The following is a 57,671-nucleotide window of genomic DNA, read 5'->3' on the forward strand; positions in this document are numbered from 1 at the left end:
TCATGTTCGGCAGGCTCAAGGACTGGAGGCGCGTCGCGACCCGCTATGATCGATGCCCGAAGGTGTTCCTCTCAGCAATCGCCCTCGCTGCTCTCGTTATCTACTGGTTATGAATCCTGACCCTAGGCTCACTCAGCATCTATACTCTCCACAAATTGCCCCAAGAAGACCTACGCACTGCCGTTGGATCGTCCAGCTACTCTTCATGAGATCTGACTGTGCAGCAAGGTGTCTGGTGCCGACCAAGCTGCTGGATCGCAACACGGCACTAGACGTTCTGGAACCCAAACCCACCATCAGTTCAGAATGCAGAGAAAGTCCGCGATGAGCCCAAAAATGACCGATGCTGCGCGATGTCTGAATGACGGCGATGCGCAGAAAGCGGACTTTGCAAAGTCTAGCTTGAGCCCAAAACGAACGCGCGCTGAATTCAAACGGAATTGACTTTCCCGGATTTCAGAAAAAAGGGTTGTGAGTTTTCTGCTTTAACTCGGAGCATCCCAAAACATACCAAGGTGGGAGGATTTGCTATGAAAACAGCGGTAGTGACTGGTGCAGCGGGAGGGATGGGGCAAGCCATCTGTCGCCAACTGCGGGCAGATGGGTTCCACGTGTTTGGACTGGACCTCAACGAGGAGGGCCTAGGTGAAATGGCAACTGAGTTAGGTTCGGATTTTACGCCTATCTGCGTTGACTTAACGGATCCCATTGCTATCGCTCATACTTTAAATGGAATTAGGTCAGAGTATTGCGGTCTGAATGCTTTGGTAAACAACGCGGGAACGCAGTCCGCCCAGTCTTTCGCGGGTGAGATCACAAAGCTCACGATAGTAGAGTTGCGTCGATGCCGCCGACATGCCGCCCAAAATGCCAATCGTTTTCATCGTCTTTCTTCCCCGGTCGCTTGAACCTCTAATCTCAGGATGCTGGGTTAACCTCAAATAGAGCCTCAACTTCGACTGGAGCGTTGAAAGGCAGGCTGGACACTCCAACGGCGGAACGGGAGTGCCGGCCAGTTTCTCCAAGCACCTCAACGATCAGGTCCGAGGCCCCGTTGGCAACCATTGGGTGCTCTTCGAAGTCGGGAGTTGCAGCAACAAAGACCGTAAGCTTTCGGCAAGAGACGATCCGGTCCATGTCTCCGCCCAACGCGGCTGATACCTGGGCGAGGACATTGATCGCACAGGTGCGGGCAGATTGGTACGCGTCCTCTACAGATATGGAATTGCCGAGTGTTCCCCGATCCGCCAACGCCCCATCTACGAATGCAATTTGTCCGGACACGTGGAGGGTGCCGTCCGGGCTCAGGTGTGTCGGAACGTAGTTGGCCACAGCGGCTACAGCGTCGGGCAGTTGAATGCCAAGGTCTTTCAAGCGTTGATTGATCGACATGCGATATCGAGCAGATGCTCGCCTCTAGTGGAAAACGGATTTCAGGGTTTCGGACAGTCGGTCGAGGTCATCTTCGGTGACATGCAAGTATGGGGCGAACCGCAGGGAGCTGCCGCGACGGCTGAGATAGACATTGCGCTCGGCCAAACTGGGGAGGAGTGTCTCTGGAATGCCGCCTTCGAGCCCCGCTCCGAGGATGTTGGGGCTCCGGACCTCTTTAGGTACGGGCACAAAGCCGAACGGCTCTAGGATCGTCGCGATGCTGTCATTGATGCCTTCAAGGGTCTCAGCAATGTTTGCCACTCCCCAATCAGCAATCTGCTCCAATGCCACAACGCCACCGGGCAGGATCGAGGGGATATTCTTTTGACCCATCTCGAACCGGCGGGCCCCGACTTGGTATTGGTCGTTGTACTGAACGAGGTTCTCAAACACCTCGGCATCGGCTCGGCTGAGCCATGTCTCTTCCAAAGGCCGCGCATCGTGCCACTTGGGATCTGCGTAGAAGAGGCTGAGGCCATAAGGGGAGAGCAGCCATTTGTATCCGGCGGAGATCAAGAAGTCAGGTTTCAAGTAAGCGATGTCGATTGGTTTCGCCCCCAGGGACTGCGTGACTTCGAGGATGAAGTATGATCCTACGGACCGGGCGGCCTCAGCGATCTTGTCGAGGTCCAACAAAGCGCCGTTTGTCCAATGGCAGTTGGGAATGGCGACGAGCTTGGTCCGCGGCGTGATGCGATCCAGCACGGCTTGGGTCCAACCGAAGTCCTCAGGCGTTGGTAAGACGACAAATTTGGCCCCGGTTTCTTGACCCAGGCGCTGCCACGGTAGGTAATTGGATGGGAATGCCTCGTCCAAGACGATAATCTCATCCTGATCTGACAGGTGTTTTTCTAGGATTCGAGCCGCTGTTGACGATCCATAGCTGGCGGACGGCGTAACTGCAAAATTGTCGGCGCTGACGCCAAACGCTTTGGAAGCCGCCGTGCGGAAAGCCTCGGCGTCCTCAAAGAAGTCGTTGGGCTTGCGTTCCCAAGGGTGACATTTGGAAAGGGCCCCTTCGACCAGCGCGTCACCTGCTTTCTTCAGCAGGGGCGCATTGTAGGAACAGTTGAAATACGTCAAGTCTGACGGGATATCGAACAGGTGCCTTTGTGACGGGATAGTCGCCATCTCGCGTCGCCTCTTTGGATCAATGATATAGAACAAACATCTGATTGTATCATACTGAAGGGTCAATAATTTCATTGTATATAGGACAATGGTTTTCCCTTTATACCTGAGCCGTCCTTGCGAAACCTTAGCTATACAATACAATCTCTACATTGTTCAAAAAGCGGATCGCCCAATGCGTGCAAAGTACAAAGACGTGGCTGCCGACCTGGCTCGAGACATACGCAGCGGGACGCTGAAGCCAGGCGACCGCTTGCCAACACACAGGGAACTTGCGCACCGACACGGGCTGTCTTTGGGCACCGCAACGAAGGTGTTCTCCGAGATGGAAGCAATGGGCCTTACAATTGGCGAAGTCGGACGTGGAACCTTCGTCCGAATGAATGCCGATGCCCGCGCTATGGAGTTTTCCTACGAGACTCCGGGTGAGGCAGTGGTAGACTTCAGCAAGAACCACCTGGTTCTGCCCGAGCAGGACGGCATCTTCCAAACTGCGATTGCAAAAGTACTGGCTGATCCTGGCTGTGATGTACTCGATTACCGGAACAATCCGGGGTCCGAGTATGACCGTCTAACGGCTTGGCGATGGCTGAACGAAGATCGCGACACTCCAATCGACAGCCATGAGGCAATCACCATATGCAGCGGCGGACAGCACGCATTGATGCTCGCCCTAATGGCAACCTGCCGTCCTGGACAAGTCGTGGCCGTCGAGCGTTTGACCTATCCGATGGTGCGTCTGGCTTGTGAAATGCTCCGCTTGGACGTGGTAGAAGTGGACGCCGACAGCGAAGGGATCATCCCAGAGAGCTTTACTCGGCTGTGCCAAAAGCACGATGTCTCAGCACTTTTCAGTATCCCCAACGTACAAAACCCGACTTCGACCACGCTGCCGATGGAACGCCGTTCAGAAATCGTGAATATCGCCAAGTCGAATGATGTCATGGTTATCGAAGACGACGCCTATGGCTTTCTGCTCGAACAGCCGCCAACGTCATTCGCGGAACTTGCCCCAGATCGCACGCTTTACATCCGAACGCTCTCCAAAAGTTGGGCTCCTGGCCTGCGAGTGTGCTACCTCGTATCGCCAAAGAGTTACAGAGATGCCGTGGACCGTGCCCAACGTGCTTCCGTGTGGATGAACGCACCACTTATGGCTTCAGTTGCGTCTGAGATCATTGCATCCGGTCAATACAAGGCGGTTGTGCATGCCAAGCGCAAAGAGGTTTTCAAACGCCAGGCGATCTTACGTCGTGTTCTTGATGGCATGGAGGTCGTAACAGGACCGCAAAGCATGCATGTACTTTTGCCACTCCCAACCAACGCGCGGAACGACTGGCTGGTCGAAGTTCTTGCAGAGGCAAATGTGTTGGTGTCGCCCGCCTCTCAGTTCGCAGCAAAAGGCGAACGCTCCGGACTGCAAAATGGGCTTAGGCTGTGTATCGGCGCGCCCCGGGATCGAGCGACCATGGAAAGAGCCCTGATAACTCTGCGAACAGTAGCAGAGGCTTCTCAGAACAAACGGTCTTGGCGCTGAGCCGACACTGCGTCTTTGCAATTGAACGGCGGCATAGTCCACGGCTTAACCGTTCGCAGACCTTGAGGTTTCGCCATCATAACGAATGGCCGCTAAGCGGGCTGCGGCTGCAGCATCTTCTTTGAGTGGTGAATGTCTCTCTTGGGCTATTCCGTACAAGGGAGAGTAGTGCCGTTGACCGCTTCGGCGTTGCTGCACTGCACCTTTGTTCGTCTCGATCAATGGCGGTTTTTGGCCGCAGAAGCCGCGTTGCGTTAAAGGTGCATTATTTGAAATAATTGGGTCAGCGCCTCACGTCGCGCGAATTTGATCTCCAAGTTGCGGAAATCCAGATCCGGGCCGCAATGCTCAAAGGCTTCACCGCACTGCGCTTCCCGAAAACCGTGACCGCTGGATAAGTCCGTCATGGGTCGGGGAGAACTCATCCTACAGGACTTCTTGTGCAACAAAGCCATATCTCGAAACAGACGACACCTGAGAACAAATCCTGATCCTAGATCCGGCCTGAGCGCCTTATTCTGCACACAGGCGGAATCTACACCTTTTAGGCAAGTGTTGTTGAGGACCAGCGAGCAACGATGCTGAACATAGTCTTTGCCGGTGAAATATCGGCAGCCGTGAAGCGGTCAGCCTTGGACAAAGAAATTCTCAAATATCGCGAGCAAGGTTTTCCAAGATTGATCTGTCGCTTTTGCTGTACACGAAGTTTACTGCAAAACATTCGGGCCCCATTTCCTCAATTGCGCCGAGTATCTCCCCCAAACGTATCCGTCTCCGCCGCGATCTCGCATCTATGCCCGTCCCGCTGTGCGTCAAATCTTTGAACTTCAATAACCCTACCCACTACACATAGGTTTTTACTCGCGCACTGCTCAAATCTAGTGACCCATAAAGTTCGGACAGCATTTCATCAAGCGGACTAAATGCTTCTAACTTAACTACTTTCGTTCCTTTCGAGCTCAAATAGTCTACAGCGGCCTGCATCATATCGTTGCGGTTCTGCAGCTTCGCAATCGAGCCGTGACGTTGTATGGCTTTGCGTTCAGGATTGGCTACATTTCGCTTTCTCATGCGGTTTGTGATGCCCTCCAGACTTTGCTCTGGCGTCGCGCACAAATGAGCCACTGCATCGGGCGCTGCATAATCGCTTAACGATTCCAGTGCATCCGAGATGACAAAATCCGGCGCATTCGACAGCCCATACAAAAGCCGATGCCAAGGCCCTTCATGCATACAAACCAAGCCTACATCGCGCGACATCTCTTCGGCGATCACGTACTCAGTCAACCCTTGGATAAACATCGCCTTCTGTTGTGGAAATCGTGCTAAAACCCCGTTCGCCAAAGCGTTAAAATCAGGATACAGAGCATCTATTTGGTCCCGCCTGTAACTATGACGCGCGATGGCGTTCTTGCGCAAAATCGGCTTTATCTTTACGTTTTTGCGTTCAAGCGCCTCCAGTGATGTGTGGTTCCACCCGTCTGACGCCAGTTTTGTCAAAAGCGCATTTACGAGGGTGGATTTGCCGGAGCTTGGCAAACCCAAAAATTCAACAATCACGTGGAAGTTTGCCTCAACAGAAAATGGTGGATCTCTGCATTTCCGCCGTCGAGCACTTTGACCTTGCGCGACTCGACCTCTTCGAACCCGCTCCTTTTCAGCAAAGCCAGCACCTGCCGGCGCGACATACGACTGCCCATTCTCTCATCGTCGGCTGGAAACTCGTATGGTCCGTCCACCCGAAAACCCAGCTGCAAAATCGCATAGGATTTGCATACCCTAGCAAATTCCCGGATCGTTTTCTTTGTGTCGGCATAACAGATAATGTCGCGCAAGAAACGCGTGCTGACGACCAGATCAAATGCCTTATCATCAAACGGCAGCTTAGTTGAGTAGCCCCGCACTGTCGTGCATCTATCATACTGATCGCCGAGCGAAGTCTGCGCCGCCATCATTATGTCGTCAGATGCGTCTAACCCAAAAACGGTGTAGCCGTGATCATGGTAGTAATTCACAAATCGGCCTGTGCCGAAGGGGACATCTAGCACCTTGAGCCCTCTCGGAAGCATACTCAATAGCTCTTCCATCTGCTCTTGCTCAACCCACCACCAAGCCTGCTGGCGACGCTTGTCTTCGTAGTTTTTTGCTACTTTTCCATAGTAGCTATCGCCTTTTATGTTTTTTAGTCTGCTATTTGCCATCGTATACTCTGCTATTGCATCGTTTTTTAGCTCGGAGCCGAACGATATCTGGTTTATAGTTTCAAGGCTACGATGTTTCTTCGTCAGGCGCATCGAAGCCGTATCTTTAAAAACGGTTTTTTGGCCTGCTGCGTTCGTATCGAGGCTAGATAAGGTTCTTTTGCATTTGAACTTATCTCTTTTGGGTCGTGCGGCTGGGTGAAAAGCCACCTTCGCCTGCGAGCAGTTCTGGAACCGCTATAGCTCGGAGCTTGCTAGTGTTGATATCTGGTTTGACCTGCTCCCCTGAAATGTCCCCGATTTGAGGATAGCCTGATCTCCATTTGAGGAGACAGACGATGAAGAGTAGCCGTTTCAGCGAAGAACAGATCATTGGTATCGTGCAGGGACACTAAGCTGGGTTGGGCGCGAAGGAGCTGTGCCGCAAGCACGGGATCAGCGAAGCGACATTCTGAAGGTGGCGCTCCAAGTAAGGCGGCATGGAGGTGCTCGGCGATCGAAGACACTGGAAACTGCGAACGCCAAACTGATGAAGAAGTTGGCCGAGCAGATGACGGATGTGGCGACGTTGAAAGAGATGCTTGGAAAAGACTTCTGAAGCCCAATTCGAGAAGGAGTGCTGTGGATTGGGAGATGAAGACCAAGGGCTGCAATCAACGCCGCGCTTGTGCGTTGGCTGGGATCGATCCGCGTTTGTATCTACGGACTGCTAAGCGACGGCTTGATACAGAATTGCGGACAAGGATAAATAAACTGGCGTCCGAACGGCGGCGGTTCGGCTATGGACGGCTGCACATCCTGCTGAAGCGCGAGGGATGGCAAGTGAACTGGAAGAAGCTGTATCGGCTCTACCCCGAAGAAGGGTTAACCGTCCGTAAACATAGCGGACGCAAGCGCGTTGTGGGCACTAGGACACGAATGGCGATCCCTCAAGGACCGAACCAGAGATAGACGCTCGACTTTATGTCCGAAGCGCTGGAAGACGGGCGCAGGTTCCGGGTGCTGAACGCCATTGATGACTTAAGCTTGGAATGCCTGGTCGCTGTGGTGGATACATCCATCGGCGGCGCGCTTGTCGCCCGTGAACTGGATCGTATTGCTGAACTTCGCGGCTATCCGTGCCTTGTGCTCTCGGACAATGACACGGAACTGACCAGTAGCGAGATGCAGAAATAGCAGGAGGACCGAAAGGTCGGTTGGAAATACATCGCGCTCAGCAAACCCATGCAGAACGGTCTGTTAGAAAGCTTAAACGGAAGAATGCGTGAAGAGTGCCTCAACGAAAACCTGTTCCCGTTTCTGCGCCATGCCCGCCGCATGATCGCGGCATGGCGCGCCGACTACAATCACCAAAAGCCCACATTCGAGCCTCGACGGTCTCACTCCGTGGGAGTATCATCAACGGTCGAGAGAGGACCAAAACCTGAAGAGAGCTAACATATAAACGCGGACTTCAAGGGGAGCAGGTCAGGTACTATACACCTTCAACAGTCGATTGTGGCCCGATAGGCTCGCCCTGAGACAAGGAGAAAAAGATGGGCGCGAGCATTAATTTCGCCAAAGAAGCTGAAGATCCTGAGATCACTGGACTGGATTTATCTAGTTTCGACGAGACCGATCTAATGAACATTGTGTTGCAACGCTCTGAGGTGATGTTTGATCGCCCGCGACCAGGCAGGGTGATTCGTGCATGGAGCGAAGGGGACGACGGCCCAATTCTTGCGGAAGTTGCACGACTGGGATTGGAGGCTGCCAGACGCGCCGCCGGAGTGATTAGAGCCGAATATCGCGCGTTGTCGCCTGTTTTGAAACAACTCAAGCCAAAGCGTGTTGCAGATATTGGTTGTGGCTACGCCTTTTTTGATCTCTTCCTTGCCAGAGAGTTCAATGCAGAACTCGTGTTGATTGACCTTGAAACCAATGACCGTAGGCATTTCGGCTTCAAAAAAGCGGGTGCAGCTTATTCGAGCTTGAAAACCGCGCGGGATTTTTTGGTTTCGAATGGGGTATCGACCGAGAGTGTTACGACCGTGAACCCTAACGCGACTGCGCCGGAAACAATTTCACCGGTTGATCTGGTGGTGTCTTTCTTGTCCTGTGGGTTCCACTATCCAGTGGACTCCTATCTCCCATTTCTAGATCGCGCATTGATGCCAGGGGGGGCCGCCATCTTCGATTTGAGAACAAAGACGGCAGATGCTCAGATTGATGCGCTCGCCCGTTTCGGCAGTATTACTGATTTGGAGGCACCGCCGAAGGCACGCAGAATCCTGCTTCAAAGGTCACATTGACGCAATGGAAAACCATAATCTATATGTACTTATAGGGCCAAGTTGAACGGTAAATCTTGGCAACGCTAAGCTGCCGTTCTGAAGCACCGTGCCTTTGTTGGGCATAACACTATCGAATTGGACTTTCTCCATGAACCGCAACAGCAGAAGTGCCAAAGATGACGTCGGTCCAGTTCATGCTGAAGAAATTGATGGTATGTTGCGTGCAAATGACGACTACTTGGAACAAGAGGCTGCCCTTAAATCCGATTCTGGTCAGACTGTAGGCAAGAAACTCATCGTCTCGACGATGAAGGATGAAGCACCATATCTGCTCGAATGGATTGCATATCATCGAGCAATCGGGTTCACGGATTTCCTGATTTACACTAACGATTGTAGTGACGGAACAGACCTCCTGCTCGACCGTCTCCAACAAAATAAAATCGTCACGCATGTTCGCAATGTCGTTCTGAAGCGTGGACCCCACAAGTCGGCGCTCAAATATGCACAATCTCATCAATCCTACGCATCCGCTCAATGGGTATATGTCTGTGACGTTGACGAGTTCCTGAATGTGAAGATTGGAAATGGTCATGTTGATGATCTCATTGCGCATAGTCCAGACGCAGAGGTGATTCCTGTTGCATGGCGCCTTTTTTCGAATGCGGGCCAATCCTCGTTGTTCCCGGGCGAATGCATGAAAGTGTTCACAGATGCCGAGCCAGCCGTTTCCTCGGAAGACGAAGAAGGGCGTTTTGTGAAATCGCTTTTCAGGCCAAGTCTAAAGGTCAGGCGGCTGGGATTGCACGCGCCTGTTTTTGACGAAGCAGACGAAAATGACGTTGTCTGGTGCGCGCCGTGGCTGCAATCAGACCCCGAATCCGATCCGCGTCGCCCCAACGACAATTTTGGATATGAAATCGCGCAGGTGAACCACTATGCCGTGCGCTCAATCGATGCATTTCTTATCAAGCGGAATCGCGGTCGAGCGAACCATGTGAACGAGAGGATTGGAAAAAAGTACTGGATGCGCTGGTGTCGAGGCGGCGAGACTGATCTCTCAATCCAACGTCATCTTGACGCAATGTCTAGGGAATACCAAAAGCTCGTCTCCGACCCAATTGTTGCGCATTTGGAACGCGGCGCACGTGTCTACCAGGAACAGCAACTCGGTCGGTTGTTGAAGCGCGACGAGTATCTAGCGCTAAGACAGGAGCTGATCGAAATTTCGGCAACGCCTTCAGCGGCTGAAATACCTGTTGCACCTATGCCGAGCAGGTCAAGCTTGGCTACCCCCGAAGAGGCGAATCAGATCATTGGCGTCATTCTCGAAGAGAATGATCGAAACCGTGCGCCCAATCGACGCGCGCTGCGGCGCCAGATGCTTGATGAGGTAATGCCAAAAGGCGGTCGATGCGCCGAAATCGGAGTTTGGCAAGGTGATTTTTCAGCGGAAATTCTGAATATCACGCAACCACGCGAACTGGTACTGATTGATCCATGGGATTTGCTGGCAGAGAAAACCGAAGAACATACGCATGCCCAGCATGCCAGCGCGCAGAAGATGCAGTCGAAATACGACCATGTCACCCGAACGCTAGGGCGATTGCCCAATTGCATCGTACGCAAAGGCTTCTCTGCAGACGTGCTTGAGACATATCCAGACGGATATTTTGATTGGGTCTATATTGACGGCAATCACATGTATGACTTTGTGCTGGAGGATATTCTTATCTCCGCCCGCAAGGTACGTTCCGGTGGTCTGATCGCCGGAGACGACCTATTTTGGAAAAAGGACGGTCGCATGCACGTTCGTGAAGCAGTCCGCGAGGCAATGCGCCAGCTTGGCGACCGTGCTAAGCAGACCCGTCGCGGCGCGCAGTTTCTTATCCATCTCAGTTGAAAGACGACATTCGCATGACACGCAAATACTCAATTGGCATGCTCTGGGTCGAGGGGCCGTTGAGTTATCTTGAGCAACTCTGTATCAAGTCTTTTCTTGATAACGATCAAGCCGTCCGACTCTATGTCTACGAAGACGTCTCTCGGGTGCCGGATGGCGTTGAGGTACGTGACGCGAACGAAGTTCTGCCAACGACCGAATTTGTGACCCACACGCGCACAGGGAGTGTCGCACCGCATGCGGACAAGTTTCGCTACCGTATGCTGCAGCAGGAACCGAATTTGATTTGGGCGGATACCGATGCTTATTGTAGGCTGCCCTTTGAGACTGAGACAGGCCATTTTTATGGTTGGCAAGAAGAAAATGAGATCAACAATGGCGTCCTGCGTCTTCCGCCCGACAGTCCAACGCTCAAGGATTTGATCGCCTATACAGAGGACCCCTATACCATCGTTCCTTGGCTCCCACGGCATCACAAACGGCGGTTGCGCGCAGCGCAGGCTGCTGGCACACCCTTACACGCAGGTGAGATGCCTTGGGGTGTGTGGGGCCCGCGCGCACTGACCTGGCTATTGCACAAACATGGCGAGGAACGCCATGCCCTTCCACGTCACGTGCTTTACCCGATCAGTTTTCAACGTCGCCGTCGTATGGCGCGTCCCAATCGTGACACTTCTGAGTTCATTCTGGAAGATACCGCATCTATCCATTTTTACGGGCGTCGGATGCGCGATTTTCTCGCTATCGAATATGATGGAATTGCACCGGAAAAAAGCTTGATCGGACAGCTACTTATCAAGCACGACATCGATCCGGGTGCAGCACCGATTGCGAAGAAAAAGCCGCAACCTAGTCCAGACGCGAATACGGCAGGTGAGTCTTCGGATTCATGAATGAAAAGAAGCCTCGACCGCGCTTTCGCGAGATGTTGCCCGATCTACCGCCATTGGCGACACCTCCGGCAGAGATTATCGCGGCCTTTCCAGACATGGTCACCGCGCGCGATGTCCGCAGGTTAGACCTGTTCTTGCGGTACAGTGAATACCTGTTGTTTGAAATTCGTCGACACAAGCTTTTTGGTATCGCGAACCCGCCTCGTGCGAATTTCACCCGGGGATATGACTATTATCCTTCAGATGCGGCACGTATCTTTGCACTGGCAACATCGATCAATCGCTTCAGTCAAAACCATGGCTACCCTCCGAATTTTCTGGATCCGAAGACCGCCACTGAAAAGCTTCTCGTCATGAAGATGTTTGGTGAGATCCCTATCGGACCGCCTGCGGACAAGCTCATGACAGAGCTGTTTGTACCGGACGCAGTACTGCCCCTGCTGAGCCTGACACGTCGGAGCTGGATTGCAACCAAGCCCGGCTTGCCAGTTAACACCGAAATGGCACCCGGACGATATTTTCTGAAAACGAATTTTGGAGCGGGCAACAATGTTGCCGTTCAGTTTCCGATGGACGACGAAGCGCGAGAAGCACTACTGAAAAAGCAAACCACGTGGTTCGCGCGTCGCCATCGGCACGGGTTCTGGGCGGGCGAATGGTGGTATCACACCATTTCACCTCGCGTGTTTGTAGAAGAAGATCTCGCTGACGGCGGACAAGATATTGATGATTGGAAGCTTTGGGTTTTGGCTGGACGTGTGCATATTGTCCAGGTCGATCAGGATCGCTCCACCCAGCATGTTCAACGGATCTATGATCGTGATTTCAATCTTCTCGCGGACGAGCTTTACTATCCCAGCGATCCGTCCCCCGGGCGTCGACCTTCGCAACTTGACGATATGGTCCGTGTTGCAGAAGCCATTGGGCGTGATCTGGAATTCGCCAGGGTAGACTTTTTCATACGCGGACAGAATCTTTATCTGGGCGAGATTACGCTCTGCCCCTTTGGTGCTAAGAAGAAGATGCGCAGTGCCGATCTCGACCGCGACCTTGGGAAAGCATGGACGGGTACACGTCTTTTCCCGAATCCGATCCGTGAAGGGCAGAATTAGTGCTGAGTGCCGATCCGACCGAGGACGAAAGCTTCGCTGAAGCGCTTTGTCGGGAAAAAGGATGGTCCCCAGAGCGGGTTTTCCGTCATCAATATCTGATCACGCCAGAGTCTCAGACAAGTGCAGGTCTACCAACTTGGCATTCTGCCACTGCTGGCAGTTGGACACTTTGGTATGACCCTGACTTGCCCGTCCACCCACTAAAAGACGCGACTGGCGCGTTTTTGGGGCTGCTTTGCGGTGTGGCTATTGGACCCGATGACAATGTGATAGAGGACACGCTGCACCTACCGTTCAAAAATGATGACGCGCTTGCTCTAGATCAGTTTGAAGAACTACTGATGGATTTGCGTGGACGTTACATCACGCTATTGACCTTGCCTGATCGCACTCTGCTCTACACCGATCCTGTCGCGGATATGGGGGCGGTTTACGATCCGGCGTCGCGTCGCGTTGGTTTATCAATGCCAGTTGTGCTTAACCGCCGTTTGGAGCGGGCGCATGGCGTGACGCGACCCAATCTGCTGCTCGGACATGTCCCACTACGTGCAGGCATGACACCCGATGCACATGTTCGGCGGTTGCTGCCAAATCACCGACTGGACTTGCGAACTTTCACAATGCGTCGGTTTTGGCCGAAAATCCCGCCGTTTATGGTTGAGAGTGTCGAGGAAGAAGACTCAATCAGTGCCGCCATTGCTGAACGTTTGGCAAAAAACGTCGCAGCATTTACCAACCATGGCACAAGCGCGATTCCCATCAGTGGGGGGATTGATTCGCGTATTCTGTTGGGGTTGGCAGCGGCTCATGAAGCTCGGCCGACTATCTGTTTCACTCACCGAACGAACTGGATATCAGGATATGATGCCGTTTTGGGGTACCAGATCGCCGATGCCTTGGGAGTGCCATATCGTTTGTTGGATGCTGTTACCCTCAACAAAGATGTCGCATGGGCAGAGGCCGCAAAACTGGAGCGCACCCTCCGATTTGTACGCAGTGGTTTTTCCACGCCTAAGGTACGGGCTCCAACAGCATTAGCCCAACTTATGGTTCCAAAAGTAGCGCTCATTCTGCGCGGCAATGTTATGGAAATGTTGGGTGGCCGGTTTCACCGTAGTTCTGGGATCGCAGATATTGAAGCAGCCTATAATTTGATCTGGGGCCGTGAACCAGCCTCTGATGAAGAACGCCGAATATGGCAAGCTGCCTATTGTGGCTGGCTTGCGGACCTTACGCCCGGCCTTCCAGAAAAGACCGGACTTGATCTGGCTTTTGTTGAGCTGCTCTACAGTCACGCCATTGCGGTAGTCCTTCAGAGCCTGCCGCAAGGGTTTTTTCTAAATCCTTTTGCAGATCGACGCCTCATTGCTCAAACGATGCGCATCTCTTCGCAATCGCGCCGCAGTGGGCAGCTTTATAACAAACTGCTTCGTCATGGGCAGATGCTTCCCAAGCTCCCAAGTCCGAGGGTTCTTGGGAAAGCGGACGCATTGGCTGACAATCGACAGTTGCTCGAATTCCTCAAGCAGAGATCAGCAGATATTGAAGCTTACACACGTGATACTCCGCCCAACCTTGCCGGTTCAGTCAACTAGAGGAGTTACCCATCAAAAGGTTGATGCTAAATAGTGTCGTGGTTCAAAGCCTCCATTGATTAACTGTATGATGAGCAGTCCTTATTGGTTGATAGATACGGCAGCGGTGCGGCTTCGTCTATGACACATCCGTTGAGAAATATTATCCTATTTAGCAACAATGGGTTGCGCTTTTACACTCCGCGCGCGTGGTATGAACCTCTGTCGACTTTGTACGATCCTTGGCCTCGTGGGACTAAGCGTTGACGCCAAACAATAAGCGCCTGCACAAGTCGACTTCTCTGATCGGACGTTTGGGTCTAGTTGGTTTCATCGTTTCGTTTCCATGTTTTGGGAATCCTAGCCTCTCATCTGGGTCACGCTTCTTTTCGCAGTCAATGTTGACCCGGTTCGGTTGTGAGTCTTAGGCGGTCCTACGCCATGGCCTTCGCGCAATGCATTGATCCTGATTCACCAAGAGCGGATAGTCGAGCGGCCGAAGTAAAAGATCACTGTGTCTGCAAAAAAGACGTTCAATCAAGTGGCAGCGAGTGTCTGCTTCGATCCCCGCTGCATACTAGTTGACTGCAGCCGTTGTCTTCGCGTGGCGACTCGGCAAACTAGCAAATAGCTTTTTTCGATCAGGGATCACAGGCGACAATTTAGCTTACCGCCTTCCAATGCGATCCTGATATCAGTGGGTCTGGGTGCTGAAAACCAATTTAAGCCTTAGAAATTGAAAGCTTGCACTGGACATTGTCTTTCTGAACAGGAAAGCATCTTAATAAAGACTGTTTGCGAAAGTGGTCCTCGTTGTAGCAACTTCAAACACGGCCGTGCCAATGCTGCCGGTGATAGAAAAAATGTGGGGGGAACTTATGAAGTATAAATCGATTGCCATTGCCGCATCCATCGGGTTGCTGGCCACAGGGGCATTCGCTGAGACCAAGGTCGGCATGATTACTACTCTGTCCGGTGGAGGAGCCGGCTTGGGGATCGATGTGCGCGATGGTTTCATGCTGGGTATCAAGCAATCCGGGCGGGATGACATCGAGGTCGTCATCGAAGATGATCAACGAAAACCCGATGTCGCCGTGCAGCTTGCTGACAAGATGATCCAGTCGGAGAAGGTGGATATCCTGACGGGCATTATCTGGTCGAACCTCGCGATGGCGGTTGTTCCAGCGGCAACGGCCCAAGGTAAGTTCTACTTGTCGCCGAACGCGGGGCCGTCGGCGCTGGCCGGTCAGGGCTGTCACGAAAATTATTTCAACGTCGCCTGGCAGAACGACAACCTGCACGAAGCAGCTGGCGCCTATGCCAACACAGCAGGACATAGCAACAGCTTCATCCTCGCCCCGAACTATCCGGCGGGTAAGGACGCTTTGACCGGGTACAAGCGGTTCTTCGAAGGCGATCTTGCCGGCGAGATTTACACCGAGCTTGGCCAAACGGACTATGCAGCCGAGATTGCTCAAATCCGCGCGTCCGGCGCAGACAGTGTCTTTTTCTTCCTTCCCGGCGGAATGGGGATTTCGTTTCTCAAGCAATATGCGGATAGCGGGGTTGATCTGCCCGTGGTGGGTCCGGCGTTTTCGTTCGATCAGGGCATCCTTCAAGCCGTCGGGCCCGCAGCACTTGGGATTGTGAATACCAGCCAATGGAACAAGGATATCGACAATCCAGCAAATGCCGCGTTCGTTGAAAGCTTTGTGGCCGAGTACGGGCGGCTTCCGTCTCTCTATGCAAGCCAGGGCTTCGACACGGCACAGTTGATCGTTTCGGCGCTCGGATCGGCTGATGTCTCGGATCAAGACGCGTTCAGAGATGCATTGCGTGCGGCTGAATTCGACAGCACACGTGGCGACTTTGCGTTTGGTCCAAACCACCATCCAATTCAGACTATCTATGCGCGCGAAGTCATTCAGGAAGGGGATGTATTCACCAACCGGATCATTGGTGTGGCGTTGGAAAACCACTCGGACGCCTACGCGGCAGATTGTAAAATGTAATCGGAGGGCCGCCCCCAACTAAATGGCGGCGGCCCGTTTTTGCTCGAACCGTGACTTTCATCCTTATCGCCGAGCAGATTCTGAACGGAATACAGTTCGGCTTCATGCTCTTTCTCATGGCAGCAGGCCTGACGCTTATCTTCGGCGTGATGGGCCTAATAAATCTTGCACACGGATCGCTCTACATGGTCGGCGCTTTTGCGGCTGCGGCGGCCGCTGCGGCGACGGGGTCGTTCTTGGCGGCTGTTGCAGCTGCCATTGCGGCGGCGGCTATGGCCGGGGTTATCGTCGAATTGGCAGTCATTCGCCGGCTCTATGCCCGCGATCACCTCGAGCAAGTGCTTGCGACTTTCGCGCTGATACTGATTTTCTCCGAGGGTACGCGATGGATCTTCGGTTCATTCCCGCTGTTTCTCGATATTCCGAGCTATCTGTCCGGTCCCGTTTCATTGCCAGGCGGCATTCAGTATCCGCTCTATCGCCTCGTGCTCATCCTTGTAGGGCTTTTGGTGGCGGTTGGGCTGTGGCTCTTCATCTCACGGACCCGCATTGGCATTCAGATTCGTGCCGGAGAAAATGACCGCGAAATGATTGCAGCACTCGGCGTTGATATTGGGAGCTTGTACACGTTTGTCTTCGCGCTCGGAGCAGCGCTCGCCGGATTGGCGGGAGCACTTGTAGGTGCTATCCAGTCGGTCCAGATCGGAATGGGTGAACCGATCCTGATCCTCGCTTTCGTCGTTATAGTGATCGGGGGTATCGGGTCCATTCGGGGGGCGCTTATCGGCAGTTTGCTGGTTGGATTGACCGATACCCTGGGCGGCATCTTTCTGCCGGAACTGTTTAAACTGTTCGTGGCACCAGATGTTGCGACGTCGACAGGGTCGGCATTGGCTTCGATGTCAATTTACGTTCTTATGGCTGGCGTGCTGATCTGGAGACCCACCGGGCTGTTCGGGGCGCGCGCATGATCCCGGAAAAAGCACTAAACGCCATTCTCATGAGCCTGCTTCTTTGTGTGCCGCTTTGGGCTTGGGTCTCGGACGAACCCTTCACAATTACGTTGGCGACCCGCGCGGTCATCTTCGCTCTGGCCGCGGTTGGTCTCAATGTCGCGCTTGGGCTTGGAGGGCTCGTGAGCCTCGGGCACGCGGTCTTCTTTGGGATTGGCGGCTATGCGATGGGTATTCTGGCGTTTCACGCTCAGACGTATTCGCCATTGATGGAATGGCCTATCACGATTTCTGGAACCAAGCTCATGCCTGTGATCTGGTTGGTGGCAATACTGTTTTCAGGTGTTGCCGCCTTTATAGTCGGGCTTCTGTCGCTTCGAACTTCCGGCGTGTATTTCATCATGATCACGCTGGCTTTCGGGCAGATGTTTTTTTTCTTTGCAATCAGCTGGCCCGCCTATGGCGGAGAAGACGGCCTTTCCATCTACATTCGAAATTCCTTCCCGGGTATGAACACGCTTGATCCCATACAGTTCTTCGGGATCTGTTTTGCAATTCTGAGCCTAGTCCTTTGGCTAAACGTGCGGCTCGTAAAATCTCCCTTTGGGCTTGCGTTAAACGCAGCGCGGCAAAGTCCCGAGCGGGTGGAGGCGGTCGGGCTTGATCCGTTTCGGCTGAGACTCATCGCATTGGTGATTTCCGGCATGATCTGTGGGCTGGCGGGGGCGCTTTTTGCCGATCTTAATCGCTTCGTCAGTCCCACGATGTTCAGCTGGCAGATGTCAGGTGAACTGATCGTTTTTATAATCCTCGGAGGGTTGGGCCGGACGTTCGGACCGGTCGCAGGCGCGACTCTGTTCGTCGTACTTGAGCACGCGCTTGGAGGCATTAGCGAATATTTCCTATTCTTTTTTGGTTTGCTTTTGTTGGTGGTCGTCCTTTTCGCCCGCGGCGGCCTGTACGGCGTCTTTACGGGAAGGTCTGACCGATGATGCGGCCCGTGTTGGAAGTTGAAGGCCTTACTCGACGCTTTGGCGCCCTGATGGCAAACGACGACGTGACATTGGACCTGAGGCCCCGCGAAGTTCACGCCGTGATCGGCCCAAACGGGGCTGGTAAATCAACGCTCATCGCTCAGATCTGCGGCGGCCTTAAGTCTGACGCGGGTTCGGTTCGCCTTCAGGGCCAGGATATCACTCACGAGACCACTAAAAACCGGGCAAGACTCGGGCTCGGACGCACCTTCCAGATTTCTGCTCTAGCGTCAGAGGACACCGTCTTGCAAAATGCCATGCTGGGCGCGCTTGGGGCCAAAGGCCGACCCTGGCAATTCTTCCTGCCCGTTCTTGGCGACAAAAACCTGCGCGATCACGCGGAGAATGCACTGCGTCGCGTGGACTTGATCGACTTTGCAGACAAGCGAACAGGCGAACTCAGCCATGGTCAGCGCCGACAACTGGAAGTCGCAGTTGCGCTGACCCTAGAACCAAAGGTGTTCATACTGGACGAGCCAATGGCCGGTTTAAGCGCGGAAGGCACGCGGCTGCTCACGAACTTGCTGAGCGACTTGCGAAACCAGGCCCCGATCCTGCTTGTCGAACACGACATGGATGTCGTCTTCAAATTGGCTGACCGAATAACGGTTCTTGACTACGGACGTGTAATTGCCTCCGGATCAGTCGAAGATATTCGCAAAAATCCAGTAGTTCAGCGCGCCTATCTTGGAGAGAACCGATGAGCCTTCTTTCCATATCCGGCCTCGTCGCAAGCTATGGCAAAAGCCAAGCCCTCTTTGGCGTTGATCTGACAATCGAAGCGGGCCAAGTCGTCGCCCTTATGGGGCGCAATGGCGTGGGCAAGACAACCACCGTTCGCGCTATTTGCAGAATGATCGGAAGCAAAGGCTCCATGGTGTTTGCCGGCACCGACATTCGCAAACTGTCGAGCCACCAAGTGGCAAGGTTGGGCATCGGCCTTGTCCCCGAAGGCCGCCGCGCATTTCGCGATCTGACGGTGCGTGAAAACCTCGTAGCTGTGTCCCGGCCTGGACATTGGGATATAGACAAGGTCGTTGCGCTATTCCCGCGTCTCAGCGAACGCGCCGATCAGCTTGCGGGCTCATTGTCAGGCGGAGAGCAGCAAATGCTGGTCATCGGGCGCGCGTTAGTTACCAATCCACGCTTGCTCATATTGGATGAGGCTACGGAAGGGCTCGCACCAAATATCAGGCGCGAAATCTGGGCGACTGTGGAGCAACTGAAACGTGAATCAGGTCTTTCTATTCTGGTAATTGACAAGTCGCTTAGCGAGTTGCGAGCAGTTTGTGATCGAGCGACCATCCTTGAGCGAGGCAGATCGGTCTGGTCAGGCGCAATGGACGATCTCGATAGAGAAATCAGCCAGCGGCATCTCGGCGTTTAGTGATGCGAATGCCCAAGGCTTGACGACTATCGTACGGCCACTAAGCGCATTTGATAGCACGACGCAAAATCAGAATAGCTGTCAAGAAGCAAACCGTATTGATTTCACCTGGGTGGAATAGCTGCTGTGTCTGCAGACTGTGAGTTGGAACAGACACAATTTTTAGCAACGCAGCGAATGGCCGCCAGGCGGGCTGTGACTGCTGCATCGGCAATGAGTGGCGAACCGTCTTTTTTAGGCCATTCCGCACAAGGGAGAGTGTTGCGGAGGACTGCTTCGGTGATGCTGCACTGCGCCTTTGTCCGTCTCGATCAATGGCGGTTCTGGGCCTATCGAAGACTTAATAAAACTAAATAACAAGGGGCTGGGTCGGTGAACTGTCACGCTTTCAGAAGCTTTCCGAAAGGAACTTGTAACAGACGAAAGCAGAAAATTAGCTGCCAACAGGTTTACGACACAACCTCTTTGATCATGTATTATAGTTACTGTGGACCGACGGATGCGTGGCGCAGAGTTTTCTAGGAGCAGGTTGTATTGGGTGCTGACAAAAATGATCGTTGGTGGCTTCTGGGTGCGATGGGCGCAATCCTCGGGGTTATCTTATTGGACGAAACAGCGGTCGGCGTCGCGCTTCCAACAATCAGGGCGGAGCTGGGCCTTTCAGAGATATCTGCTCATTGGGTGGTCAACATTTATCTTCTGACACTGGCCTGTTTGGCGGCGGCAACTGGTCGAATTGGGGACATAATCGGAACTCGGGGTCTCCTGACCACAGGACTCTTCGTTTTGGAGCGGCGTCAGTGGTATCAGGATTCGCTCCAAACGGGCTAACGCTGCTAATCGCGCGCGGCATTCAGGGCGTAGGCGCCGCCGCAATCTTCCCGTTGTCTCTGACGTTGATAGCCTTGTCCTTTGATGGCGCTGAGCGCGGCAAAGCTTTGGGTATCTACGGTGCGATCGGAACATGTTTCTTGGCGGCCGGGCCACTAGTAGGCGGTGCACTGACTTCCGGTCTCTCGTGGCGGTGGATCTTCTGGATCAATCCAGTGGTCGTCACTTGCGTCGCTTTTGTCGTCTGGCGGTTTTGGCGCGATCCTCCAAGACAAATCAAAGAACGTTTCGATTTGACAGGTATGGTGCTGTTGGTATTCGGGCTCTCGCTTTTGGTCTATGGAATAATGCAGGGACCTGACGTTGGTTGGAAACAAAGCAACGTACTTGCTGCCCTGGTGATTGGCGTTCTTGCGCTTGCGATTTTCGTTTTTGCTGAGAACCGGCGAAAGGATCCGCTTGTGGCGGTCTCTCTTTTTCGAGATCCGACCTTCACCGCGTCTAACCTGATTGTCGGAACGGCACAGTACGCCAAGATTGCTACCTTCGTCTTTGGGTCGATGTACCTGCAAACGGTTGAAGGCTGGGGTCCGTTCTGGTCCGGGTTGGCCTTGTTACCTGCCGTCGTACCCACAAGCTTTCTATCGCCAATCGCCGGCAAATTGTCTGATGAGCGCGGAACCCGTTGGCCTGCTCTTGTCGGTTTGGTGTCCATCACCGGAGGCCTCAGCCTGATTGCGGTTGGAATGACGCTGAAATCAACGACGGTTATTTTCCTTGGGTTTGTATTTTTTGGTTCCGCCGTCTCGCTGATGTTTGTTCCATCCCAGCGCGCCGTCACGATGTCGGTCGCGCCCCATATGCAAGGACAGGCGGGCGGGATTGTACTTTCAACCCAATTGATTGGGGGAACAGTTGGCATGGCGTTGTGCAGCACAATGTTGGCGATGACGTCGTCATTCGCAGCGGTGTTCTGGCTGGCTGCCTTTGTGTCTCTGATGGTCCTCATTTACTCCTACTTCGCGATTGACACGCACGAACCAGGGAAACAGGATGCTCACGTTTAGTCAAAACGAGCGACTGCCTTGCCATATACGCCGAGTAGTTTGCCCTAGACAAAGGGTTCCTTTTCAAATTTCGCGACAAGCAAGCTGTCGGCCGACTGCATCGCCCCGTTTGTCCAACCCTGGGATACCGACCATGCTTCATTGCAAATGTGAATGCCCGGAACCGGCTCTTGCATGTAGTCAATGATGTCCTTCGGATTCGCCCCAATTCCCCACAAATGATAGGCAGCGCCCCACGGCTCGCGCCCCCAATTCTGGTAGGTCGCTGCAACGGGTTCGGGCAAGTCGTCACCAAGGTCGTGAGATTTACGGGCCTGGCTCCAAACCTCGTTCACAAGCTTGTCCGATGCTGGCAAAAGCTTGCGCATCGATGGAGCGATAGGGTCTCCGCCAGGTCCGGTTGCTTGATTTATCCAATCATGCGCACCGAATGTCTGCCCTTCGGATAGAGCCTCCCAATATTCTATCATCTCGCCATCGTGATAACTCGCCATCAACAAAGCGTGGCCTGACGTATTGTCTACGCCCCAACGATAAATCTGGCGCGCCGGTAGGTCCGTTATGATACGGCCAACGGAGAGGTTTCGGGGTGTCCACCAATCCTGATCAAACGCGAGATGAACTTTGGCCAATGGTACTTTGTGAACACTCTCCACAGCACGTGCAAAACGCGCATTGTCTGAAAACACTTGGGTGTTGAGTAGTGATGAAAAGGCATTTGGAGGAATTGCCAGAATCACGCGCGCTGCCGACACTTTTGTCCGCCCGGTTTCCGTCTGGAAGGTCAGATCAAAACCCGTATCAGCCCGTCGCCTAAGGTCGACAAGTTTATGTTCTAGATGAAGCGTTCCACCGTTCGACATATAGGCTCTGGTGATAGCTTTGGGGATTTGTTCAAGACCGCCATCAAGTTTGAAGTACTTGGTTTTGTAAGCAAAGTCGCGTTCGAACCAGCTGATTGCTGTTTTGCTGTCCCAATTGGATAAAGGGGAGTTGTAGCCCAGCACATCGCGCATGAAATTATAGGTCTCGCGGCTACGCTGTTGAAGTAAGAGTTCCCACAATCCCGTGTCCTTCAGAGACAGAGCGCCCTCTGAAACCCTCTTGTTTAAATCGTCAATTACGTGTGTCAGAAGGTCTTCTCCGCCAGCTATGATTGCTCGTTCTTGATCACTCAATCCGTAGGGAACGACCTTAGCTTGAGAAAGCTCTGAGAAATGCTGACCGCGCAGGTAGTAGCCGGTGATCGGATACGCAAAATCCTGAAGCTTCTCGCGCCCAACCATATCATCGACGACTTTGAGCGCATGTTTGTCTGTGTGGCGCAACCGCATACCGCCGATTTCCGCGGTTTGAGTGGTCAAATTGGGAAAGTGCAGCGAAAGGAGCCGTCCCCCAAGCCGATCTGTCGCTTCAAAAACACCAACTCTTGTTCCGGGGGCTTCGCTTAATCGCATTGAACAAAATAGTCCGGCCACGCCGCCGCCCACGATTGCAATATCCAGGTCCGTTGTCCCGGTTTGCGCCTGAACTAACGGTGCCGAGAGTGCAAACGCAGTGGCGGCGCCAGCTTGGTTGAGGAAGGTTCGGCGTGTCGGCATTGTGGTTTCTCGGGCTGCAAAGGACAAAGTGCCGTAGGTTCGGGCATATGAAATAGTCAGATTAATAGCTTCATAGTGGCCACTTTGGTCCTTTTATCAAGTTTTCCGAGACTAGGTCGCGAAAGTCGGGAGTGGCTTACGCTCCGATCTTCAAACATCAAGGTGGCCAAAATCAAACGGAGCCTTCCAGATTTCCACTTTAGGAAAGCGGTGATACAATATTGCGGAGTGGGATGGATGTCGCCTTTGGGCCGTCCTCTGGAGCCGCCCTTCAGTCTAGATTTCAATGGCTTCGGCGATGACGAGGGCATCCTCAAGTTCGCCGCCCAGGTATCTGACGGTACTATCCATCTTCGTGTGGTCTAGAAGGAGCTAAACAGCTCAGCGGTTCTTGTCTTTTTGTAGATCTGCGTGGCTTTGGTTCATCGCATTGAATGTTTGCCATACGCGCTCGCTTCAAGACCGACCGACGTGACCCAATTACGGACGATCCGTGCAGATTGGCGGGTCGAAATGTGCAGCCGTTCATCAAACCGACCTGGCCAAAGGTATTCTGAGCCGACCATGAGTTCGTCTTCCATCCACTTCTCTAAAGAGGTGCGAGTGCCTTCAGAAATCTCAAATCGAACTGGCTTCTGGGTCTTGCTCTGCAAGACGGATACCCGTTCCTTCATCTGTCCAAATGCCATGACATCGACGACCTTGATTTTTGCAATGTCAAATCCACGCAATTTGCTGTCGATCGCCAAGTTGAGCAGAGCGAGATCGCGGTGGTTCTCAGCCAGCTCAAGCCGGGCCCGAATTGCCCAGACGTGCTTTGGTTTCCTTGGTCGCTTTTGACCGACGATGCGGCCCTTGCTCCATGCAGGGCGCAGTGCGCGAATGGCTGGTAGGTTTGGTGTTTCCATGACTGATCCTCCGTTCCGCCATGCTCTCCCACAACGACAACCCGACGTTGCCCGGTCCAGCATATCAAGTGATGCTGCGCTGCCTCTGGAGTCAGCTTCGAGCCCTATTTCACCCATGGTGAGTTGAAGGCCAATGTCCCCTTATTGGTAGTGTAGGCTTACCCGGGCCGGGTTTATGCCTCCCCACCCACAGACGACGCTATCGTGCTACAGCTTTTGCAGCAACATCGTGTCGCGAATGAGAATGGCGCCATCAAAGCGATCTCAAACTCGCTGGCGACGGGCGAAGACACCCTGACACCCGAGCGCTTAGCACAACTCCACCAAGACGTGCTCACCATTCATTGCGACACAGACGGTATCGTTCCAATGGTTGCCTCAGAGGACTTAGTTGACCTTCTGGCAAACGCACAACGATAGCGGACTAAATGTGTTGGTCATTGGCCACAAGTCGAGGCGCCAGACGACTTACTAAATGCCATTTTGGAGCCACCAGAAATAGAGTGAGGTTGGCTTCACAACTCGGCGGTACTATCGCGAAAGCCGCGTGTTGATGGCCAATAAAAACGGGACTTTGTCAAAGCACTCGTACGTTCAGTGGTTGTTTTGCCTGGTCTGCCTGTGTTTTTGCCCAACCTTAGATTTGTGCTCGCTGCGAACGGCAGGTTCGACGGGCTGCGCCGCAGCAAGGAGATTATGGGCTGAATTTCCGAAAAGGGCCGTCCTCATCGGAGCTCGACAGGTCGAGTGAGCGTATGCTGCACCGCCTTCTGGTCTGCATGGAGCCCAAAGTAGCCTATGCTGCAATATACTCAATGGTCAGATAAGCGATGATTGGCGACTATAGTTGCAGCTCAAACTGAGTTGGTGCGCTAGGTCATTGTGCGCGCACCAAGCCCAACCGGATCAGATCACAGTTCCACAACGACTTTTCCGACCGCAGATCCATTCGTCAGGTGTGCGTAAGCTGCGCCGATATCGGCAGACCCGAACGTATGTTTGTCAACAATCGGTTTAAGCGCGCCTTCATCCGCAAGAACTGCCAGTGTCCGCAAGATGTCGCCATGGGTTTTTCGTCCCACATTGTGCATCATCGGGATCAACATGAAGACGACATGCAGAGACAGGCCTTTGAAATGCGCAGGCGTCAAATCGATCTCGACCATCGCGACCGTTGAGGCAACTTGACCATTGAGTTTGGCGGCGGCGAATGAGTTTGTCATGTTCTGCCCGCCAACGCTATCAAACACTACATCGAAGCCCACACCGCTGGTGTGCTCAGCCACGTAGTCCTGGACCTTTTGCGTTGTGAAATCTACCGGCCGCGCGCCCAGCTCTTCGATCAGGGCCATCTGTTCCTCGCCACGACCAGTCGCGGACACGTTGGCACCAAAATGGCGGGCAATTTGGATGGCAATGTGACCAACGCCACCAGCACCGCCCTGTACCAGCACGTTCTGCCCTTCGCCAACACCGGCACGGGTCAGCCCTTCATAGGCGGTGATGCCGACGAGAGGTAGCGCTGCAGCTTCCCGCATGCTCAGCGTCTTGGGTTTGTGTGCGATCAGGCGCGCGTCTGCGTTAATGTACTCCGCCAAAGCGCCCAGGAGATCCATCAATCCTCCAGCGCAACCGTACACCTCATCGCCTATGGCAAGACCTGTCACACCGTCGCCAATCGCAACAACCGTGCCGGCAAAATCCATGCCAAGTACGGCGGGCAATTGAGGGGACAGAGGCAGGTCCGCGCCCATGCTTCGGATCATTGTGTCGACGGTGTTGACGCTGGTCGCGGCCACTTTGACGACAACATGGCCGGGTGTCGCGACCGGGTCGGGAATTTCAGCAAGCTCGAACAGCGCATCGGGTCCGTAAGAGTTGAGAACCATTGCTTTCATTGGGATTTTCCTTTTGTGAGATGCTGTCAGGCCCACGTCGGAACCACGCACGCCTGACGAGATTATTGTCTTGGGGGTGGTCAGTTGATGTCCTGCACCTGCATCACCAGATCGCCCCATTTGCGCTGGTTCTCGATGTCGTGTTCCAAACCTTGTTCATCCGCGATCGTGAAACGTTTGACCGCTGGAGTTTTGCTGGTCGCCTGATACAGCCAATAGGCTTCGGCCTTCAGCGCCTCATCAATGGGCTTGTCGATGGATTCATAGACCATCTGCTTGCAGGCATTGATCGACTCTGCAGGGAATTGTGCGATGCGTTCGGCCAGCGCGGTTACATACGGGCCGATTTCATCCGGCTCCAATGTCTTGTTGATAGTTCCCAGACGTTCGGCATCATCCGCGTCATAGTCTTGTGCGCTTAGGATGATCTCAAGCGCTTTGCCAAGACCGGTTTGACGGGCCATACGCGAGGCGCCACCTCCGCAGGGCAGGATGCCCATTCCGACCTCCATCTGCATGAACTTGTACTTTCCCCGCGCGGCAAAGCGCATATCCAACGCCAAGGCCAGTTCGTGCCCGCCACCGCGCGCAAACCCTTCCAGCTTTGCAATGGTGGCCTGTGGCACCTTGCTGATCCGTTCGCAAACTGATTGCAGGTCCAAAAGCTGAGCGTCCTCGCGGGACACGGCTTCGTTCGACATGTCCTTGAGTAGTTCGGTATCGTAGTGGCAGACCCAGATTTCCGGATTGGCCGATTGAAAGATCACGACCTTGGTGTCGCGGTCCCGCTCTAGCCGCATTGCCAGACTGTTGAGGTCGGCCAGCATTTCCTGGCCTTGCACGTTCACGGAGCCAAAGTTGAAGGTGACCGTGGCGATACCGTTCTCGACAGTTACGTCAAAGGTTTGAAAGTTCTCGTATTTCATCAGGCAGTCCTTTCTTTGGCCTCGACGCAGCACGCGTGAGGGGTAGGGGAGTGTTAAAAGTTGAAGTGCGCGGCGTTTGCGCGCCGGGATGGTCAGCCCGTCTGGCTGATCAAGTCTTTGATGGTGCTCATGACGTCGGCAGCGTGGTTTTCGTCAAGCGCTGCGGCATGGGGATCAGCGAAGGCCCCACTGTCATTGTCGAAATAGGCTCCTGACGCGTCCGCAAACCGCGCACCTAAGGCCGCGTCAATCAAGATATCAGCGCCGATGTTCATATCGTTCCCGGCCAGGCCAAAGCCTTCTTTCACCATTTTTGATGCCAAAAGAGATCCGGGATTCACGGCGACCATCACAGGGACATTCGACAGCGATTTGGACCATTCGCGGGTCCAGATGGTGATCGCCAACTTGCTTTGGGCGTAGGCTTCTATGTCAGCCAGTGGCACATTGCCCTGCATGGCCTTGAGGTTTACCGGGGCCTGTGCCGCCGATGACAGATTCACGACCCGCCCGTCAGCAGGAATGATCGGCAAAAGCAATTCGGTCAGCAGATACGGTGCAAGCGTGTTCACCACAAAGCGAATGTCTTGACCATTTTCAAGCACGGCTTGCGGGGCTTTCAGCACACCTGCGTTATTGATCAATACATCCAGTTTATGATGCTTCGCCCGAACGTTTTCGGCCAGTTTTCGAACCGCGGACAGATCGCTCAGATCAGCGGCATAGGTTTCGACGTCCCCGCCGACGGCGGCAGCCGCGCTCTCCAATTTGGATGCACTGCGTCCATGGAGGAGCACTTTATGCCCATCGGCAGCCAGCTTCTTCGCTGTCAGTAGGCCAATGCCGTCGGTTGAACCTGTAATGAGAATAGTCTTGGTCATCGGTCTGATCCTTCAGGAAAAGTCAGGCAGCAGAGTATCCGCCAGATGTTCGAGGGTTGTGTCGATTGGCGCTTGATTGAACCTTAGGTTCAGCGCGACGTGATTGACCCCGAGCGTTTCAATCTCGCGCAGATAACCGCGAAGGAAGTCGGTGCCAGATTGAAACCCAAGATGGATCGGGCGCGGAGGTGCAGAAGGGTCGGCAACAACATCGACATAGAGCGATTGCATAACAGGCTTATCCGGTTGACCTGCCGCCTTCAAACGTCTGCGGTAGGCCGCGATGACTTGACCCTGAGCCGCCGCATTGCGCGGATATGTCATCCAACCATCTCCGTTCTGTGCTACCCAATCAGGTGATTGTTGGCTGCCACCGGTTATGAGCATCGGCAGGCGCGTTCCATGCGGCTTAGGCAATAGATCAATCCCGCCATTCAGTTTGCCCTGTGCTTTTTGATGCGTCGGGTAAGCCGATCCAACGGCGCGGATGTACTCAACACTATCTCGGAAACGTGCCCCGCGATCTTCAAAGCTCTGGTTCATCGCCGGGTACTCCTCGGGCCGGTCGCCGGACGCGACACCCAAAAGTAACCGCCCGGCAGAGAGCACATCTGCCGTCGCTGCTGACTTGGCGACATGAGCGGGGTGACGCAATGGCAGGATCACGCTCGACGTTCCAAGCGCAATCCGATCCGTCGCCGTTGCCAATGCCCCCAGATAGACAAATGGATCGAAAACCTGCCCGGGGTCGCCAAAGCTTGGAACATTGAAGGGCACGTCCCGCAGCCAAAGTGCTGCGAACCCAAGCTCCTCGGCTTTCTGAGCCGCTTCCAAATGCCCTAGTAGCGTCGGTTCTGCCCCGACGGCATAGGCTTCGAGAGGCAATACAAGGCCGACGCTCAGTCGTCCGGGACGGAACACCTGGTTGTAGGCCAAATTGATTTGCTCAAACCCAGCCGGCTGCGTTTCATCCAACATGTCTGACCCTCCATTAAAAGCGCACCAAAGTGCGGCTTTCGATGCTTTTGCGAATGGTAGTGATGTTTGGATCCTCGACCATATCGAGTGCGCTATGAGCAATCGAAGCCAGGCCTTGATTGTCATAGATGTTGAAGACCGCGACCTCATCCGGTGTCATCTTGGATTGATAGATCCACTCATGTTTGGGGTTTCCCGCCAGCCCCATGATTTGCCCCACGCGGTCAGAATAGATCAGGTCCAGTAGAATCCAGTCAGACGGGTCGACAGACGACGGCCGTACAAAGCCCAGGGGTGCCGAATTGATCACGTGCTCTAAAGGACGCCATACGTTGACAAAGGCAAAATGACCTTGCGCCCACTCCGCTGCGGTCTCGGCGCCCAGCAAGTCGACAAGCCGCTGTTCGGCTCCGTCCTTGCTGTAATCGCTATGAACATTGCGCGCCGGTTTACGTATTGCTTCGGGATCGTCCACCCGAACAGTGTGATCAAAAACCACGACCTCTCTGGCACCAAGCATGTCCTGCAGCATGGCCTTGAGCTCCGCATCGTAAATCGGTTTCCAGCTGTCGCCTGCAAAGTCTCGGACCTGCGTTTCAAGTGGCATGATTTCAACGGCATCACACGCAAAAGAAACCGACGAGGTCGTTGCGCGGTTGTCTGTTAGCACAACGGATGTTGCAACAAGTTCAGGGGAAATCAGGTTGCCAGCGACCCCGCCAACATCAAGCTCAAAAGCTTGCCGGTAGGATTTGTGAACATGGTAGTTGACCGTGGCCGTCTTTGTCATTTGCGCCTCGTGCCTAAGCTCAGCTGTCTCTGAGAAAGGGATTTAACGTCGATCAAATTGCAGATAAACTGCCCATTTATGTATTGATAATTCGGATAATGAACATAATGGGCTTAGACACAGACGCGCTTCGATTGTTTATAAGGGCAGCAGACATGCTGAACATCAGCGCGGCGGGGCGTGATCTGGGCATGGCCCCAGCGGTCTCCAGCGCAAGGCTTGCCAAGCTGGAGCAGAACCTCGGTTTCGAGCTATTGCACCGCACGACGCGTAAAGTGTCGTTGTCGGTGGAAGGAGCGGATTTCCTGCCCTTCGCCCGTGAGATCATTGCGCAGGAAGAGGCTGCATTTGCTGCTTTGGGCAAGCAAACGACAACGATCAAGGGGACATTGCGTTTCGCCGCGCCAAGCAGTTTTGCACAGCTCTACATCGCGCCAATCCTGCCAAAGTTTCTTGAACAGCACCCCGATCTCACGCTCGATCTGCGCCTGTCCGATGTGCAGTTCGATCTGATAGAAGGAAGCTATGATCTTGCACTCAGGAACGCGCCACTTGTCGACACCAGCCTGAAGGGCCGCAAACTCGCTGATGACCAGCGAATTCTGTGTGCCGCGCCTCACTACCTCGACACGCACGGCGTTCCTGAAACACCAGTCGATTTGACAAACCACCGTCTGATCGCTTTCCAAAACCTCCAACCGCGTTCACTGACAGGACCGGCAGGCGAACAAGCTATTTTCGATCCCGCATCAGCCAAAGGCCAATTGATTATCGATGACGGTCAAAGCCAGGTTCGCGCCACACTAGCCGGAGCCGGTATTTCTTTGAATGCTCGATGGAGCGTGCATGACCAACTGAAGTCAGGTCGTTTGGTACGCGTTCTTCCAAACTTTGAGGTTAGTGAAGACATTGTCTTGTGGTTGATCTATCCCAAGTCCAACGTGCTGTCACCTAAAGTGCGTGTTTTCATGGACTTTCTGGTTGCAGAGATTGGCGCAAATCCCCCTTGGGAAACGTGAGCTCAGATAGAATTTAGCGCGCTGTCACGCATCTAACCCCAATGTCGGAGACAGGCATTGAGCTGACATGCCTCATCCAATCGCAAAAGTCTGGTTTGTCCGCGATACGAGTTGGTACATTTCCAGACCTTGCGCTTGCAGTGAATGGCGGCTCTGGGCCGCCAGCGCCGACGGCCCGAAGTTGTTAAATTTCAATGACCTCGGCGATTGCGAGCGCATATTTAAGTTCGACGCCCAAGTGTCGGACTTTGCCGTCCATCTTGGTCTGTCCAAGCAGAAGCCGAACCGCCCGCAAGCTGCCGGTCTTCTCGTAAATCTGGGTTACCTTTGTTCGCCTTATCGAATGCGTGCTGTAGGCACTCGCCTCAATACCGATTGATGTGACCCAATCGCGGACGATCCGTGCATATTAGCGTGTCGAGATATGAAGACGCTCATGGAAGCGGCCCAGCCAAAGGTACACTGAGCCGACCATAAGTTCATTCTCCATCCACTTCTCAACTGAAGCTCTGGTTCCTTCTGATATTTCAAAGCGTACAGGTTTCTGGGTTTTGCGTTGCAGAACGGACGCGCGCTCCTTGATTTGGCCAGATGCCATGACGTCCACGGCTTTCATCTTCACCAGGTCACAGCCTCGAAGCTTGCTGTCGATTGCCATGTTGAACAGCGCAAGGTCGTGAAATATTTTGCCAATTCAAGGTGTTCACGGATTGCCCAGACATGCTTTGGCTTCGATGGTCGTCTCTGAGCGACAATGCGGCCTTTGTTCCATGCAGGGCGAAGTGCCTGAATGGCTGGTTGGTTTCGTGTTTCCATGACTGATCATCCGAGCCACCATGCCCTAAGCAACGACAACCCAACGTTAACGAGGGACCTTGTCACAGGATTGCTGCGCTACCTCCGAGGTCTGCTCCGAGACCAAAATCACCGATGCTGCAGATGGAGCAAACTGCCCCAAATCACGCGAGGCTGCGGTTCTGGCGGAATTGATGGAATCTCCTTACAAGGCTGGCAGTCCTTCGTTGCATGCCAATTTGGCGGATTGCTGAAACTGGGGGAATGCGTGAATTGATTTTTCGGATCACGTTGACCAGTTGAATCCCATCTAAAGCAGGTACCGCTCTAACACATGACTTGAGGCCTAAAGTCGGTTTTCCTTCTTTTCCAGAGAGAAGAGCACACAATCAAAGCGCGAGATCAAACACGTTACCCTTAGTTGTTGCTTCAGGCATCCGCACCTATCAAATCGCTGGCCCTTTCGCCGATCATGATGGCTGGCGCATTGGTGTTACCACTGACGATTTCCGGCATGATTGAGCAGTCGGCCACACGCAGGTTAGCTATACCATGTATTTTTAGTTTTGCATCTACGACCGATGCTTCGGTGCTTCCCATCGCGCAAGTGCCGGTAGGATGATAGATGGATGCGGTGTTTGATCTTACCCAGTCCAGCGTGCCTTCATAGTCGTCGCAACTCAGCTGAGCAGTTGGCCGAAATTCCTCTGAAATCTTTGAGGCCAAAGGATTATGCTTGGCTATTCTGCGGGCGATGTTCACCCCGTCAACAATGGTTCGGCAATCCGTTTCAGTGGACAGATAGTTCGGTATAATTTTGACATATTTAGAGGGATCCGGGCCGTTCAAGCGTAGCTCCCCCCGGCTTTCAGGGCGCAGTTGGCAGACCGACATGGTAAAGGCTGAGAACGGATGAACACCCTCGCCAGGGCTGTCGGCGGACCAGGGCTGAACGTGAAACTGGATATCGGGGGTTTCTACATCCTCGCGGGTTTTCATGAACCCGGTGGCAAGGCTGGCGGCCATGGTCATAGGACCAGCACGGAACAGTGCGTATTTCAGGGCGATACGCGCCTGATTGAACAGGCTGCGGACTTCATCATTCAGCGTCGGCTCATTGCATTTGAACACGAGCCGGGCCTGCAAGTGATCTTGTAGCCCTTTGCCGACACCGGGCAGGGCGTGCAGGGGCTCGATGCCGTTTTCTTTCAGGTGGTCCGGGTCTCCGATCCCTGAAAGCATCAGGATCTGTGGCGAGTTTATCGCTCCGCCGGACAGAATGATTTCACGCCGGACGGTCAGGGATTTTTCTGCGCCAGAGCGATCCCGGTACACCAGTCCGGTTGCTTTTTTTCCCTCCAGAACCACGCGCGTAACGAGTGCATTTGTAATGATGTTTAGGTTTTGTCGATCCCGGATGGGTTTCAGGTAGGCAACGGCAGCGCTGCACCGGCGGCCATTGCGGGTGGTCAGTTGGAAATACCCCACCCCCTCTTGTTCCGCGCCGTTGTAATCGGGGTTGAACGGATAGCCCGCCGCCTGCGCTGCGGCCACCCACGCGTCACAGATCGGGCGTTGAATACGCATATTGGATACGGACAAGGGCCCACCAACGCCATGGAACTCGTCTTCACCTCGCTCCTGGTCTTCGCAGCGCTTGAAAAGGGGCAGGACATCGTCCCAGCCCCAGCCCTCATTGCCCATTTGCCGCCAGCGATCATAGTCCTCTTTCTGCCCACGAACGTAGAGCAAACCGTTCAATGAGGACGACCCGCCCAGCACTTTACCACGTGGCCAGTCGATGGATCGACCGTTCAGCCCAGGATCAGGTTCGGTGCGATAACACCAATCGACCGATGGGTTGTGCATGGTTTTGAAGTAGCCAACGGGGATGTGAATCCATGGGTTGGTATCGCGGCCACCTGCCTCAAGTAACGCGACGGTCGTGTTAGGATCAGCGCTCAGCCGGTTGGCAATGACGCAGCCAGAAGACCCGGCGCCCACAACCGCATAATCCACTTCCATGACTGCCTCCTCCTCACGCCGTCGAAAAAACTCTATGCAAGATGCAAGAAATATACTAGTATTTTTTGATACAAAACGTCTCAATAATTGCGATCAGGGAGGTAAGCAATGGAGATCGGTAAGAAACTAAGTGGGATTTCGCGGCGGGATTTCTTCCGCGTGGCTGGCCGTTACGGTATGAGTTCGACTCTGCTGGCAGCGGGTGGGTTTGGTGGAGCGATGAGCTTGGCCAACCTGGCGCAAGCGGCTGAATCCACGTATGAAAAACGGTTCTCAAAAGAGCCCAAGCACACGCTGAAGTTTGGCGCTTCAGGCTTCAATACTCGCAACCTTCTGATCGAACGTGCCGGTGCTATCGAGTTTGCGCGCGATCTTGAAGAGCGCACAGATGGTGAGATTCGGATCGAGTTCATCGGCGACAATCAGATCTGCGGACAGCTTAGCTGTGTTGAAAAAACCCAGCAGGGAATCGTTGATATCTACGCCGCTTCGACTCAGAACTCGGCTGGCGGCGCGCCGTATCTGAACGTGTTGGACTACGCCTATATGTTCCCAAGCCGCGCGGCGCAGTACCACTTCTTCTACAGCCCTGCGAGCCAGCGCATTCTCCGCGACCCCCTGGAGAAACGGCATGGGCTGAAGTTCCTGTTTACCCATTGCGAACTGCGCGGCCTGCAAATGGGCTCGACCTTTGCGGACAAGCCCACAGTAACCAAACTGGAAGAGCTGTTCGGCACCAAGAACCGCGTGACCGGCACGCAGTTGGGCCGGATTGCAATGCAGTTGCTGAACCTGAACCCGGTTCCGGTGGCCTGGGAAGAGACACTGGACGCTCTGAAAACAGGCCTGATTGACGGGGCTGAAACTTGGGCCTCTGCTGTGGCTTACGCCAATATGGCGCCGGTGGTTTCGCAGTCGGTGAACCTTAAGTTCTTCTGTGGCACCGAGCATACCTCGATGTCGGCCAAGGTCTTCGATAGCCTCGGAGGCGAGTTGCAGGACGCAGTGATGGAGTCTTCCTACTTCACTCAGGCGTTGATCCAAGGTGCGAATGAGGCTGCGTTGTTGAACACAGTTGGCTTCTCGGAGCCGCAGCTTCCCAACACGATCTTTGCCGAAAACGGTGTCCGCCCGGCCTTCTTGCCGGACGATCAGATCAAACTGGCTGAAGAGATGTGCGCTCCGAACTACAACCCTGAGCCTTGGGCGCAGTGGCGTGAACGCCTGAATAAATGGGCAGGCGGCATTGATACGTATCAGGAAATCTACGACATCGCGCGTGAAATTCCGGCCGATACCCTGCCGGAAAACGTCGAGCCGCGTCGTTGGTGGATGGGTCAAGCCTGATAAGCTTATGTGAACCGGCCCTTATACGGGCCGGTTCCAAAAAACACACCGACTGGGAGGACGGGGTACATGTCGTTATGGGCAGACATAGGCGCGATCTTCAGCGCCTTTCTCAGCCAGGATTCGTTCGAGATTCAATCCGCTCTGGAATCTGACGCTGCTTGGGTTCTGGGTGCAGTGGCCTCTGCACTTGGCGGGTTTCTGGTCATGCTGGTCTATCGAAAGGTGCCCTTCATAGAACGCCATCTGGAACGATCGGTGATGGTTTATTCCTATCTTGCCATTGCACTGATCATTTTCTGGGGCGTGATCGACCGCTTCGTGTTTAACGACCAAGAGCCATGGTCAACGACCATTCCACCTCTGCTTTTTATGGTCATGGCGTGGTTCGGGGCGTCTTACAACGTACGCCTTCGCACGCATCTGAGTTTCAGTGAATTCCGCACTGCGATGCCGAGGGCAGGGCAACTCACTTGCCTGATCCTTGATGCGGTTCTGTGGTTTATCTTCGCGGTGATTGTCATTGTTACCACAACCCGACTGGTCGCCCTGTCTGCGTCAAATTTCCAGATCGTACTGGGTACCGACAACGTCATGCAGTGGTGGTTCCTTCTTGCTGCTCCTCTGTCTTTCTTCTTGATGGTCGGGCGCGTGTTTCAAAACCTCGCGGATGATCTGCACAATTGGAAAACAGGCGAGCCGCTCATCAAGCAGGCCGTGATCGGAGCAGACTAATGACAGATGGAACCATGGTCACACTGATCTCGCTTGGGGTCACTTTTCTATTCATGCTGGGCGTACCGGTTCTGCTGGTCATCGGCTACTGGGTCATCGGTTGTTCCTTTGTCCTTGGCTTGACGCTCGACAATATGGGCGCCGAGTTGCTGAACGTCTTCAACAAAGGTTTCGCTTTGCTGGCGATGCCGCTGTTCATCCTGACAGGAGACCTGATCAACAAGTCCGGCATCGCGCGGCGTCTCAGCGACTTCGCCTATGCCTGTCTGGGCTGGATACGCGGCGGGCTGGCGATGGCCTCTTTGGGGGCGTGCGGGTTGTTCGCCGCTATTTCGGGCTCGAACTCGGCCACGACCGCCACCATTGGTTCCATGCTGCACCCAGAGATGGTTAAGGGCGGTTATGACGAACGGTTCAGCGCGGCCACTGCGGCGGCGGGGGGCACGGTGGGGATTATCATTCCGCCTTCGATTATCTTCATTGTCTATGGGTTCCTGATGAACCTGCCGATTTCGGAACTGTTCGTCGCGGGTATTCTGCCGGGTGCGTTGATGGTCTTTGGAATGCAGTTTGCCTGCTGGATCATCTGTCGCATGAACGGCTGGGGCCACTTGATCCCGCTGCAACTGAACCGGGTGCTGAAAACCGCGTTCGGTGCATGGCTGGGTTTCTTCGCCATCGGGCTGGTGCTGTGGGGCATCTATACCGGTAAATTCTCACCCACCGAAGCGGCGGGTGTGACCGTTGGCTTCTGTGTGATCGCCGGGTTGGTCAGCTATCCGATCAACCGGATCATGGGCGCACGGAACGATATTCCACCGACCGAAAAAAGCTATGCCGAGATGTTCGTGGTCGAAGGCTTTACGATCCCCGAGATCCCCTCAATTGTGATCCGATCAGCCCAGATCACAGGTATCCTCGCCCCGCTTATCGCAATTTCAGTGGTGATGCAGCAAATCCTGTCGCTGCTGGGGGCGCAAGAAACCATTGGGAACTTTGTAACCTCAATGGGCGGCTACCACGCTGTTCTGTTCACCTCGATGGTGATCGTCTTCTTCTCGGGGATGGTGTTGGAAAGCTTGCCAGTGACGATCATCCTTGCGCCAATCCTCGCGCCAATCGCGGCTTCGGTCGGGATAGATCCGATCCATTTCTCGGTGATTTTCCTGGTGGGCGCGTCTATCGGCTTTATCACTCCGCCCTACGGTTTGAACCTCTATGTGGCATCAGGAGTGACGGGTGTACCCTACTTCCGGCTCTTGCGATACACGGTGCCTTATCTGGTTGCTTTGCTGTCGGTATGGATCTTGGTGTCGCTTGTGCCCGATCTGGCCTTGATCCTGCTGCCAAATAACTAGAATGTTGCGGGATGGCCGAGACGGAAACACAAGATAAAGAAACTCAGATCCCGACCAACCTGCGCCTTCTTCTCATCCTCGAGGAGGTGGCGCGGCGCGGGGTCGCCGTCAAACCATCGGACCTCATCGAGACATTGGGACTGGCGAAGCCCACAATCCACCGTTTGTTGCAAACCGCAGAGGCCGAAGGTTTCCTGCAACGAGATCTGGATGGCCGCTCTTTTGGTCCTGGGCACAGGCTGCGGTCGCTTTCGGTCAATACCATGTCTGCCGAACACCTGCGCACGGCACGTTTGGCGATCTTGCGCAGCGTCGCTGAAAAGGTTGGTGAGACGTGCAACTTGGCCATTCCGGACCGGGAGGGCATGATCTACCTCGACCGGGTTGAAACGAAATGGCCGCTACGCATCCAATTGCCAATCGGTACTCAGGTGCCGTTTCATTGCACAGCGAGCGGCAAGATGTACCTGTCTACCTTGCGTAAGAAGACGTTGGACGGGTTTCTCTCTGCCGGCAATTTACAACCGCAGACCGAAAAGTCCCTAACGAAGCCTGATGCGCTACGCGAGGAAATACGCGGAATCGCTGAGAATGGTTACGCGACAGATGATGAGGAATTCATGGCCGGAATGACGGCCATCGCTGTGCCCGTTCGTGATGGACAAGGCAGATTGGCAGGAACACTTTCGGTACATGCCCCAACCCAACGTCACGACGTCAACAGCCTGCTGTCCTTTCTGAGCATCCTGCAAAAAGGCGCTCGTGAGCTCTCGGAAATGTTAACTGACTGATTTCTGCTCACGACTACATTCAAATTTCTCGTCAAATCAGACTAAGAGTGACTATTTCAAGCCGGCTGAAGAACTAAACTGTCTGCCAGTATCATTCGCCGCGTCACCGCAGGTTGGTTTGAGCCCAATGTCCCTTATTCTGCAATTTACCCCAACTTCAGCGAAGCAAAGTTAGGTGAAATCAATTCGCCGTTCAAACTGAGGTGGTGCGCAAGGTAATCATGCGCGCACCAATCCCAGCCGTTGGATAAGTCGTGGAGAACGGGGCAGGGGCTCATGCTGCGCCTTCTCCAGGTTCTACAAAGAGCCCTTGGCGGTCATTGCTATGTTTCGCTGCGTGCGCTCGCCGCATGAAAACTATTGAATCTGTGAAGTTGCGGGCGCTGCTGTGCGGCGGGCAAGCTGTTCATAGATGTTTGGCGCAGCGAAACTGGGCAGGGCAATTCATAGGTCGAGGACACGGTGGACGTTCAATCGAGTTTGCAACTGGTCGAAAAGCGAGGAGTGCGTCGCATTACCTTCTTCATTCTTCGCGTCATAAGATGAAACAAATTGGTAGCGTGTACATCGAGTGTTCTTCTCATTTTCAGGCGGTTGTTTAAAGCCTCAAGGCCTCATTGAAACCATCGAGTATTAATGAGGTTTCGCAAACTCGTGTTTTATTGGTACGTTCAAGGCACCAGTGGCGCTTGCGAATTGAAAATCGGGGCTGTGGGCTAACCATGCGAAAGTTCTTTGCATTTGTCATATGCATACTCGCGTTTGCGATACCGCATGTCTTGCATGCTTGCGCTGTTTGTACCGAACTGCCAGAAACAACCATTTCCGATCAAATACGAGCCGCAGAAATCGTTGTATTGGCGGGTCCATCCCAAGAAAACCCGTTCGAGTATTCGACTCGACGTATCTTTAAGGGGAACAACGAAGAACTACGAAACGCTCCTAATATTCCTTTTCTCATAGACAGTGTTACGCGGCGAGCATTCCGCGCTGATCCAACGACAACGGTTCTGCTGACATATGGACCAGAAATCAACGACAAGACTGGGCGCGATTTTTCGCGGGCTTGGCGGCGCATCTTTGTGATGAATTCGGATAGAAGTGAGTTTCTCGAAAAACTTCAAAGCAATAGTGAGCTATGGCATTTGGGAGAAACGGACAACGCCGCACGCGTTTCGTTCTTTTCTGACTATTTGTGGCACCGGGATCAAGCTCTGCATGACTTGGCTATGGTTGAAATTGGGCGTTCAGACTACGCCTATTCGCGCCCGATTGGCGACAGGGTTTCAACCAGCCAGATTTTGGATGAGTTGAATAACTTGAACCGCTTTGTCTACTGGCCCGTTGCTATTCGTCTACTGGGGCTACAAAACGATCCACAGGCACGTTCGATTGTCCGCTCTCGCTTTGCCAAGGCCTTGAAGTCAGGTGGTTTGCATCTCCATGAGTGGGCGCGCGCTGGCATAGAGGCAGACGGGGTATACGCGATCAACGAAATTGGTCTCGCGCTCAAGGGCCCCAGGAAGACGCTGGATGACAGGAAAGCTCTGGTTCGGGCATTGTCCGATGCTGGATCGTCACAAACGCAGTTCCAGGATGAGATTGTAAAAGTTTTTGCGGACGTCCTGGATGGCGACCCAGAATTGACATTGCAAGTCGCTGTTGCGACCCGAAATTGGGGCGAAACGGCGCTGCACAAAAAGTTTGAAGCCTTGGTTGCGCTGGAAGAAACGGACCCCGCAACGCTGTTTTTCCTAAACATAGTTCTGCAGGAAAATACCATATCAGAGTAAGTCATGTTTGGACATGTCTTCCCACGGTACGCCATGATCGGCAGGCCTTGGTTTTGGAACCTTCGCCCATAAGGCCAATCACCGCATATGCCTGCGATGAAATCTGGTGCGGGTCAGCGAAAAACTCGTGTTTGCAGGGAGTTGCGTCCCAAAATGGCTCATAGAAAGTCGCTGGAGAAAATTTTTTCAGAAACCGACTCGATATGATATACATAAAATCGAATATTAATGGACCGAGAAGAGTCCCGTTTCGAACCGTAGTGTTGATTTGGGAGGTCAATATGTACCGGATTTCTGCTTTCGTTTTCTCGCTGGTGCTGGCGCCGGCTTCTGCTTTCTCTGACGCTGTTCCAAGCGAAGAGGCGGCTGAAGGTTTATTCCAGGAACAACCCTACTCCCCCTATGCACAACGCAACTTCCCAGAGCGGCCGTTATGGGGTGATACCCACCTCCACACGGGGCTTTCCCTGGACGCGGGCGCTTTTGGAAACACGTTGCTGCCAGACGATGCATGGCGCTTTGCAAAGGGTGAGCAGGTCATCTCCTCGACAGGCCAACATGTCAGACTGGGGCGACCCTTGGACTGGATGGTCTTGACGGATCACACTGATCTGATGGGGTTCGCTCCGGATCTGCAAGCAGGCAAGCCGGGCGTTATTTCCGACCCAAAAGGCCTGGAGTGGTACGAAGGGTACAAAGCTGGCGGTGAAGAAGCCGGAAAGACCGCCTTTGATATCATTACTAATTTCTCTCAAATGACCCTGCCGGAAATCCTGCTTGAGTCCTACAGCCCTGGTGCAGACGCCTTTGCATTTACTTGGGAACACATTGTTCTCGCGGCCGAACGGCACAACGACCCTGGGAATTTTACAGCCTTTATCGGGTTCGAGTGGACCTCTGTCCCGAAGGGGTTCAACCTTCACCGGAACGTAATGTTGCGGGACGGGCCGATCAGAGCGCTTCAGATGGTCCCGCCGGTCACGCAACCGCCTTACGGCGACACAGACCCAAAATCGCTCTATGCCTGGCTGGAAGAATATCAGGAGAAGACCGGCGGTCGTGCTGTCGCCTTTGCCCATAACGGAAACTTGTCAAATGGATGGATGTTTCCAACTGAAGACACATACCACGGCGGAAAGGTTGACGAAGACTATGTAGCTGCGCGTGCGAAATGGGAGCCGCACTATGAAGTCACGCAGATCAAAGGCGACGGCGAAGCGCACCCTTTCCTAAGCCCGGATGACGAATTTGCAGACTATGAAAACTGGGACGTCGGCAATCTCGATATCACCGAACTTAAGACAGAAGATATGCTGGCCGGAGAATATGCCCGAGAAGCGCTGAAGCGCGGTTTGATGTTGGAAGAGAAATTCGGCGTTAATCCCTACAAGTTCGGCATGGGTGGCGCTACAGACAGCCATACATCCTTGGCGACGGCCGAAGAGGACAATTTTTTTGGCAAGTCGGTCAGCGTTGAGCCATCGGCCTCTCGTATCAAGCACCCATTCATCGCCAACGACCTTGGTGAAATACCTGGCGATCTTTTGGTCGCGTCTGGGTACACAGCTGTTTGGGCGACCGAGAACACTCGCGCGGCGATCTTCGACGCGTTCAAGCGCCGCGAGACATATGCCACAACCGGCCCCCGAATTGGTCTTCGGTTCTTTGGCGGATGGGATTTCAGTGACGCGGATGTAGAAACACGCTTCCTTGCGGATGTTGGCTATACCAAGGGTGTCCCAATGGGGTCTGACCTGCGTCCGCGCGAAGGGGACGGGGCTCCTTCCTTCCTGATCGCAGCGCTGCGTGACCCGGTTGGTGCCAATCTGGATCGCGTGCAGGTGGTTAAAGGGTGGCTGGATGCCGACGGCGCCATGCAGGAAAAAGTCTATGATGTAGCGTGGTCGGACGACCGCGTCGCGGACGGGAATGGCAAGATCCCTGCGGTTGGAAATACGGTTGACGTTGATACTGCAAGCTGGACCAACACAATCGGCACGGCGGAACTGGTCACCGTTTGGTCCGATCCTGATTTCGACCCGAGTGAGCGTGCCTTCTACTATGTCCGGGCGATCGAAATCCCAACTCCTCGTTGGGTGCTCTATGACAAGCTGAGGTTCGGCGCTGAGTTGCCTCAAGATGCTGTTCTAACCCATCAGGAGCGCGCGTATTCCTCGCCGATCTGGTACACCCCGGCGGAGTAGCATGATTTAGACATGGATTTAGACAGCGAGACGGTGAACGCCCCTCGGAGCAGTCGCCACAGGTACGAATTTTGCGTGGCGCGGGATCCTTTGCAAAAATCAATTGAAATGAGAGCTGAAGCTCGGGTCTTGCAGGAGCCCTTATGAGAATTCTGAAAGAACCTCTGTTCCATTTCTATTTGATTGGGGCGGCTATTTTCATTTGGTTCCATATTGTTGCGCCGGCGACCGAGACGGTCGAAAATCTGGAAATCATCACGATAGACGAAGACGATGTCGCGCGTTTGGCAGACCAGTTTGAAGCGAGGTGGAAACGTCGACCAAGTGATGCTGAGCTAGAAGCCTTGGTAAATGCGTCAATTCGTGAAGAGGTTCTGGTTAGAGAAGCAAGAAAGCTTGGCCTGGATCGCGGAGATACCGTGATCAGGTCTCGGCTGAGCCAGAAAATGGACTTTCTGACAGAAGCAATAGCCACGTCAGTGGTTCCGGAGGACAAAGAGCTAGAGGCGTTTCTCAATCAAAACCCAGCAAGATATGCAACGCCTGACAGGGTGGCGTTTAGGCAGATATTTCTGGGTGAAGACCCCAGCGAGGCACAAATTGAAGCGGCACTGGCCGCACTGAGAGGAGGGCAAGAGGCTACCGTTTCCGGCGCTTCAACGCTTTTGCCGGCTTCAATGCCGTTAACCGCGACCAGAGTAATAGACTCGGTCTTTGGGACTGGCTTTTCAAAAGGGCTCTTAGAGGTTGAAACGGGTCCTTGGGCGGGGCCAATACAATCGGGCTACGGTGTGCATCTTGTTCAAGTAAGCGCCTTTGAGCCTAGACGTACACCGCCCTTGTCCGAAATTCACAGCGATGTCTTGCGCGACTGGCGTCGCGCCGCAAGCGAAGATCTGGCCCAGGCGCAATACGATAGCTTGGTTCAAAATTACGAGATCGTAGGCCCCGATCTCCCAGGTCCAGCCGAATGAGATGGGTGATCTGCCTTTTGGTTTATGTGCTGTGCGCGTGGCCCGCAGCCAAGGCCAATGCCCACGCACTTGATCCCGGATATCTGGAGATACGTCAAATCTCCTCTGATGCCTGGAGCGTCCACTGGCGGAAGCCTGATGTGAATGGCCAACCTATGGCGATTGACGCTGTGTTGCCGGAAGGTTGTACGCCGATGCGCGGCCCTTCTCCAACCTCCGACGGTCGAGCATGGGTTTCATCTTGGATCGTCGAGTGTCACGCGGATATCGCGGGACGGCCGATCGCAATCGACGGGCTAGAGGCTCAAAAGAACGACGTATTGGTCCGTTTACACCCTTTAAAAACTGAGCCGACCACACTGCGTTTTACGCCTGAGACAGCCGTCCAAACCATACCTTCTGAGCAGACAACATGGTCAGTTTTTGCCACTTATGCCCTATTGGGTTTTGAACACATACTGGAAGGCTGGGATCACCTTCTGTTCGTTTTTGCGCTTTTCATTCTGGTCCGCGAACCCTGGAGATTGGTCGGTGCAGTGACGGCCTTTACACTCGCACACTCTATCACTCTGGCGCTGGCCACGTTTGGCGTCTTGAGTGTGCCTGGTCCGCCGGTCGAGGCCGTCATCGCCTTGTCCATCGTTTTCCTAGCCATGGAGATTGTGAAAGGTGAGGATGGTCGCTTCCGACTTTCAAAACAAAAGCCATGGATCGTGTGTTTTGGATTTGGGCTTTTGCATGGTCTAGGTTTTGCCGGAGCCTTGGCTGACATTGGACTGCCCTCAAACGATATACCAGCAGCTTTGCTTGCATTTAACCTTGGCGTTGAAGCCGGACAATTGAGTTTTATTGGTGCATTGGCTCTGTTGCTTGCAATCTGGCGGCTGATGGCGCGTTCGATCAGCCAAAGTGCGACAGTGATTGCCGCATATGGCATCGGTTCAGTGTCGATGTACTGGCTAATAGAGCGCATAAGCGGCTTTTGATTGATTGGCTGATGTGCTCATTTTTGTTTACCGATTAGGTGCCCGGCATTCTCAGCGCCGTCCAACTAATGCTGACTTGAGCTGAACCGCAATGATCAACGTGCGGCGCTTGGAAGCGGATACTTGATGCCGCGTGAACAAAAGGCGGGTTTGTCCGCTTGGGGCTGACAGCGGTCCATTGGAGTAAGAATTCGGATGGGTGCAAGGTCCGCAGATTGTGAGTTTGTCGCCTCTCACTTTTGCAATAGCGGCGAAAGTCCGGCAGGCGGGTACGGATGCAGCATCTGAAAGACTCGCTAAAGGTCTCCTATACGCCGTCTGCAAACCACCGAAACGCTCCATATTGACCCAATTCATCAATCTTCGATCAGCGAAAAATCGTCGCCATCGCCCGATCTTCTTTTGCGGTTCGTTGCTTTCTTGGTTCGCCTTGGGCCTTTGGGAAAGTAATTGCCGTATAGCGCTTTTTCAACCAACCATGTGGCAGGGTGATCAGGGAAACCGTCGCCATAGTGGCGGATAAGATCGATATATTTGAACCCAAGCGCAGATATCTTTCCGATCTCCTCGCCGGTTGAGGCGTTTTTGACCACGAGGCCCCCGCCCTTGGCCGCCAGTACTACATCTTTAACTTTCAACGCTGCCGAAAGCTCATTCCAGGAGCGCGTATCAGCAATAGCTGTGGTGAGAAATGTTTTGAGGTCGAGTTTCGGCGGACGATCAGTCTCCTGTGGTTCTGGAACCGAGGTATCCAATGCCTTTACGGAAGGGTCGGCCGTTTGTCGATATGGATTGTCCCTTATACGGGCGGTCTGAACATCCTCTCGGGCTGTTGGTGTCGGCTGAGTATGCGAGGCTTACATGATGATGGGGGCTACAGCGCCGGTGACCGTTGCCGGGGCGCTGGCTCAGGGGCTTGCGGAAATCATGGTTGGGCTGGCTTTGACGCAAGTCTATCGCCCAGGGGCACCGATAGTGGGCGGGATCTTCGTAGCCCCGTTTTCGATGCAGTTCATGGGCCCGATCTTTGGAACACCAGAATCTCACCTGGCCCAATTGGCCAGTTGCCAGTTGGTGCGCCGACTTGGGGTCCCCTGCCGTGGCGACGGTTTGGTCACGTCGTCTAAGATCAATGACGCTCAGGCCGGATATGAAGGCGCCAGCGCCTTCGGAGCGTCTTTGAACGGAGGAGCCGACCTGATCTTGCACGCAGCAGGCTGGCTGCAGTTCGGACGTACCGTCGGTTTTGAGAAGTTCAATTCTGATAAGTCGATCCTTGAGACGCAGCTCTCAAATCTCCAAAGCTGCGACTTATCAGAATACTCCTGAACGACGATTGTGGGCCGTTACTACTTTGGGAAGCCAAGGCGAAAAGCCGACTTTCTCTGCGAACGTACCGACGCCAAACAAAAACTTCAAAGTCGGACGTACGCTCTTTCAGTCAACAGTGTTTTGCGACTCGTCCGTCAGATTGAGCGTGTCCACGAGATCGTGCTGAGCCACGCTTTCGAAAACGATGGAGGTCTCGATCCGGCTGATCTCTTCGCGCGACGAGAACTTCTCTACAACCAGCCGGTGCAGGTGCGAGGTGTTTTTGGTCAGCACTTCCACCACCGCATCAAAGCGACCGCTGATCATCCAACCGCCGCGCACTTCGGGGATCTTCAGGATCTCCCTGAGAATGTGGTCCAGGTCGGTCTTCTTGTGTTCCGACATCTGGATGAACAAGAGAGCCTTTAGGGATAAGCCAAGTCGCTCTAGTCGAATGTCGGTATATGTTCCTGCGATCAAGCCGCCCTCTTGAAGCCGTTTGAGACGTTCATGCACGCTTGACGCGGCCAAGCTGACCTCATGCGCAAGCTCCTTGTTCGTTATCCGAGCATCTTTCGACAAAAGCGCCAGAATGCGTCGATCCGTTCGGTCAATATCCATTTTCGCCCTCTTCTGCCGAAATCAATTCGATAGATACGCGATTCCAAGATCAGTAAACATATCTTACGACACCATTCCCGAAGTTAGTTCGGAAATTTGACTAAAAAAGCTACAGATCATCGATTCAAGAGGTGGTCATGGAGGTCTCAGCATTTTTCGTCTTCGCACTTATAGCTTCGGTAACGCCGGGCCAATCCAATGTTCTTTTGACCACAGTCGACGCGCAGGCGGGCATCCTGCGCGGAATGCCTGCGTTGATTGGGACCGCGATGGGAACCGGGCTGATCCTGTTCGTCGCGGGGTTTGGCCTTGGCGCAACCATTCTGGAACACCAGATGATACGTCTGTGCTGCGCATTGTGGGTATGAGTGTCATCCTTTGGCTAGCCTGGATGATCGCTACCGCCCCTGTGTCTTTTGAGACCACTCAGCAGGGAGGTATGTCGAATTTTGAATTTGCGTCTGCGATGTTGATTCAATGGGTAAATCCGAAGGCGTGGATTGTGTCTGTTTCCATTGTCGGGACCTTCATAGCCATCGAAGGATCAGCGTTTGAACGGGCCGCGCTTCTGAGCCTGATCTTCATGCTGACCGCCACCATCGGCTGCTTTCCCTGGCTGGCAAGTGGCGCGGTATTGCGTAGCCTTTTACAACATCCACCCGTAGCCCGCCTGTTCAACATGACGCTTGGTCTTGGCCTCGCCACGTCAATGGTCACCATGATTTAAGAAGGAAACCCGAGAATGTTCGACACAAAGATTGCTATCATAGTGCGCGACGACCTCGCCACATGGCAAAAGCTCAATGTGACCGCCTTTCTAATGAGCGGCATCACTGGCGCCAACCCCGATCTGATCGGTGCTCCATATGAAGACTGCGATGGCAATACCCATCTGCCGATGTCAGTGCAGCCGGTGATCGTGCTGTCAGCTGCGGCCAATGTGCTGACCAACATCCGCAACCGCGCCCGTAGCCGGGGCGTCGACACCGTGGCCTATATTGAGGAGATGTTCGCCACAGGGCATGATGATGCCAACCGCGCCGTCTTTGCTGAACACGGCTCAGATGAACTTAACACCGTGGGGATCGCCCTGCGCGCAGACAAGAAGATCGTCGACAAGGTCACCAAGGGAGCAAAGATGCATGGCTGAACAAAACGCATGGAGGTATGAGTGAGCACCACAAACAGGTCGGTACCACAGACGTAAGAAGCCGCCATCGGCTTTGCGCAACAGTTCAACTCTCACCCGAAGTATATCGACCAATCCGCCACACGCCCCTTCGACAATGCGCCGCTGATCGGTGCTGAGCTTGGCAATATCCGGTTCACGTAACCAATACTATAGGATTTCGAAGTTTGCGGCCGCACAGCCTTTGAAGCCATAAAGAAAAGAGTACGAACAGCAGAACCACCATATTCCAAAAGGTCGAAACCTTCATCGAAGCGTCTGGTGAAAACCTGACCTGTCAGCAATGGAGAATACAGCCCGCCTGACAAAGAGCGGACTTGATGGACGGGCCGTACGGGGCATAAGGTTGCGCAACCACGGGTTAAGTTGCGGCATTCTGGAAGTCGGTTTAACTGCGGGATTGGGTCGATGGCTTTTGATACGACCTGGCTGAACGACACACGTTCGGTCTACCAAAGATCGTTAGCTCCCAGGGGCCGCAGTTTCGCGACAACCCAACGGTGGTCATTCTGTTTCCGACGACCGCGCCCACAAATTGATATCTTCTTCGGAACTGATTTCATCGATCCTTTTCAGTTCGTCAGCACTGAAGTCGAGATTGTCGACAACGCCTGCGCAATCAACGATTTGTTCTGGGCGGGACGCTCCAATCAGAGCGGTCGTCACGCGCTCACCTCTGAGCACCCAGGCCAGAGCCATTTGCGCCAGAGTCTGACCACGAGCTTCGGCCATGTCGTTCAGAGCACGGACACTCGCCAGAGATCGCTCGTTTATCATGCCATCGAGCAGCGACTTTCCTTGTGTAGCACGGCTGCCATCCGGGATATCGCGCAGGTATTTCGACGTCAGAATGCCCTGCGCCAGCGGTGTAAACGCAATCGATCCGACCCCAAGATCATCCAAGGTATCCAGCAATCCATCCCGCTCCACCCACCGGTTGAGCAAATTGTAAGAGGGCTGGTGAATCAGACAAGGTGTCCCAAGGTCGTTGAGAATTTTCACCGCCTCGCTTGTGCGTTGGGAGTTGTAGCTCGAGATGCCTGCGTAGAGCGCGCGGCCCGATCGTACGATGTGATCCAACGCGCCCATCGTCTCTTCGAGCGGGGTGTCGGGGTCAAAGCGGTGGGAATAAAAGATGTCGACGTAATCAAGCCCCATGCGCGCGAGTGATTGGTCACAGGACGCGATCATGTACTTGCGCGACCCCCATTCTCCGTAGGGTCCCGGCCACATGTCGTAGCCTGCTTTGGAGGAAATAATCAGCTCATCCCTGTAGCCCTGGAAATCCGTTTTGAGGATCTCGCCAAATGCCTCTTCGGCTGCACCGGGTGGTGGACCGTAGTTGTTCGCCAGATCAAAGTGAGTGATCCCATGGTCGAAGGCGGTCCGACACATGGCGCGCTTGTTTTCGTGCGTCGAGTCCGCACCGAAATTATGCCACAGGCCTAGGCTGATAACAGGAAGCTTCACACCGGACCGCCCACATCGCCGATACACCATCCGTTCATAGCGGTCCGGCTCCGGGGTGTAAGGAATGGGTTTTGGCTTTGGCGGTCTTTGAGCTTTGGTCATGCGCACATAATCAATGGATTGTTGGGCCTGTCAAACGGATCACCTCCAGAAAGAGCGACTCGGGTTATTGCTCGCTGCGGTGTTTTGATGAGCCTGAACTTATTGGTCCAACTTGATTGTTGGTTCGTGATTGGCCTGTTTTCCCTTGGGATGGTGGTTTCGAGCGCCACGTTTTGGTCTGAACAATGAGGCCGCGACCGCGTTGATCCGGAGCAGTTGTTCAGCCAGCGCGTTACTGTGTTTCAGAAGGCAGCTCACCAAAAAACAGTCGGTAGTCTTTTGCAAACTGGCCCATATGCCAAAACCCGCAGCGGTTGGCAGCATCCGCTATTGAGCCATCGAAGGACCTGTTCAGCAGGTCCTCGCGAACCCGGTTCAGCCGCAGCCGCATATAGTACGACTTTGGGCCAAGGCCGAACTGTTCCTTGAAGGCGCGGTCCAATGTGCGCCATGAGGCTGCGCATTCCCTGCAGATTTCCTCGATCGAGATCGGGTCCTCCAGATTGGCGAGCATCAGATCAATTGCGCGGCTCAGGGCGCGCCGTCTGGTTTCAGCTTGGCTTCTGTCAAAATGCGCGTCCGTGTCGGTCAGGATCTTGAGGGCCTCAAGCATCAGCGCCTCTTCAGTGTTCTGAGACCAGTTGGCAGTCGCGTCGTTCAGCAATCGGACGACAGCCCTTTGCAGCCGCGCCATGCTGGCCAACCCTGCTTTGGTGCCCAATTTGCGGGCTTCCGGTTCGTCGCCCGCTAGATGAAACCCGCAAGTTTCGGCCAGCTTTTCCAGCTTTTCGGTTTCAAACGAAACTACGCTTCCCGAAAATCCAGCGGTCGTGATTCCGTCAAAACCATCCCGATCACCGAAGACCAGAAAAGCGCTGTCAGTGACGTCATTGGCCTGCCACTTTTCGATGGCACCACGCCTGGGGATGCCAAACGTTTTCCATCCGTCAGGCGAAACACCACGCTGGTGGACACGCTGGTTCATCGCGATGTTGAGGGCGGAAACAGCCTGACCTGAGCGCACGGTTATCGCCGTGGACAACCGCCCGGGATCAAGCTGCCGAAAGTCAACCTCCCAGGGCGTGAGCTCTCCGATTCTGTTTGGATGATCAAGAGATAGGGCCACTGCCGGCGACGCTCCGCCCCAGCCGGACGGCGCAGCATTTGGCATATTTGGCGAATTCTTGATGTGGTCCACCCCCGGATCCTGACAGTTTACCGGTAATGTAACGAATTCGATAGGCGGAATGTCAAGTGAAGCCGGAGTCCTCAAGCGATACGGTAATGGGCCGCCCTCCGCTACCGAAGGCGGATGCCCGATCCGAACGTGTGGTGACGTTCCTGACGCCTTCGGAACATTGCCAGCTTTCAGAGCTGGCAAAACGGTCAAATCAATCCCTTTCCGCAAAATGCCATGAACTGATCGTTCAGGCGTTGGAATCTACGAGTGTCAAAAGGAGGTCCGAGAGTGACTAAAGCCTTATGTAAGACCAGTGTCGCAGCCTGTATGTTTGCCATGCTGGGCGTCGTGCCAGCAATCGCGCAGCAAGAGGCGATCGTTCATGATGGTGAGTTCGAATTCCTGCGGGCCCAGTTCGGGGATCAATGGGATGCGCAGGATGCCGAGATCGAGGCCAGGCTGGCCGAGATCCGTGAGGCCAATGACGACAAGCCTCCGAACTTTCTGTATATTCTCATCGATGACATCAGCTTCGGCCAGATGGGCGAGCGAAAGATGAACTATGTGATGGGGATCGAGACCCCAAATATCAACGACTTTGCCAGTGAAGGCATGTCGCTGATGCGCATGTATACGGAACCCTCCTGCACGCCAACACGCACGGCCATGCTGACGGGTCGGCACCCGATCCGGGCAGGTGTTGAAGAGGTCAAGGTTGCCCTGGTCGGCGAGGGCCTGCCTGCAAGTGAGGTCACCCTGCCGGAGATTCTGAAACAGGCCGGGTACAACACCTCGCATGTGGGGAAGTGGCATCAGGGTGACATTGAAGAAGCCTATCCGCACAATCAGGGCTTTGACTACGCGGTTTTTCCGCTGCACCAGCAGGTGCAACTCAGCCTGATGACCCGCGAGGCCATGCAGGCCAACAACATGCTGGGATATCATCCCTCGGGGCAGAACAACCAGTTTCTGCTAGATGAACGGTTCAAGCCCTACGGTCTGGTCACTGGTGTCGAGGCACAGGCAGGTGGCACCGCGCGCGAGGTTGACATGGAAGCGGGCGAAGAATGGACGCAGGCCAAGTACGAACAGATGAACGAACGCTATCAGGCGCAGGCACTGGAGCAGCTAGAACAAGTCGCCGCGCAGGATGAGCCGTTCTTTCTGCAATACTGGCCGCTTTACCCGCTGAACTTCGTCTACCCGGATCAGGCGCTGTCGCGGAATGGGGGTTTTCATGCGGACAAGCTACAACTGCTCGACGGCTGGATCGGAGAGGTGCTGGCCAAACTGGACGAGACCGGCGAGGCCGACAACACCATCGTCATGATCATGGCCGATAACGGGTTGATGTATCACTACGAGGGGACCTCGGGCCTGAACCAGTTGATCTATCGCGGCGGCAAGACCCAGCATCTTGAAGGCGGCGTCCGCACCGATGCCTTCATCCGCTGGCCCGGAGTGATCGAAGCCGACAGTGCTGCCGGTGACATCTTTCACGTCTCGGATATCTACACGACGATGGCCCGCATCGCAGGTGCAACGGATTTCATCCCGCGCGACCGGGTGATTGACGGCATCGACCAGACCGCCCTGCTGCTTGAGGGTGAGGGCAATGGCCGCCGCGACTACGTGTATGTCTATGAGGGGCCGGTTCTGCGTTCGGTCGTCAAGCAGGAGTTCAAGATGCATCTGCCCGCGCCCGGTCAGCCCGGAGCGGCAGCGCCCGTCTTCAACATCTATCGCGACCCGCGGGAAGAGAACGCTCTGATCGGGAATGCGCTATGGTCCGGTGCCTCGTTCCAGGACATGGTCAAAAGGCATCAGAAAATGATCGCCAAATATCCGAATTCCGAGATCGGCAAGGATATCCCCTATGGCGGCATTGAGAACCTGCGGCCTGAAAGCCAAGAGGCCCGCGACGTGTTCATGAGCTGGCAGGACTAACGCCGAGCGTCACGTCCTTCGGGGCGTGGCGATCACAGTCCCGCTCGACACAACAATGGAGAGAGACATGAGACTATTCAGATCAATCGTTGCGGCGACACTGCTGGTAGTCGCCGGTACCTTTCATCCTGTTCTCGCGGCCGAAGATCGTGCCGTCCCGCTAGAAGGGGTGTTGAATACACGTGACCTGGGTGGCCTGACAACGCAGGACGGTCGCACCGTACGGGCAGGGCAGCTCATCAGATCTGGTGAGATCGACCAGATCAGCGCAACGAGCATGCAGCGCCTGGACGACATGGGTGTCAGCGCAATCGTCGATTTGCGAACAACGTCCGAGGCAACGGCGCATCCCGCGCAATGGCCCGAAGGGCAGGGTCCCGCGCGCCATCACTTCCCAGTGATGGAGAATGAAAGCCAGATGATTGATGATATGCGTGCCAGCATCAAGGCGGGAACGGCAACCGAAGCAGAAACAGACGCTTTGTTCTTAGGCGCCTTTGGCTATATCGCAACTGACTACACTGAAGAGTATCGTGATCTGTTCGACGTGTTGCTGGACCAGCCCGAGGGTGAGGCGGTTCTGTATCATTGTTCGGGCGGCAAGGATCGCACCGGCGTCGCGACCGCGCTCGTTCTGACTGCGCTGGGCGTCACCAAAGACGACATCCAAACGGATTTCATGATGAGCAATACGCTCAAGGACGCGGACAACAAGGCCCAACAGATCGCAGCCGAGGTCAATGCGGCAGAAGGGACAAATATGACGCCCGAAGCGGTCTGGCCGTCGTTGGGGGTGCGAGAGGCCTATCTTGACGAATTCTACAAGAGCGTTGAGGCAAGCTATGGCTCGGTCGACGACTACCTGCGTGAGGGCCTTGGGATGACGGACGCGGATTTTGAAACCCTGCGCAACCGGTATCTGAACTAGGCCGCCCGCGATAACCCGCATGTGAAAACTGAGGGCCGAAGGCTGTCGGTATCGGAATCCAAAGCAGTGCGAAGCAAGCGATCGTGCCATAGTCCAGCCAACGGGTTTCCACCACGAAGGCTCTCGGGTACGGTTCTGCAAAAGTATAGTCGAGAGGAGCAAGAAATGCGGCGCTTTATGCCTTGGGCTTTCATTGCGATGATGGGGTTTTTCCACCTTTCAAGTAGCTCTGCTGCCAATGCTCAGAACTTTTTGGACAAAGTGACGGAAGGGGTTTCTGATGCCGCCCGAAAAGTTGGGGATGTCGCTGAAACAACGGGCGATACAGTACTGCACGCCGCGGATGTGGCGACTGCGTCCGAGATCGACGCCCGTGTAGATGCAGCACTCGCGCAACTCCTCGCGAGTCCCCCCGAGGCGGCAGATCTGTCCAACAAGGCAGTCGCTATTTTGGTTTTTCCCAGGATCACCAAAGGCGGCCTGATGGTTGGAGGTCAGTTTGGAGAAGGCGCGATGCGTGAAAACGGTGCCACGACCGGGTACTACAGTATTGCCGGTGCGTCCTATGGTTTTCAGGCGGGCATTCAGCATTTCTCTTACGCGCTGTTTTTCCTCAACTCCGATGCCCTTGCCTATATGCAGAACAACGATGGGTGGGAGGTCGGCAGTGGCCCTACACTCGTAGGCGGTGATGAAGGCTGGTCGGCCTCGATGGGAACAAACGATTTGCAGGGCGACATCGTGCCTATCATCTTTGGGCAAGAAGGGCTTATGGCAGGCGCAGGTCTTCAGGGTACAAAGATCACCAAGATCGAAAAGTGAATTGCTGGGGGACTGCGTCACATGCATGGGGCGCGCGCTTCTTGATACGAGGCACCCATTGCCTCTCTTCAAATAGTCCCGTTTGATCCGTCGCGAGGGTCGCCTGCTTTCCGTCCGAAAACCTGACGACCCGGACAGATCTCCTTACAGTGCGACTCCGGTTTGTGGCTTCGGCGCCTGGGTAAGGTCCTTAAACATGAAGGTTGTCGGCTCTAGCGCGGGTTCGAATGGGTTGCGGCAGTAGTTTGGAATCTCTCCTGCTGTTTGAAAGCCAAGGCCTTGGTAGAGAATCCGCGATGGGTCGGTGCTGCGCGTATCGAGCACCAGCATTGTTCTGCCCTGCTCAGATGAGCGGGCAAAGAGCGCGGTCATCAATCTGCGCCCTAGGCCTTGGCGTCGCGCATCGGGATGGACCAAAAGCTTGGCGACATCGGCGCGGTGCGGTTGATTAGGCATAGAGGCCGGAATCAATTGCACCGTCCCACGGATGCGCCCTTGGCTTTCTGCAACAAACAGGTCCAACGTCCCTGCTCGCAGTTCAGGGCGAACGCGAGTCTCCCAATAGCGCTGGGCGTCTGCGTGGTGGAACGGCAAGATGAACCCGATACTCGCGCCCGCATGTACGCAATCATGCAGGATGTCGGTCAGGTCATCGAGCGCCGCGTCGAAAGTGGCATCGGTCAGTCGTGTGATCATATCAACACCAGCATATAGCGCGCGCCTCGGCTGGCGCCGGTTTCAAATCGTGTCGGGCCGGATAGGTGGTATCGCAGGCAGTCTCCTCCACCGAGCGCGTGCGCCGTGCCGTCCACGGTGAGCGTCAGGCTTCCATCCAGAACGATCAGGTGGTGTTCCTGCCCCGGCTTCGGAGGCGTTTCGTAACGAACCACCGTATCCGGCGGCAGGTGGCATTCCAGCACCTCACCGCTCAATCCGGTTGAAGGTGGCGAGACGGATCGGCGCGTGAACCCCGTTTCGGGATCGCTCCACTCAGGCTGCCGTTCAAACGGGACCTTGGGGTCGAAACTGTCCTCGACCATCATCAGCAGGCGCGACATGGGCAGACCATACGCGGCGCAAAGTCGGCCGAGTGTTTCTGCCGTCGGGCTGACCCCCGCCTTTTCCATACGCGACAGGGTTGCCCGGCTGACACCGCTGTTGTCTGCCAGTTGATCCAATGACCAGCCGTGGCTTTGGCGCAGCTCCTTCAGGCGGATGGCAAGGCGGTTTGAGAGGGAATCCAGCAATGTTCAATTATGAGAATAGTTTCCACATGTGGGAATAATAGCTTTGAAATATAATATTGCAAAAGAAAAAGGGCGCGGAATTTGCCGCGCCCTTTATACTTCGTAGGTATGGAGGTGTCTTACTTCCAGCCAACCTCGTTAAAGGTTTTCTGCGCTTCGGGCAGGTTTTTGGCGACGGCAGACAGATCAACATCGTCTGCTTTGAAATCGCCCAGCTCGGCCACGGACTCGGAAACGGCGACGCCCTCAACCGTTGGGTATTCGTCGTTGCCGGCCGAGAAATACTGTTGCGCCTGATCGCTTGCCAGATATTCCAGGAACTTGATGGCGTTGTCCTTGTGAGGCGCATTTGCGGCAACACCGCCACCCGACAGGTTCACATGCGCGCCATTGCCGTCCTGATCCGGGAACACCCAGCCGATCACGTCACGCTCGGCCGAGACGCCATCGACGTCTTTCCGGATCGCGCGGGCAAAGTAGTAGGTGTTGGACACGGCAAGGTCACACTCACCTGAGACGACGCCGCGCAGCTGGTCGGTGTCACCGCCTTGCGGGTCACGCGCCATGTTGGCCACTACGCCTTCGGCCCAGGTTTTGGCGGCTTCGGATCCGGCGTTTTCGATGATCGAGGCCAGCAGGGTCTGGTTGTAGACATTGGTACTGGAGCGGATGCAAAGCTGGCCCTTGTATTTGGGGTCTGCCAGATCAGCATAGGTCTGCGGTGGCTCGGAGACTGCGTTCTTGTTGTAGAAAATGATGCGCGCCCGCTGCGAGAAGCCAAACCACTGGTTGTCGCTGTCCTGCAGGTTCGACGGGATACGCTCTTCCAATACTGCGCTGTCGATTGTCTGCAAAACGCCCGCGTTCTTCGCGCGCTCTAGCCGCGAGGTGTCGACGGTCAGCAGAATATCAGCGGGGGAGTTCACGCCCTCGGCTTCCATACGCGCGATCAGCTCGTCTGCTTTACCTTCGATTCGGTTGATGGTGATGCCGGTCGCGTCCTCGAAATCCGAATAGAGGCGTTCGTCGGTGTCGTAGTGGCGCGACGAATAGATGTTCAGCTCGCCTTCTGCTGCGGCAGATGTGGCGACCATGGCCGCAAGGCCAGCCGCGATACAGGTCGTGGATTTAAACATGATTGCTCCCAACATTGAGTAGTCCACCGGGGTAAACCCGAGTTAAACACTCAATTAACGTATTGGGCTTGCTTTGCAAGCAAAACCCGACAAAAATCGTGCGACATATGGGGTGCTTTGGACGGCGACGCTGAACGAAGCCAGTAAGCACAAAAAAACCGCACCCAAAGGCGCGGTTCTTTCGAAGATATATGTGCAGTTCTTAGCCCTGGCGAGCTTTGAACTTGCGTTGCGTCTTGTTGATCACGTAGACGCGGCCTTTGCGACGCACAATACGGCAATCACGGTGCCGGTTCTTGAGCGAGCGGAGCGAGTTCTTGACCTTCATGGGTCTGTCTCCAATCTGCGGCGCCTTCATCAAAGACGTGGCCAGCGCCTGGGTTTGTCGGGTGCCCCGGCGAGCCGAAGCAGTGAATAGATGGTGGGCGGTACAAGGATCGAACTTGTGACCCCTTCGATGTCAACGAAGTGCTCTACCGCTGAGCTAACCGCCCACGTCCCTTTGCGTGTCCTGCCCCATAACGAAATGGGGCGCGGATACCCGCGCCGGTAGCGGGGTCTATAAAAGGAGTCGCAAAGGGGTTCAAGGGGTTTGGAAGAACTATTTTCCAGTCTATGTTAATCCTGAACACGGAGAGACCATGAAGAACCCTTCCTATTTTCTGGATATGCCCGAAAACCGCAGTTCATGCGTTGTTTTTTCATCGCCGCATAGTGGCCGCGACTATCCAGAGGCGTTTCTGAAGCGCTCGGTTTTGGGGTCTGATGTGATTCGATCCTCGGAAGATGCCTTTGTGGATCAGCTCTTTGCCTCGGCCTCGGATTTTGGGGCGCCGTTGATCAAGGCGGCGATGCCACGGGCTTATCTGGACCTTAACCGCAGCGCGGATGAGCTGGACCCGGCCCTGATTCAGGGTGCGAAGAGGCAAGGGCACAATCCGCGTGTGGCCTCGGGGCTTGGGGTGATTCCCCGCGTGGTGGCAAATGGGCGGGCGATTTATCGTGGCAAACTGACCATGGATGAGGCGCGCCTGCGCATCGACACCTATTGGCGCCCCTATCACAGCCGCCTAAAGACCTTGCTGGCGGAGTCACATGCGAAATTCGGGCAGGCGATTCTGGTCGATTGCCATTCGATGCCGCATGAGGCGGTTGCCATGGCCAGCACCGCCCGCAACACACGCCCCGAGATCGTGCTGGGCGATCGTTTCGGTGCATCGGCATCAACCGAGATCGTGGATCGAATTGAGGCTGCCTTTGCCTCGGCCGGATTGGTCGTCGCGCGGAACGCGCCCTTTGCCGGGGCTTATGTGACCCAAACCTACGGCCGCCCCGGTCGGCAGCAACACGCGATTCAGGTTGAGATCGACCGCTCGATCTACATGAACGAAGACACGATCTCGCCCAATACCAATTTCATGGCGTTCTCCAAGACACTGCGGCAAGTGATCGCCGAGATCGCCGAGATCGGTTCCGAACCGCAACGGCTGGCAGCGGAATAAGGCGCTTCGAGTTTACCTAAAAAGCATGCGATACGAGTGTCCCGAGAGCGCCGAAGGCGTGGCAGGGTATTCGTGTCACAGATTGAACCCGAAGCGCCGTAAGCGTCACCGCAGCGCGCGGCCTTTCACGATTGCATCACTTCCGAACCGTTTGCGAATCTCATCCGTGGCGCGCTCGGCCTGAGACCTGCGTGTCGCGTTCGGGTCCAGCAAGTCGCCCGAGATATCTGCCTGGTCCGCCGGGCACAGATCGGACAACCCGCATCCCAACAGGCGATAGGGACCCTGATCTCCCACCTGATCGAACAACCCACGCGCGGTTCTGTAGATGCGGTCCGCGATCTGGGTCGCATCGCGCAGCGAGACGCGGCGCGTGATGATCTTGTGATTGGCCTTTTTCAGTTTCAGCGTCACCACCCGGCCTGCCAGATCTTTGGCCTTGGCCCGGTCCGAGACCTTCAGCGCCATGCGCCACAGATGTCCGTCCAGAATCTCGAGGTTGGAGGTGTCTTCGAAAAACGTGGTTTCGTTGCTGATCGACTTCATCGGCTCATGGGCCGAGACCCGGCGCTTGTCCTGACCGCGTGCCAGATGCCACAGACGATACCCCATCGATCCGAACCGGGCCGTCAGCGCCTCCTGATCCCAGCGCAGCAGGTCCGAGAAGGTGCGGATTCCTGCGCGCTCCAGCGATTCCTGCGCTGCCGGGCCGATGCCCCAGATCAGTCTGACGGGTTTGTCGTACAGGAAGTCAGCCGTCTCGGCCTGCCCGATCACGGAGAACCCCCGCGGCTTGTCCAGGTCCGAGGCGACCTTGGCCAGAAACTTGTTGTGGCTCAACCCGATGGAGCCGGTCAGCCCCAGC

The 57,671-nt window shown here is 54.6% G+C and carries 50 protein-coding genes, 1 tRNA gene and 5 pseudogenes (1 of these 56 running past the window's edge); 33 read left to right on the top strand and 23 right to left on the bottom strand.

From position 1 onward, the window contains the following. Window positions 1–113 (top strand): annotated as a pseudogene (locus J7394_RS18970) (IS5/IS1182 family transposase); the annotation flags it as partial. Between the two features lie 453 nt (window positions 114–566). Beyond that, window positions 567–908, top strand: a complete 342-nt coding sequence (locus tag J7394_RS22910) for an SDR family NAD(P)-dependent oxidoreductase (RefSeq protein ID WP_247748300.1) — start codon at window positions 567–569, stop codon at window positions 906–908. A gap of 10 nt (window positions 909–918) precedes the next feature. Here the strand turns inward: J7394_RS22910 and J7394_RS18985 are convergent, their stop codons facing one another. Together J7394_RS18985 and J7394_RS18990 are read right to left on the bottom strand one after the other, a co-directional pair. After that, window positions 919–1,392, bottom strand: a complete 474-nt coding sequence (locus J7394_RS18985; RefSeq protein ID WP_209255354.1) for a RidA family protein — start codon at window positions 1,390–1,392, stop codon at window positions 919–921. 24 nt (window positions 1,393–1,416) lie between these two features. Further along, window positions 1,417–2,565, bottom strand: a complete 1,149-nt coding sequence (locus J7394_RS18990; protein ID WP_209255356.1) for an aminotransferase class V-fold PLP-dependent enzyme — start codon at window positions 2,563–2,565, stop codon at window positions 1,417–1,419. Window positions 2,566–2,740: 175 nt separating this feature from the next. Between J7394_RS18990 and J7394_RS18995 the strand changes: the two genes are divergently transcribed. After that, a complete protein-coding gene (locus tag J7394_RS18995; protein ID WP_209255358.1) occupies window positions 2,741–4,102 on the top strand; it encodes a PLP-dependent aminotransferase family protein in 1,362 nt (453 codons plus the stop codon). Window positions 4,103–4,335: 233 nt separating this feature from the next. Then, window positions 4,336–4,500 (top strand): annotated as a pseudogene (locus J7394_RS22915) (IS5/IS1182 family transposase); the annotation flags it as partial. 445 nt (window positions 4,501–4,945) lie between these two features. On the opposite strand, the gene J7394_RS19000 reads toward J7394_RS22915, so the two are convergent. Both J7394_RS19000 and J7394_RS23135 read right to left on the bottom strand, forming a co-directional pair. Continuing rightward, window positions 4,946–5,662 carry a hypothetical protein gene (locus J7394_RS19000; RefSeq protein ID WP_209255360.1) on the bottom strand — a complete coding sequence of 239 codons (717 nt, stop codon included), beginning with the start codon at window positions 5,660–5,662 and terminating at the stop codon, window positions 4,946–4,948. Then, complete coding sequence (locus tag J7394_RS23135; RefSeq protein ID WP_209255362.1) at window positions 5,659–6,513, bottom strand: class I SAM-dependent methyltransferase; 855 nt, start codon at window positions 6,511–6,513, stop codon at window positions 5,659–5,661. Before J7394_RS23135 ends, J7394_RS19000 begins: the two co-directional genes overlap by 4 nt. A gap of 128 nt (window positions 6,514–6,641) precedes the next feature. Here J7394_RS23135 and J7394_RS19010 point away from each other — a divergent pair. The 12 genes and pseudogenes from J7394_RS19010 to J7394_RS19065 all read left to right on the top strand — a co-directional run bounded on the left by J7394_RS19010 (window position 6,642) and on the right by J7394_RS19065 (window position 21,342). Further along, window positions 6,642–7,747: pseudogene (locus tag J7394_RS19010) on the top strand (IS3 family transposase). Window positions 7,748–7,838: 91 nt separating this feature from the next. Then, the gene (locus tag J7394_RS19015; protein WP_209255364.1) at window positions 7,839–8,594 is read left to right on the top strand and encodes a class I SAM-dependent methyltransferase; all 756 of its coding nucleotides are present in this window, start codon (window positions 7,839–7,841) and stop codon (window positions 8,592–8,594) included. 130 nt (window positions 8,595–8,724) lie between these two features. Next, the gene (locus J7394_RS19020; RefSeq protein WP_209255366.1) at window positions 8,725–10,479 is read left to right on the top strand and encodes a glycosyltransferase family 2 protein; all 1,755 of its coding nucleotides are present in this window, start codon (window positions 8,725–8,727) and stop codon (window positions 10,477–10,479) included. 14 nt (window positions 10,480–10,493) lie between these two features. Then, complete coding sequence (locus J7394_RS19025) at window positions 10,494–11,372, top strand: hypothetical protein (RefSeq protein WP_209255368.1); 879 nt, start codon at window positions 10,494–10,496, stop codon at window positions 11,370–11,372. After that, on the top strand, window positions 11,369–12,484 hold the full coding sequence (locus J7394_RS19030; RefSeq protein ID WP_209255370.1) for an ATP-grasp fold amidoligase family protein: 1,116 nt from the start codon (window positions 11,369–11,371) through the stop codon (window positions 12,482–12,484). Before J7394_RS19025 ends, J7394_RS19030 begins: the two co-directional genes overlap by 4 nt. Next, entirely contained in the window at window positions 12,484–14,079 is a 1,596-nt protein-coding gene (locus J7394_RS19035) for a hypothetical protein (RefSeq protein ID WP_209255372.1), read from the top strand. The genes J7394_RS19030 and J7394_RS19035 overlap by 1 nt, the downstream gene beginning before the upstream one ends. 857 nt (window positions 14,080–14,936) lie before the next feature. Beyond that, a complete protein-coding gene (locus J7394_RS19040) occupies window positions 14,937–16,070 on the top strand; it encodes an ABC transporter substrate-binding protein (protein WP_209255374.1) in 1,134 nt (377 codons plus the stop codon). 50 nt (window positions 16,071–16,120) lie between these two features. Continuing rightward, entirely contained in the window at window positions 16,121–17,041 is a 921-nt protein-coding gene (locus tag J7394_RS19045; RefSeq protein WP_209255376.1) for a branched-chain amino acid ABC transporter permease, read from the top strand. Then, window positions 17,038–18,015, top strand: a complete 978-nt coding sequence (locus J7394_RS19050; protein WP_209255378.1) for a branched-chain amino acid ABC transporter permease — start codon at window positions 17,038–17,040, stop codon at window positions 18,013–18,015. The genes J7394_RS19045 and J7394_RS19050 overlap by 4 nt, the downstream gene beginning before the upstream one ends. Then, entirely contained in the window at window positions 18,012–18,761 is a 750-nt protein-coding gene (locus J7394_RS19055) for an ABC transporter ATP-binding protein (RefSeq protein WP_209255380.1), read from the top strand. Before J7394_RS19050 ends, J7394_RS19055 begins: the two co-directional genes overlap by 4 nt. Beyond that, the gene (locus J7394_RS19060) at window positions 18,758–19,444 is read left to right on the top strand and encodes an ABC transporter ATP-binding protein (protein WP_209255382.1); all 687 of its coding nucleotides are present in this window, start codon (window positions 18,758–18,760) and stop codon (window positions 19,442–19,444) included. Before J7394_RS19055 ends, J7394_RS19060 begins: the two co-directional genes overlap by 4 nt. A gap of 560 nt (window positions 19,445–20,004) precedes the next feature. Then, window positions 20,005–21,342: an MFS transporter gene (locus tag J7394_RS19065; RefSeq protein ID WP_371812084.1), complete on the top strand. Its 1,338-nt coding sequence runs from the start codon at window positions 20,005–20,007 to the stop codon at window positions 21,340–21,342. Between the two features lie 44 nt (window positions 21,343–21,386). Here the strand turns inward: J7394_RS19065 and J7394_RS19070 are convergent, their stop codons facing one another. The 7 genes and pseudogenes from J7394_RS19070 to J7394_RS19100 form a co-directional block, all read right to left on the bottom strand. Next, complete coding sequence (locus tag J7394_RS19070) at window positions 21,387–22,943, bottom strand: NAD(P)/FAD-dependent oxidoreductase (protein WP_209255386.1); 1,557 nt, start codon at window positions 22,941–22,943, stop codon at window positions 21,387–21,389. Between the two features lie 276 nt (window positions 22,944–23,219). After that, a pseudogene (locus J7394_RS19075) lies at window positions 23,220–23,851 on the bottom strand (tyrosine-type recombinase/integrase). 911 nt (window positions 23,852–24,762) lie between these two features. Continuing rightward, the gene (locus J7394_RS19080; RefSeq protein ID WP_209255388.1) at window positions 24,763–25,749 is read right to left on the bottom strand and encodes a zinc-dependent alcohol dehydrogenase family protein; all 987 of its coding nucleotides are present in this window, start codon (window positions 25,747–25,749) and stop codon (window positions 24,763–24,765) included. An 80-nt stretch (window positions 25,750–25,829) separates the two neighbouring features. Beyond that, window positions 25,830–26,675, bottom strand: a complete 846-nt coding sequence (locus J7394_RS19085) for an enoyl-CoA hydratase/isomerase family protein (protein WP_209255390.1) — start codon at window positions 26,673–26,675, stop codon at window positions 25,830–25,832. 92 nt (window positions 26,676–26,767) lie between these two features. Beyond that, on the bottom strand, window positions 26,768–27,556 hold the full coding sequence (locus tag J7394_RS19090) for an SDR family NAD(P)-dependent oxidoreductase (RefSeq protein ID WP_209255394.1): 789 nt from the start codon (window positions 27,554–27,556) through the stop codon (window positions 26,768–26,770). Window positions 27,557–27,568: 12 nt separating this feature from the next. Further along, complete coding sequence (locus tag J7394_RS19095; RefSeq protein WP_209255395.1) at window positions 27,569–28,534, bottom strand: LLM class oxidoreductase; 966 nt, start codon at window positions 28,532–28,534, stop codon at window positions 27,569–27,571. Window positions 28,535–28,547: 13 nt separating this feature from the next. Next, window positions 28,548–29,324: a CmcJ/NvfI family oxidoreductase gene (locus J7394_RS19100; RefSeq protein WP_209255396.1), complete on the bottom strand. Its 777-nt coding sequence runs from the start codon at window positions 29,322–29,324 to the stop codon at window positions 28,548–28,550. A gap of 107 nt (window positions 29,325–29,431) precedes the next feature. Here J7394_RS19100 and J7394_RS19105 point away from each other — a divergent pair, with 107 nt between their 5' ends. Next, a complete protein-coding gene (locus J7394_RS19105; RefSeq protein WP_209255398.1) occupies window positions 29,432–30,343 on the top strand; it encodes a LysR family transcriptional regulator in 912 nt (303 codons plus the stop codon). A 184-nt stretch (window positions 30,344–30,527) separates the two neighbouring features. Here J7394_RS19105 and J7394_RS19110 read toward each other — a convergent pair. Both J7394_RS19110 and J7394_RS19115 read right to left on the bottom strand, forming a co-directional pair. Further along, window positions 30,528–31,159: pseudogene (locus J7394_RS19110) on the bottom strand (tyrosine-type recombinase/integrase). A gap of 408 nt (window positions 31,160–31,567) precedes the next feature. Continuing rightward, window positions 31,568–33,163, bottom strand: a complete 1,596-nt coding sequence (locus tag J7394_RS19115) for a GMC family oxidoreductase (protein WP_209255400.1) — start codon at window positions 33,161–33,163, stop codon at window positions 31,568–31,570. A 108-nt stretch (window positions 33,164–33,271) separates the two neighbouring features. On the opposite strand from J7394_RS19115, the gene J7394_RS19120 reads away from it, so the two are divergent. The 8 genes from J7394_RS19120 (at window position 33,272) to J7394_RS19155 (ending at window position 43,351) form a co-directional block, all read left to right on the top strand. Continuing rightward, on the top strand, window positions 33,272–34,510 hold the full coding sequence (locus J7394_RS19120) for a TRAP transporter substrate-binding protein (RefSeq protein WP_170380876.1): 1,239 nt from the start codon (window positions 33,272–33,274) through the stop codon (window positions 34,508–34,510). A gap of 69 nt (window positions 34,511–34,579) precedes the next feature. Beyond that, window positions 34,580–35,245 (top strand): TRAP transporter small permease, encoded by a 666-nt coding sequence (locus J7394_RS19125; protein WP_209255408.1) that lies wholly within the window; start codon window positions 34,580–34,582, stop codon window positions 35,243–35,245. After that, entirely contained in the window at window positions 35,245–36,603 is a 1,359-nt protein-coding gene (locus J7394_RS19130; protein WP_170380872.1) for a TRAP transporter large permease, read from the top strand. Before J7394_RS19125 ends, J7394_RS19130 begins: the two co-directional genes overlap by 1 nt. An 11-nt stretch (window positions 36,604–36,614) precedes the next feature. Continuing rightward, the gene (locus tag J7394_RS19135) at window positions 36,615–37,394 is read left to right on the top strand and encodes an IclR family transcriptional regulator (protein WP_209255410.1); all 780 of its coding nucleotides are present in this window, start codon (window positions 36,615–36,617) and stop codon (window positions 37,392–37,394) included. Between the two features lie 722 nt (window positions 37,395–38,116). Further along, window positions 38,117–39,187, top strand: coding sequence for a hypothetical protein (locus J7394_RS19140; protein ID WP_209255411.1), 1,071 nt, complete (start codon window positions 38,117–38,119; stop codon window positions 39,185–39,187). Between the two features lie 281 nt (window positions 39,188–39,468). Next, complete coding sequence (locus J7394_RS19145; RefSeq protein WP_209255413.1) at window positions 39,469–41,391, top strand: DUF3604 domain-containing protein; 1,923 nt, start codon at window positions 39,469–39,471, stop codon at window positions 41,389–41,391. A 143-nt stretch (window positions 41,392–41,534) separates the two neighbouring features. Continuing rightward, on the top strand, window positions 41,535–42,365 hold the full coding sequence (locus tag J7394_RS19150; protein WP_209255415.1) for a peptidyl-prolyl cis-trans isomerase: 831 nt from the start codon (window positions 41,535–41,537) through the stop codon (window positions 42,363–42,365). Beyond that, complete coding sequence (locus tag J7394_RS19155; protein ID WP_209255417.1) at window positions 42,362–43,351, top strand: HupE/UreJ family protein; 990 nt, start codon at window positions 42,362–42,364, stop codon at window positions 43,349–43,351. Before J7394_RS19150 ends, J7394_RS19155 begins: the two co-directional genes overlap by 4 nt. 356 nt (window positions 43,352–43,707) lie before the next feature. On the opposite strand, the gene J7394_RS19160 is transcribed toward J7394_RS19155, so the two are convergent. Beyond that, on the bottom strand, window positions 43,708–44,106 hold the full coding sequence (locus J7394_RS19160) for a hypothetical protein (RefSeq protein WP_209255419.1): 399 nt from the start codon (window positions 44,104–44,106) through the stop codon (window positions 43,708–43,710). A 106-nt stretch (window positions 44,107–44,212) separates the two neighbouring features. Here J7394_RS19160 and J7394_RS19165 point away from each other — a divergent pair, with 106 nt between their 5' ends. Then, window positions 44,213–44,680, top strand: coding sequence for a trimethylamine methyltransferase family protein (locus tag J7394_RS19165; protein WP_209255429.1), 468 nt, complete (start codon window positions 44,213–44,215; stop codon window positions 44,678–44,680). Between the two features lie 108 nt (window positions 44,681–44,788). On the opposite strand, the gene J7394_RS19170 is transcribed toward J7394_RS19165, so the two are convergent. Beyond that, a complete protein-coding gene (locus tag J7394_RS19170) occupies window positions 44,789–45,283 on the bottom strand; it encodes an Lrp/AsnC family transcriptional regulator (protein ID WP_209255431.1) in 495 nt (164 codons plus the stop codon). 137 nt (window positions 45,284–45,420) lie between these two features. Between J7394_RS19170 and J7394_RS19175 the strand changes: the two genes are divergently transcribed. Genes J7394_RS19175 through J7394_RS19185 form a run of 3 tightly spaced genes read left to right on the top strand, consistent with a single transcriptional unit; the run spans window position 45,421 to window position 46,433 of the window. After that, on the top strand, window positions 45,421–45,651 hold the full coding sequence (locus J7394_RS19175) for a hypothetical protein (protein ID WP_209255433.1): 231 nt from the start codon (window positions 45,421–45,423) through the stop codon (window positions 45,649–45,651). Next, window positions 45,630–46,010 (top strand): LysE family transporter, encoded by a 381-nt coding sequence (locus J7394_RS19180; RefSeq protein ID WP_209255435.1) that lies wholly within the window; start codon window positions 45,630–45,632, stop codon window positions 46,008–46,010. Before J7394_RS19175 ends, J7394_RS19180 begins: the two co-directional genes overlap by 22 nt. Window positions 46,011–46,025: 15 nt before the next feature. Then, window positions 46,026–46,433 (top strand): DUF2000 family protein, encoded by a 408-nt coding sequence (locus tag J7394_RS19185; protein WP_209255437.1) that lies wholly within the window; start codon window positions 46,026–46,028, stop codon window positions 46,431–46,433. 543 nt (window positions 46,434–46,976) lie between these two features. On the opposite strand, the gene mgrA is transcribed toward J7394_RS19185, so the two are convergent. Further along, the gene (mgrA, locus tag J7394_RS19190; RefSeq protein ID WP_371812088.1) at window positions 46,977–48,008 is read right to left on the bottom strand and encodes an L-glyceraldehyde 3-phosphate reductase; all 1,032 of its coding nucleotides are present in this window, start codon (window positions 48,006–48,008) and stop codon (window positions 46,977–46,979) included. Window positions 48,009–48,276: 268 nt separating this feature from the next. Next, window positions 48,277–49,170: a helix-turn-helix domain-containing protein gene (locus J7394_RS23140; protein WP_209255440.1), complete on the bottom strand. Its 894-nt coding sequence runs from the start codon at window positions 49,168–49,170 to the stop codon at window positions 48,277–48,279. 342 nt (window positions 49,171–49,512) lie between these two features. Here J7394_RS23140 and J7394_RS19200 point away from each other — a divergent pair, with 342 nt between their 5' ends. From J7394_RS19200 to J7394_RS19210, 3 genes are all read left to right on the top strand, one after another. After that, entirely contained in the window at window positions 49,513–51,171 is a 1,659-nt protein-coding gene (locus J7394_RS19200) for a sulfatase-like hydrolase/transferase (RefSeq protein ID WP_371812086.1), read from the top strand. A 67-nt stretch (window positions 51,172–51,238) separates the two neighbouring features. Further along, window positions 51,239–52,099 (top strand): tyrosine-protein phosphatase, encoded by an 861-nt coding sequence (locus J7394_RS19205; RefSeq protein ID WP_209255441.1) that lies wholly within the window; start codon window positions 51,239–51,241, stop codon window positions 52,097–52,099. Between the two features lie 165 nt (window positions 52,100–52,264). Next, window positions 52,265–52,921, top strand: coding sequence for a twin-arginine translocation pathway signal (locus J7394_RS19210; RefSeq protein ID WP_209255442.1), 657 nt, complete (start codon window positions 52,265–52,267; stop codon window positions 52,919–52,921). Window positions 52,922–53,065: 144 nt separating this feature from the next. On the opposite strand, the gene J7394_RS19215 is transcribed toward J7394_RS19210, so the two are convergent. From J7394_RS19215 to J7394_RS19235, 5 genes are all read right to left on the bottom strand, one after another. After that, the gene (locus J7394_RS19215; RefSeq protein ID WP_209255443.1) at window positions 53,066–53,617 is read right to left on the bottom strand and encodes a GNAT family N-acetyltransferase; all 552 of its coding nucleotides are present in this window, start codon (window positions 53,615–53,617) and stop codon (window positions 53,066–53,068) included. Next, on the bottom strand, window positions 53,614–54,168 hold the full coding sequence (locus J7394_RS19220) for a helix-turn-helix transcriptional regulator (protein ID WP_209255444.1): 555 nt from the start codon (window positions 54,166–54,168) through the stop codon (window positions 53,614–53,616). Before J7394_RS19220 ends, J7394_RS19215 begins: the two co-directional genes overlap by 4 nt. A gap of 119 nt (window positions 54,169–54,287) precedes the next feature. Then, a complete protein-coding gene (locus tag J7394_RS19225; protein ID WP_209255445.1) occupies window positions 54,288–55,304 on the bottom strand; it encodes a Fe(3+) ABC transporter substrate-binding protein in 1,017 nt (338 codons plus the stop codon). A gap of 202 nt (window positions 55,305–55,506) precedes the next feature. Beyond that, window positions 55,507–55,632, bottom strand: coding sequence for a type B 50S ribosomal protein L36 (gene ykgO / locus J7394_RS19230; RefSeq protein WP_008755722.1), 126 nt, complete (start codon window positions 55,630–55,632; stop codon window positions 55,507–55,509). Window positions 55,633–55,723: 91 nt separating this feature from the next. Next, window positions 55,724–55,798: transfer RNA gene (locus tag J7394_RS19235), tRNA-Val, on the bottom strand. 147 nt (window positions 55,799–55,945) lie between these two features. Between J7394_RS19235 and J7394_RS19240 the strand changes: the two genes are divergently transcribed. Continuing rightward, window positions 55,946–56,806: an N-formylglutamate amidohydrolase gene (locus tag J7394_RS19240; RefSeq protein WP_209255453.1), complete on the top strand. Its 861-nt coding sequence runs from the start codon at window positions 55,946–55,948 to the stop codon at window positions 56,804–56,806. Between the two features lie 105 nt (window positions 56,807–56,911). Here J7394_RS19240 and J7394_RS19245 read toward each other — a convergent pair whose 3' ends face one another. Continuing rightward, window positions 56,912–57,671, bottom strand: the 3' portion of a protein-coding gene (locus J7394_RS19245) for a DNA polymerase IV (protein ID WP_209255455.1). It continues 494 nt past the right edge of the window; 760 of the gene's 1,254 nt are visible here — the last part of the coding sequence; its start codon lies beyond the right edge, outside the window — the gene reads right to left on this strand; it ends in the stop codon at window positions 56,912–56,914.

Origin of the sequence: Ruegeria sp. R13_0 (assembly GCF_017743995.1) — a bacterium.
Classification (GTDB): Bacteria; Pseudomonadota; Alphaproteobacteria; order Rhodobacterales; family Rhodobacteraceae; genus Ruegeria.

Bases quoted from the DNA above. Each gene is read 5' to 3' on its own strand.
- J7394_RS22910 (WP_247748300.1), top strand. From the start codon at position 567: ATGGGGCAAGCCATCTGTCGCCAACTGCGGGCAGATGGGTTCCACGTG.
- J7394_RS18985 (WP_209255354.1), bottom strand. From the start codon at position 1,392: ATGTCGATCAATCAACGCTTGAAAGACCTTGGCATTCAACTGCCCGAC.
- J7394_RS18990 (WP_209255356.1), bottom strand. From the start codon at position 2,565: ATGGCGACTATCCCGTCACAAAGGCACCTGTTCGATATCCCGTCAGAC.
- J7394_RS18995 (WP_209255358.1), top strand. From the start codon at position 2,741: ATGCGTGCAAAGTACAAAGACGTGGCTGCCGACCTGGCTCGAGACATA.
- J7394_RS19015 (WP_209255364.1), top strand. From the start codon at position 7,839: ATGGGCGCGAGCATTAATTTCGCCAAAGAAGCTGAAGATCCTGAGATC.
- J7394_RS19020 (WP_209255366.1), top strand. From the start codon at position 8,725: ATGAACCGCAACAGCAGAAGTGCCAAAGATGACGTCGGTCCAGTTCAT.
- J7394_RS19025 (WP_209255368.1), top strand. From the start codon at position 10,494: ATGACACGCAAATACTCAATTGGCATGCTCTGGGTCGAGGGGCCGTTG.
- J7394_RS19030 (WP_209255370.1), top strand. From the start codon at position 11,369: ATGAATGAAAAGAAGCCTCGACCGCGCTTTCGCGAGATGTTGCCCGAT.
- J7394_RS19040 (WP_209255374.1), top strand. From the start codon at position 14,937: ATGAAGTATAAATCGATTGCCATTGCCGCATCCATCGGGTTGCTGGCC.
- J7394_RS19050 (WP_209255378.1), top strand. From the start codon at position 17,038: ATGATCCCGGAAAAAGCACTAAACGCCATTCTCATGAGCCTGCTTCTT.
- J7394_RS19055 (WP_209255380.1), top strand. From the start codon at position 18,012: ATGATGCGGCCCGTGTTGGAAGTTGAAGGCCTTACTCGACGCTTTGGC.
- J7394_RS19060 (WP_209255382.1), top strand. From the start codon at position 18,758: ATGAGCCTTCTTTCCATATCCGGCCTCGTCGCAAGCTATGGCAAAAGC.
- J7394_RS19070 (WP_209255386.1), bottom strand. From the start codon at position 22,943: ATGCCGACACGCCGAACCTTCCTCAACCAAGCTGGCGCCGCCACTGCG.
- J7394_RS19080 (WP_209255388.1), bottom strand. From the start codon at position 25,749: ATGAAAGCAATGGTTCTCAACTCTTACGGACCCGATGCGCTGTTCGAG.
- J7394_RS19085 (WP_209255390.1), bottom strand. From the start codon at position 26,675: ATGAAATACGAGAACTTTCAAACCTTTGACGTAACTGTCGAGAACGGT.
- J7394_RS19090 (WP_209255394.1), bottom strand. From the start codon at position 27,556: ATGACCAAGACTATTCTCATTACAGGTTCAACCGACGGCATTGGCCTA.
- J7394_RS19095 (WP_209255395.1), bottom strand. From the start codon at position 28,534: ATGTTGGATGAAACGCAGCCGGCTGGGTTTGAGCAAATCAATTTGGCC.
- J7394_RS19100 (WP_209255396.1), bottom strand. From the start codon at position 29,324: ATGACAAAGACGGCCACGGTCAACTACCATGTTCACAAATCCTACCGG.
- J7394_RS19105 (WP_209255398.1), top strand. From the start codon at position 29,432: ATGGGCTTAGACACAGACGCGCTTCGATTGTTTATAAGGGCAGCAGAC.
- J7394_RS19115 (WP_209255400.1), bottom strand. From the start codon at position 33,163: ATGGAAGTGGATTATGCGGTTGTGGGCGCCGGGTCTTCTGGCTGCGTC.
- J7394_RS19120 (WP_170380876.1), top strand. From the start codon at position 33,272: ATGGAGATCGGTAAGAAACTAAGTGGGATTTCGCGGCGGGATTTCTTC.
- J7394_RS19125 (WP_209255408.1), top strand. From the start codon at position 34,580: ATGTCGTTATGGGCAGACATAGGCGCGATCTTCAGCGCCTTTCTCAGC.
- J7394_RS19130 (WP_170380872.1), top strand. From the start codon at position 35,245: ATGACAGATGGAACCATGGTCACACTGATCTCGCTTGGGGTCACTTTT.
- J7394_RS19135 (WP_209255410.1), top strand. From the start codon at position 36,615: ATGGCCGAGACGGAAACACAAGATAAAGAAACTCAGATCCCGACCAAC.
- J7394_RS19140 (WP_209255411.1), top strand. From the start codon at position 38,117: ATGCGAAAGTTCTTTGCATTTGTCATATGCATACTCGCGTTTGCGATA.
- J7394_RS19145 (WP_209255413.1), top strand. From the start codon at position 39,469: ATGTACCGGATTTCTGCTTTCGTTTTCTCGCTGGTGCTGGCGCCGGCT.
- J7394_RS19150 (WP_209255415.1), top strand. From the start codon at position 41,535: ATGAGAATTCTGAAAGAACCTCTGTTCCATTTCTATTTGATTGGGGCG.
- J7394_RS19155 (WP_209255417.1), top strand. From the start codon at position 42,362: ATGAGATGGGTGATCTGCCTTTTGGTTTATGTGCTGTGCGCGTGGCCC.
- J7394_RS19165 (WP_209255429.1), top strand. From the start codon at position 44,213: ATGATGATGGGGGCTACAGCGCCGGTGACCGTTGCCGGGGCGCTGGCT.
- J7394_RS19170 (WP_209255431.1), bottom strand. From the start codon at position 45,283: ATGGATATTGACCGAACGGATCGACGCATTCTGGCGCTTTTGTCGAAA.
- J7394_RS19175 (WP_209255433.1), top strand. From the start codon at position 45,421: ATGGAGGTCTCAGCATTTTTCGTCTTCGCACTTATAGCTTCGGTAACG.
- J7394_RS19185 (WP_209255437.1), top strand. From the start codon at position 46,026: ATGTTCGACACAAAGATTGCTATCATAGTGCGCGACGACCTCGCCACA.
- J7394_RS19205 (WP_209255441.1), top strand. From the start codon at position 51,239: ATGAGACTATTCAGATCAATCGTTGCGGCGACACTGCTGGTAGTCGCC.
- J7394_RS19210 (WP_209255442.1), top strand. From the start codon at position 52,265: ATGCGGCGCTTTATGCCTTGGGCTTTCATTGCGATGATGGGGTTTTTC.
- J7394_RS19215 (WP_209255443.1), bottom strand. From the start codon at position 53,617: ATGATCACACGACTGACCGATGCCACTTTCGACGCGGCGCTCGATGAC.
- J7394_RS19225 (WP_209255445.1), bottom strand. From the start codon at position 55,304: ATGTTTAAATCCACGACCTGTATCGCGGCTGGCCTTGCGGCCATGGTC.
- ykgO (WP_008755722.1), bottom strand. From the start codon at position 55,632: ATGAAGGTCAAGAACTCGCTCCGCTCGCTCAAGAACCGGCACCGTGAT.
- J7394_RS19240 (WP_209255453.1), top strand. From the start codon at position 55,946: ATGAAGAACCCTTCCTATTTTCTGGATATGCCCGAAAACCGCAGTTCA.